Source organism: Jeotgalicoccus sp. S0W5 (assembly GCF_011634875.1).
Taxonomy (GTDB): Bacteria; Bacillota; Bacilli; order Staphylococcales; family Salinicoccaceae; genus Jeotgalicoccus; species Jeotgalicoccus marinus.
This window is the reverse complement of sequence record NZ_SIRQ01000002.1, coordinates 57,672-115,342: the sequence shown is the minus strand read 5'-3', so window position 1 is coordinate 115,342 and position 57,671 is coordinate 57,672. Positions and strand designations below refer to the sequence as shown.

General features: G+C 36.9%; 57 protein-coding genes and 2 riboswitches (2 of these 59 cut by a window edge). Of the genes, 33 read left to right on the top strand and 24 right to left on the bottom strand.

Features of this window, described 5'->3' with window-relative positions; all coding sequences use genetic code 11:
• On the top strand, positions 1–827 hold the end of the coding sequence (locus EYB29_RS01365) for an ABC transporter substrate-binding protein (protein ID WP_166626343.1). 838 nt of this gene lie to the left of the window's left edge; only the last 827 of its 1,665 coding nucleotides appear in the window; its start codon lies beyond the left edge, outside the window; its stop codon occupies positions 825–827.
• A gap of 34 nt (positions 828–861) precedes the next feature.
• On the opposite strand, the gene EYB29_RS01360 is transcribed toward EYB29_RS01365, so the two are convergent.
• Complete coding sequence (locus EYB29_RS01360) at positions 862–3,117, bottom strand: ATP-binding cassette domain-containing protein (RefSeq protein WP_166626342.1); 2,256 nt, start codon at positions 3,115–3,117, stop codon at positions 862–864.
• Positions 3,118–3,295: 178 nt separating this feature from the next.
• Between EYB29_RS01360 and EYB29_RS01355 the strand changes: the two genes are divergently transcribed.
• The 4 genes from EYB29_RS01355 to EYB29_RS01340 are packed head-to-tail and all read left to right on the top strand — an operon-like array spanning position 3,296 to position 7,820.
• On the top strand, positions 3,296–4,828 hold the full coding sequence (locus tag EYB29_RS01355; protein WP_166626341.1) for a DUF6583 family protein: 1,533 nt from the start codon (positions 3,296–3,298) through the stop codon (positions 4,826–4,828).
• A 28-nt stretch (positions 4,829–4,856) separates the two neighbouring features.
• Positions 4,857–6,077 (top strand): ABC transporter permease, encoded by a 1,221-nt coding sequence (locus EYB29_RS01350; protein ID WP_166626340.1) that lies wholly within the window; start codon positions 4,857–4,859, stop codon positions 6,075–6,077.
• Complete coding sequence (locus tag EYB29_RS01345; RefSeq protein ID WP_166626339.1) at positions 6,074–7,180, top strand: ABC transporter permease; 1,107 nt, start codon at positions 6,074–6,076, stop codon at positions 7,178–7,180. Before EYB29_RS01350 ends, EYB29_RS01345 begins: the two co-directional genes overlap by 4 nt.
• The gene (locus tag EYB29_RS01340; protein WP_026865943.1) at positions 7,167–7,820 is read left to right on the top strand and encodes an ABC transporter ATP-binding protein; all 654 of its coding nucleotides are present in this window, start codon (positions 7,167–7,169) and stop codon (positions 7,818–7,820) included. The genes EYB29_RS01345 and EYB29_RS01340 overlap by 14 nt, the downstream gene beginning before the upstream one ends.
• Positions 7,821–7,856: 36 nt before the next feature.
• Here EYB29_RS01340 and EYB29_RS01335 read toward each other — a convergent pair whose 3' ends face one another.
• Positions 7,857–8,432: a TetR/AcrR family transcriptional regulator gene (locus EYB29_RS01335; RefSeq protein WP_166626338.1), complete on the bottom strand. Its 576-nt coding sequence runs from the start codon at positions 8,430–8,432 to the stop codon at positions 7,857–7,859.
• A gap of 143 nt (positions 8,433–8,575) precedes the next feature.
• Between EYB29_RS01335 and EYB29_RS01330 the strand changes: the two genes are divergently transcribed.
• The 3 genes from EYB29_RS01330 (at position 8,576) to EYB29_RS01320 (ending at position 13,594) form a co-directional block, all read left to right on the top strand.
• Positions 8,576–11,803: an efflux RND transporter permease subunit gene (locus tag EYB29_RS01330; protein WP_166626337.1), complete on the top strand. Its 3,228-nt coding sequence runs from the start codon at positions 8,576–8,578 to the stop codon at positions 11,801–11,803.
• Positions 11,804–11,932: 129 nt separating this feature from the next.
• Positions 11,933–12,616, top strand: coding sequence for an AraC family transcriptional regulator (locus EYB29_RS01325; RefSeq protein ID WP_166626336.1), 684 nt, complete (start codon positions 11,933–11,935; stop codon positions 12,614–12,616).
• Positions 12,617–12,697: 81 nt separating this feature from the next.
• A complete protein-coding gene (locus EYB29_RS01320) occupies positions 12,698–13,594 on the top strand; it encodes a DMT family transporter (protein ID WP_166626335.1) in 897 nt (298 codons plus the stop codon).
• Positions 13,595–13,641: 47 nt separating this feature from the next.
• On the opposite strand, the gene isaB is transcribed toward EYB29_RS01320, so the two are convergent.
• Positions 13,642–14,211 (bottom strand): immunodominant staphylococcal antigen IsaB family protein, encoded by a 570-nt coding sequence (isaB, locus tag EYB29_RS01315; RefSeq protein ID WP_026865938.1) that lies wholly within the window; start codon positions 14,209–14,211, stop codon positions 13,642–13,644.
• A 237-nt stretch (positions 14,212–14,448) separates the two neighbouring features.
• Between isaB and EYB29_RS01310 the strand changes: the two genes are divergently transcribed.
• Together EYB29_RS01310 and EYB29_RS01305 are read left to right on the top strand one after the other, a co-directional pair.
• Positions 14,449–14,997 (top strand): helix-turn-helix domain-containing protein, encoded by a 549-nt coding sequence (locus EYB29_RS01310; protein ID WP_026865937.1) that lies wholly within the window; start codon positions 14,449–14,451, stop codon positions 14,995–14,997.
• Between the two features lie 20 nt (positions 14,998–15,017).
• A complete protein-coding gene (locus tag EYB29_RS01305; RefSeq protein WP_166626334.1) occupies positions 15,018–15,977 on the top strand; it encodes a hypothetical protein in 960 nt (319 codons plus the stop codon).
• Positions 15,978–16,030: 53 nt separating this feature from the next.
• On the opposite strand, the gene EYB29_RS01300 is transcribed toward EYB29_RS01305, so the two are convergent.
• From EYB29_RS01300 to EYB29_RS01270, 7 genes are all read right to left on the bottom strand, one after another.
• Entirely contained in the window at positions 16,031–17,113 is a 1,083-nt protein-coding gene (locus EYB29_RS01300; RefSeq protein ID WP_166626333.1) for an MGDG synthase family glycosyltransferase, read from the bottom strand.
• A gap of 146 nt (positions 17,114–17,259) precedes the next feature.
• Positions 17,260–18,051 carry an energy-coupling factor transporter transmembrane component T family protein gene (locus EYB29_RS01295; RefSeq protein ID WP_166626332.1) on the bottom strand — a complete coding sequence of 264 codons (792 nt, stop codon included), beginning with the start codon at positions 18,049–18,051 and terminating at the stop codon, positions 17,260–17,262.
• Complete coding sequence (locus tag EYB29_RS01290) at positions 18,041–19,492, bottom strand: ABC transporter ATP-binding protein (RefSeq protein ID WP_240921807.1); 1,452 nt, start codon at positions 19,490–19,492, stop codon at positions 18,041–18,043. The genes EYB29_RS01295 and EYB29_RS01290 overlap by 11 nt, the downstream gene beginning before the upstream one ends.
• On the bottom strand, positions 19,452–20,033 hold the full coding sequence (locus EYB29_RS01285) for an ECF transporter S component (protein ID WP_026865933.1): 582 nt from the start codon (positions 20,031–20,033) through the stop codon (positions 19,452–19,454). The genes EYB29_RS01290 and EYB29_RS01285 overlap by 41 nt, the downstream gene beginning before the upstream one ends.
• Positions 20,034–20,093: 60 nt before the next feature.
• Positions 20,094–20,184, bottom strand: a riboswitch (TPP riboswitch).
• A gap of 52 nt (positions 20,185–20,236) precedes the next feature.
• A complete protein-coding gene (locus tag EYB29_RS01280) occupies positions 20,237–20,650 on the bottom strand; it encodes a 6-pyruvoyl trahydropterin synthase family protein (protein ID WP_026865932.1) in 414 nt (137 codons plus the stop codon).
• Positions 20,651–20,662: 12 nt separating this feature from the next.
• A complete protein-coding gene (locus EYB29_RS01275) occupies positions 20,663–22,159 on the bottom strand; it encodes a pyruvate kinase (RefSeq protein WP_026865931.1) in 1,497 nt (498 codons plus the stop codon).
• 60 nt (positions 22,160–22,219) lie between these two features.
• Positions 22,220–22,483 carry a 4a-hydroxytetrahydrobiopterin dehydratase gene (locus tag EYB29_RS01270; RefSeq protein ID WP_035855308.1) on the bottom strand — a complete coding sequence of 88 codons (264 nt, stop codon included), beginning with the start codon at positions 22,481–22,483 and terminating at the stop codon, positions 22,220–22,222.
• Positions 22,484–22,610: 127 nt separating this feature from the next.
• Here EYB29_RS01270 and EYB29_RS01265 point away from each other — a divergent pair, with 127 nt between their 5' ends.
• Entirely contained in the window at positions 22,611–23,039 is a 429-nt protein-coding gene (locus EYB29_RS01265; protein WP_026865929.1) for a pyridoxamine 5'-phosphate oxidase family protein, read from the top strand.
• A gap of 73 nt (positions 23,040–23,112) precedes the next feature.
• A complete protein-coding gene (gene glnA / locus EYB29_RS01260) occupies positions 23,113–24,447 on the top strand; it encodes a type I glutamate--ammonia ligase (protein WP_156889120.1) in 1,335 nt (444 codons plus the stop codon).
• Positions 24,448–24,493: 46 nt separating this feature from the next.
• On the opposite strand, the gene EYB29_RS01255 is transcribed toward glnA, so the two are convergent.
• Both EYB29_RS01255 and EYB29_RS01250 read right to left on the bottom strand, forming a co-directional pair.
• On the bottom strand, positions 24,494–25,222 hold the full coding sequence (locus tag EYB29_RS01255) for an SDR family NAD(P)-dependent oxidoreductase (RefSeq protein ID WP_166626331.1): 729 nt from the start codon (positions 25,220–25,222) through the stop codon (positions 24,494–24,496).
• Between the two features lie 34 nt (positions 25,223–25,256).
• On the bottom strand, positions 25,257–26,687 hold the full coding sequence (locus EYB29_RS01250; protein WP_166626330.1) for a phosphate--AMP phosphotransferase: 1,431 nt from the start codon (positions 26,685–26,687) through the stop codon (positions 25,257–25,259).
• Between the two features lie 146 nt (positions 26,688–26,833).
• A riboswitch (FMN riboswitch) is annotated at positions 26,834–26,963 on the top strand.
• Between the two features lie 145 nt (positions 26,964–27,108).
• On the opposite strand from EYB29_RS01250, the gene ribD reads away from it, so the two are divergent.
• The 4 genes from ribD to ribH are packed head-to-tail and all read left to right on the top strand — an operon-like array spanning position 27,109 to position 30,380.
• Positions 27,109–28,140 carry a bifunctional diaminohydroxyphosphoribosylaminopyrimidine deaminase/5-amino-6-(5-phosphoribosylamino)uracil reductase RibD gene (gene ribD, locus EYB29_RS01245; protein WP_166626467.1) on the top strand — a complete coding sequence of 344 codons (1,032 nt, stop codon included), beginning with the start codon at positions 27,109–27,111 and terminating at the stop codon, positions 28,138–28,140.
• Positions 28,125–28,739: a riboflavin synthase gene (locus EYB29_RS01240; RefSeq protein WP_166626329.1), complete on the top strand. Its 615-nt coding sequence runs from the start codon at positions 28,125–28,127 to the stop codon at positions 28,737–28,739. Before ribD ends, EYB29_RS01240 begins: the two co-directional genes overlap by 16 nt.
• A complete protein-coding gene (gene ribB, locus EYB29_RS01235; protein ID WP_166626328.1) occupies positions 28,732–29,901 on the top strand; it encodes a 3,4-dihydroxy-2-butanone-4-phosphate synthase in 1,170 nt (389 codons plus the stop codon). Before EYB29_RS01240 ends, ribB begins: the two co-directional genes overlap by 8 nt.
• A gap of 11 nt (positions 29,902–29,912) precedes the next feature.
• Positions 29,913–30,380 carry a 6,7-dimethyl-8-ribityllumazine synthase gene (gene ribH / locus EYB29_RS01230; RefSeq protein WP_026865922.1) on the top strand — a complete coding sequence of 156 codons (468 nt, stop codon included), beginning with the start codon at positions 29,913–29,915 and terminating at the stop codon, positions 30,378–30,380.
• Between the two features lie 58 nt (positions 30,381–30,438).
• On the opposite strand, the gene EYB29_RS01225 is transcribed toward ribH, so the two are convergent.
• On the bottom strand, positions 30,439–30,777 hold the full coding sequence (locus EYB29_RS01225; RefSeq protein WP_026865921.1) for a DUF6176 family protein: 339 nt from the start codon (positions 30,775–30,777) through the stop codon (positions 30,439–30,441).
• A 144-nt stretch (positions 30,778–30,921) separates the two neighbouring features.
• On the opposite strand from EYB29_RS01225, the gene EYB29_RS01220 reads away from it, so the two are divergent.
• The 4 genes from EYB29_RS01220 to EYB29_RS01205 all read left to right on the top strand — a co-directional run bounded on the left by EYB29_RS01220 (position 30,922) and on the right by EYB29_RS01205 (position 34,770).
• Positions 30,922–32,373: a SulP family inorganic anion transporter gene (locus EYB29_RS01220; protein WP_166626327.1), complete on the top strand. Its 1,452-nt coding sequence runs from the start codon at positions 30,922–30,924 to the stop codon at positions 32,371–32,373.
• 15 nt (positions 32,374–32,388) lie between these two features.
• Positions 32,389–32,778 (top strand): universal stress protein, encoded by a 390-nt coding sequence (locus tag EYB29_RS01215; RefSeq protein WP_026865919.1) that lies wholly within the window; start codon positions 32,389–32,391, stop codon positions 32,776–32,778.
• Positions 32,779–32,916: 138 nt separating this feature from the next.
• Positions 32,917–34,437, top strand: a complete 1,521-nt coding sequence (gene exaC, locus EYB29_RS01210; RefSeq protein ID WP_026865918.1) for an acetaldehyde dehydrogenase ExaC — start codon at positions 32,917–32,919, stop codon at positions 34,435–34,437.
• A complete protein-coding gene (locus EYB29_RS01205) occupies positions 34,438–34,770 on the top strand; it encodes a DUF779 domain-containing protein (RefSeq protein WP_166626326.1) in 333 nt (110 codons plus the stop codon).
• A 79-nt stretch (positions 34,771–34,849) separates the two neighbouring features.
• On the opposite strand, the gene EYB29_RS01200 is transcribed toward EYB29_RS01205, so the two are convergent.
• Positions 34,850–37,414, bottom strand: coding sequence for a choice-of-anchor I family protein (locus EYB29_RS01200; RefSeq protein WP_240921805.1), 2,565 nt, complete (start codon positions 37,412–37,414; stop codon positions 34,850–34,852).
• Positions 37,415–37,555: 141 nt separating this feature from the next.
• On the opposite strand from EYB29_RS01200, the gene EYB29_RS01195 reads away from it, so the two are divergent.
• The 3 genes from EYB29_RS01195 to arsC are packed head-to-tail and all read left to right on the top strand — an operon-like array spanning position 37,556 to position 39,565.
• Positions 37,556–37,873, top strand: coding sequence for an ArsR/SmtB family transcription factor (locus tag EYB29_RS01195; protein WP_166626325.1), 318 nt, complete (start codon positions 37,556–37,558; stop codon positions 37,871–37,873).
• A complete protein-coding gene (locus EYB29_RS01190; protein WP_166626324.1) occupies positions 37,870–39,159 on the top strand; it encodes an arsenic transporter in 1,290 nt (429 codons plus the stop codon). Before EYB29_RS01195 ends, EYB29_RS01190 begins: the two co-directional genes overlap by 4 nt.
• A 10-nt stretch (positions 39,160–39,169) precedes the next feature.
• A complete protein-coding gene (gene arsC, locus EYB29_RS01185; protein WP_026865914.1) occupies positions 39,170–39,565 on the top strand; it encodes an arsenate reductase (thioredoxin) in 396 nt (131 codons plus the stop codon).
• A 52-nt stretch (positions 39,566–39,617) separates the two neighbouring features.
• On the opposite strand, the gene EYB29_RS01180 is transcribed toward arsC, so the two are convergent.
• The 4 genes from EYB29_RS01180 to EYB29_RS01165 are packed head-to-tail and all read right to left on the bottom strand — an operon-like array spanning position 39,618 to position 43,887.
• On the bottom strand, positions 39,618–40,889 hold the full coding sequence (locus EYB29_RS01180; protein ID WP_026865913.1) for a M20 family metallo-hydrolase: 1,272 nt from the start codon (positions 40,887–40,889) through the stop codon (positions 39,618–39,620).
• A gap of 12 nt (positions 40,890–40,901) precedes the next feature.
• Positions 40,902–41,957 carry a YkvI family membrane protein gene (locus EYB29_RS01175; RefSeq protein WP_166626323.1) on the bottom strand — a complete coding sequence of 352 codons (1,056 nt, stop codon included), beginning with the start codon at positions 41,955–41,957 and terminating at the stop codon, positions 40,902–40,904.
• Between the two features lie 14 nt (positions 41,958–41,971).
• Positions 41,972–43,078: an o-succinylbenzoate synthase gene (menC, locus tag EYB29_RS01170; protein ID WP_166626322.1), complete on the bottom strand. Its 1,107-nt coding sequence runs from the start codon at positions 43,076–43,078 to the stop codon at positions 41,972–41,974.
• The gene (locus EYB29_RS01165) at positions 43,078–43,887 is read right to left on the bottom strand and encodes a GNAT family N-acetyltransferase (protein ID WP_166626321.1); all 810 of its coding nucleotides are present in this window, start codon (positions 43,885–43,887) and stop codon (positions 43,078–43,080) included. Before EYB29_RS01165 ends, menC begins: the two co-directional genes overlap by 1 nt.
• Before the next feature lie 196 nt (positions 43,888–44,083).
• On the opposite strand from EYB29_RS01165, the gene EYB29_RS01160 reads away from it, so the two are divergent.
• The 7 genes from EYB29_RS01160 (at position 44,084) to EYB29_RS01130 (ending at position 50,206) form a co-directional block, all read left to right on the top strand.
• Positions 44,084–44,524 carry a MarR family winged helix-turn-helix transcriptional regulator gene (locus tag EYB29_RS01160; protein WP_166626320.1) on the top strand — a complete coding sequence of 147 codons (441 nt, stop codon included), beginning with the start codon at positions 44,084–44,086 and terminating at the stop codon, positions 44,522–44,524.
• A 17-nt stretch (positions 44,525–44,541) separates the two neighbouring features.
• Positions 44,542–45,504, top strand: coding sequence for a ring-cleaving dioxygenase (locus EYB29_RS01155; RefSeq protein ID WP_026865908.1), 963 nt, complete (start codon positions 44,542–44,544; stop codon positions 45,502–45,504).
• A 12-nt stretch (positions 45,505–45,516) separates the two neighbouring features.
• Entirely contained in the window at positions 45,517–46,410 is an 894-nt protein-coding gene (locus EYB29_RS01150; protein ID WP_166626319.1) for a VOC family protein, read from the top strand.
• Positions 46,411–46,421: 11 nt separating this feature from the next.
• Positions 46,422–47,036 (top strand): flavin reductase family protein, encoded by a 615-nt coding sequence (locus EYB29_RS01145; RefSeq protein ID WP_166626318.1) that lies wholly within the window; start codon positions 46,422–46,424, stop codon positions 47,034–47,036.
• Positions 47,037–47,055: 19 nt separating this feature from the next.
• A complete protein-coding gene (locus tag EYB29_RS01140; RefSeq protein WP_166626317.1) occupies positions 47,056–47,649 on the top strand; it encodes an alpha/beta hydrolase in 594 nt (197 codons plus the stop codon).
• Between the two features lie 96 nt (positions 47,650–47,745).
• Positions 47,746–48,453, top strand: a complete 708-nt coding sequence (locus EYB29_RS01135) for a gamma-glutamyl-gamma-aminobutyrate hydrolase family protein (RefSeq protein WP_166626316.1) — start codon at positions 47,746–47,748, stop codon at positions 48,451–48,453.
• Between the two features lie 85 nt (positions 48,454–48,538).
• Positions 48,539–50,206, top strand: a complete 1,668-nt coding sequence (locus EYB29_RS01130) for an ABC transporter substrate-binding protein (protein ID WP_166626315.1) — start codon at positions 48,539–48,541, stop codon at positions 50,204–50,206.
• Positions 50,207–50,223: 17 nt separating this feature from the next.
• On the opposite strand, the gene EYB29_RS01125 is transcribed toward EYB29_RS01130, so the two are convergent.
• Complete coding sequence (locus tag EYB29_RS01125) at positions 50,224–50,901, bottom strand: phosphatase PAP2 family protein (protein ID WP_166626314.1); 678 nt, start codon at positions 50,899–50,901, stop codon at positions 50,224–50,226.
• A gap of 128 nt (positions 50,902–51,029) precedes the next feature.
• Between EYB29_RS01125 and EYB29_RS01120 the strand changes: the two genes are divergently transcribed.
• Complete coding sequence (locus EYB29_RS01120) at positions 51,030–51,788, top strand: hypothetical protein (protein ID WP_166626313.1); 759 nt, start codon at positions 51,030–51,032, stop codon at positions 51,786–51,788.
• Positions 51,789–51,838: 50 nt separating this feature from the next.
• Here the strand turns inward: EYB29_RS01120 and EYB29_RS01115 are convergent, their stop codons facing one another.
• Positions 51,839–52,411 carry a thymidine kinase gene (locus tag EYB29_RS01115; RefSeq protein WP_026865900.1) on the bottom strand — a complete coding sequence of 191 codons (573 nt, stop codon included), beginning with the start codon at positions 52,409–52,411 and terminating at the stop codon, positions 51,839–51,841.
• Positions 52,412–52,530: 119 nt separating this feature from the next.
• On the opposite strand from EYB29_RS01115, the gene EYB29_RS01110 reads away from it, so the two are divergent.
• The gene (locus EYB29_RS01110; RefSeq protein WP_026865899.1) at positions 52,531–52,875 is read left to right on the top strand and encodes a zinc ribbon domain-containing protein YjdM; all 345 of its coding nucleotides are present in this window, start codon (positions 52,531–52,533) and stop codon (positions 52,873–52,875) included.
• A 41-nt stretch (positions 52,876–52,916) separates the two neighbouring features.
• Here the strand turns inward: EYB29_RS01110 and EYB29_RS01105 are convergent, their stop codons facing one another.
• From EYB29_RS01105 to EYB29_RS01090, 4 genes are all read right to left on the bottom strand, one after another.
• Positions 52,917–53,843 carry an iron-hydroxamate ABC transporter substrate-binding protein gene (locus tag EYB29_RS01105; protein ID WP_026865898.1) on the bottom strand — a complete coding sequence of 309 codons (927 nt, stop codon included), beginning with the start codon at positions 53,841–53,843 and terminating at the stop codon, positions 52,917–52,919.
• An 88-nt stretch (positions 53,844–53,931) separates the two neighbouring features.
• Positions 53,932–54,963, bottom strand: a complete 1,032-nt coding sequence (locus EYB29_RS01100; protein ID WP_026865897.1) for a FecCD family ABC transporter permease — start codon at positions 54,961–54,963, stop codon at positions 53,932–53,934.
• A complete protein-coding gene (locus EYB29_RS01095) occupies positions 54,960–56,012 on the bottom strand; it encodes a FecCD family ABC transporter permease (protein WP_026865896.1) in 1,053 nt (350 codons plus the stop codon). Before EYB29_RS01095 ends, EYB29_RS01100 begins: the two co-directional genes overlap by 4 nt.
• The gene (locus tag EYB29_RS01090) at positions 56,005–56,811 is read right to left on the bottom strand and encodes an ABC transporter ATP-binding protein (RefSeq protein ID WP_035855293.1); all 807 of its coding nucleotides are present in this window, start codon (positions 56,809–56,811) and stop codon (positions 56,005–56,007) included. The genes EYB29_RS01095 and EYB29_RS01090 overlap by 8 nt, the downstream gene beginning before the upstream one ends.
• Positions 56,812–57,070: 259 nt before the next feature.
• Here EYB29_RS01090 and EYB29_RS01085 point away from each other — a divergent pair, with 259 nt between their 5' ends.
• On the top strand, positions 57,071–57,671 hold the 5' portion of the coding sequence (locus EYB29_RS01085) for a DUF368 domain-containing protein (RefSeq protein WP_235678841.1). 251 nt of this gene lie beyond the right edge of the window; 601 of the gene's 852 nt are visible here — the first part of the coding sequence; it begins with the start codon at positions 57,071–57,073; its stop codon lies off the right edge, out of view.

The following is a 57,671-nucleotide window of genomic DNA, read 5'->3' as shown; positions in this document are numbered from 1 at the left end:
TAGAGTCAGGTGGCATTAATATCACAACACCTGTTGATATGGCCATGTTTGATCGTATTAACAATAGTGCGAACACTGAATTAGTTGAATCTGATTCACTTAGAACAAATTACCTAGGGTTTAACACAGAAAGTGAGCCATTTAATGATGTAAAAGTGAGGCAAGCAATATCCAGTGCCATCGACAGAGAAGCAATTAAAAGTGGTATATACGATGGTAAGGCAGAAATACCAAATAGTTTATTGTCGAAAAGTGCATTTGGGAATTCAGAAGCGTTACCTGAATTAAGCCAAGATATGGACTTAGCCAAACAGGCTCTAAGTGAATCAGCTTACCCTGAGGGTTTTAATGCTACAATTTGGGTTAATGATAGTCAGGACCTCGTGGATACAGCAGTGTATATTCAAGAGCAGCTTAGAGAATTAAACATCAATATTGAAGTTGAGCAATATGAGATGGCTACATTTTTAGAACGATTAGGTAATGGTCAGCACGATATGTTTTTACTAAGTTTTACAGCATCGACAGGTGACGCAGACTATCTTTTATCCTCATTGACCTTGGGTAGTAATGAAGGATTTGGAGGAAACCGTGCATTTTACAAGAATGATGAAGTGGATGCTGGTTTAGAAGCAGCAAGAAGTGCGACAGATGATGAAACGCGTGTGACAGAGTATGAAAATCTTCATAGTATTTTAATGGAAGAATTACCTTATGTACCGCTGGTACACCCTAATATGACGCTCGCTTATAACACAGATCAATTGGAAGGTGTAGAACTTGATGCAGCAGGATATATTCGTTTAGAAAATGCAACATTTAAATAAGGAAAAGGGTGAGATTTTAAAATCTCACCCTCTTTTATTGCTTTATATAACGCTTTAAATGTTTAGCCGTTACAGATTCTTCGACATTAAGAAGGTCTTTAGGTCGGCCGCTAAATAAGATTTTTCCGCCTTCTATACCGGCACCTGGCCCCATATCGACAATCCAGTCGGCATGGGTCATCATCGTGAGGTTGTGCTCTATGATCAGCACTGTATTTCCTCTATCGATGAGTTGATTAAAGCAATTTAAGAGTGTTGGAATATCTTCTTCATGTAAACCTGTTGTAGGCTCATCAAAGATATAAGTTTCCTCAGTATTATCTGCATCAAGATATTTAGAAAGTTTTACTCTTTGAATTTCTCCACCGGATAAAGTATCTAAGGATTGTCCGAGTGTCATATACTGTAGTCCGGTAGCTTGTAAACGAGTCAAACGATTTATAACGCTAGCGTTATTTTTAAAAATGTTGAGTGCTTCTTCTACAGTCAATGCCAGAATATCTGCTATAGAATAGCCTTTCACCTTAGCTTCAAGCACTTCTTTTTTATAACGGGTACCGTTACAAACCTCACATACTTGAGAGAAATCTGGCATAAAGGCAAGTTCAGTTTTGATTATGCCTTTCCCTTTACAATTTGGACATGCACCTTTGGAATTATAAGAAAACATGCTCTTAGAAAGTCCGGTTTCCTTGGCGAATATTGTACGTACTTCATCAAATATATCCATGTAGGTTAATAAGTTTGAACGATTTGATGCATGCACTGCTTGCTGGTCGATAATGATAGCATCTGAATGTTTGAACCCTTCTCTAAGTAAGGTACTTTTACCCGAACCAGCGACACCTGTAAAAATAGTCAGAGCATTTTTAGGTAGCGATACACTGACGTTATTTAGATTGTTCTTGCTAATGTTTTTCAATTTGATAAATTTCTTACCAATCTTGTGATTATCTTTTAAATTATGATCGTGTGTTAATGCTCTAGCAGTTGGGGTATTTGCACTTAAAATATCTTGATATTTCCCTGTAAATATTATTTCGCCACCGTGTTGACCAGCGCCTGGACCCATATCGATGATTTGATCTGCGATTTTGATTACGTCAGGATCATGTTCTACAACGAGAACAGTATTGCCCTTATCTCTAATATCTAACATGATGTCATTAATCTTTTGTATATCTTCAGGGTGAAGCCCTACACTCGGCTCATCGATTATATAAACGAGATCAGTTAATGGACTATTCAAATGGCGAATCAATTTAATGCGCTGTGATTCACCGCCGGATAAAGTCGGCGTTTCCCGGTCTAAAGTTAAATAGTTGAGTCCTACATGTTTCAATACTTCAAGTTGTTTGATTAGAGGTTCAATGATGACTTGTTCCTTCTCATTTTTTAGTTTTCTTAAAAAAGGAACAGTATCTTCAATCGGTAAGGCTGTAAAGTCTGCGATATCAAGTCCATTTATTTTTGAACTTAATACTTTCTCATTTAGTCTTTTACCGTGACAATCTGGGCATTCACGACTCGTCACAACTCTTTCAACATCTTCTAAAAAACGATTTTTCTCAAAATTATCATTGAGTAAGAAAGAACGTCTAAAGCGATGAATCAACCCTTCAAATTCTGCTGTTCTTGGCCAATTATCTGGGGGATTTTTAAGCTTTTTCGGCTTGGTATATAAAAATGTATTCATTTCATCTTCTGTATAGTCTCTCAGTTTTTTGTCGTTATCAAATAGACCACTATACAAGTAGCGCTTCCCTCTCCAGCTATCTGGACGGAAAGAAGGAAATTTAATTGCATCTTCATTTAGCGATTTATCGTAATCTAGAAGCTCGTTTAAATCAATATCCTCTACATAACCTAGACCTTGGCATCGTTGGCACATACCTGAGGGATTATTAAAGGAATACACATTGGAGTATCCAACAAAAGGTTGACCAACTCTTGACCAAAGTAATCTAACTGATGAGTATATATCTGAAATGGTGCCCACTGTTGACCTTGAATTCCCTCCTAACCTTTTTTGGTTGATTACCATAGCGACTGGAAGATTATCAATTCGATCTACATCTGGTTTTTCATATTTAGTCAATTGGTTTTGAATATATGCTGAGTAAGTTTCGTTCAACAGACGTTCTGATTCTGCCGCAAGTGTGCTAAAAACAAGTGATGATTTTCCAGAACCTGACCGACCTGTGAAAACAGTTAATTTATGTTTAGGAATATCGACGCTAACATTTTTTAGATTATTTTGTTGTGCGCCAATTATACGTATTGAAGACAAAGCAATCACCTCATCTACTGTTTACCCGAAATTGTATATTTGATACAAAAAGTGACATAAATTTGACGAAATGTTAAAGAAAATGTGTATTATGTCTTCATTTGGGGAAACTTGTAAATTGAAGGTAAGAATACTAAGGAGTTGAGCATATGGGTAAGAATACTAAGGAGTTGAGCATATGGGTAAGAAAGGTTTTACTATACTTGGTGTCTCTGTCGGCGCCCTCATTGTTCTGGCAATCGGTGGATACTTTATTTACCAAAATGTTGTGAATACACCTAAGAACACCTACCTTATGTCGGAGTTGGATAGCACTGAGAATATGACAGAAATGTTCGAGGAAAGATTTGAAGACGAACTAGAATGGTATGAGAATTCTATGGATAATCCAACAGAGTCTAGCATGACGCTTACAGCTGAGACCAATGATCCTAACTTAGAAGAAAGTGGTATCTCAGAAATGATTAATAATGCTGAGATTAACATAACTGGGAGTCAAGATATTAACGAAGAGCTCGCAACATTTGGTTTAGATGCAAATGTTGGTGCGTTTACTATTGAAGATGTTGCTGGTTATGTTAGTGGAGAAAAAATGGGTCTTACGCTACCATTTATTGAAGAATACTTAGTTTTACATGAAGAAGATACAGGGACTTTTCTAAATCAATTGGATCCTGAAACGTTCCCTAATGAAGAAAATATTGATTTCTCTACTTTCTTCCAAAGCAATGCATTAACAGAAGAGGAACGTGAGTATTTTGTTGACGAATATTCAAGTTTCCTCCAAGAAAATTTACCAGACGAAGCCTTTGAAGAAGAAAGTGAAGAGATAACAGTTGGTGAAACAACAGTTAATGCAGATAAGCTGACGATGACCTTATCAGAAGAAGAAATGCACACATTCTTAAGAGAACTTTTAACTAAGATGTCTGAAGATGAGAGATTAATAGAATTAATCGAAGCACAGATGACTCAAGCAAATATGAGTATGCCTGCAGGTGAAGAGATTGAAACAGATCCAAGTCAGCAACTAAAAGATGCTGCTGAAAATGTTGAAGATATCGGATTCCCAAATGGTATGACATCAGTAATTTGGACTGATGATGAAGATAATATTGTACAACGTGATTTAGATGTATCTGTAACGATAGATGAGCAAACGGAAGATCTTGAATTGGATTCAACACATGAAGTGCGTGAAGATGGAAATCTAATCAATGTTTCACTGGGCACTGCTGAAGAGAAAGTTAACTTTATTTTTGATTTAAACGAAGTAGATTCAGGTTATGAGGATGTAATGACGGTAAATGTTGAGGATGAAGACATTCTAGTCCTAAACTCAACGAAAAGTGAAGAAGAAGATAATGAGATTTGGAATCTTGAGGCAACAGTAAATAACTTCAGCCCGGAGCAAAGTGAGCCATTTAATATCTATATGGAGTCATCAACAAACTATGAAGATGATCAGGCATCGGGTGATATTCAACTATATGCAGACGATGGTACAAATATTACTAGAGACACTGCAGTTCTTAATATTGCACATGAAAGTCAGTCTGTTAATGAAGTCGAGATTCCTTCATCAGACAATGAAACAGATATTGGTAAGATGAACCAAGAAGAGCTTGAAACCTACTTTACTGAAGAAGTGGGACCTAAATTAGAATCATGGCTTAGTGAAAACTTCGGTACAGGTGCCGGTGTTCAATAATATAAATAATAGGAAGGGTGCGGTAGCAATGAAAAAAATGAGACATATCCTCGTATTCATTGCTAACGACCTTCATAGATTTAAGAGGAAGTGGCTATCACTTTCTCTTATTTTACTTGCTCCAATTCTATTTACGGCTCTACTAATCTGGATATTAGGTAATGTTTTATCAGTAGAAGACGAACAAGAAATTAATATTGGTTTAGTGAATATGGATGAAAATGAAACGACTGACATGCTCGTCAATACTTTAGCAGATACAGCTGATTTTACAGACGGTATAGAGATGGAGCGACTAGATATAGATGAGGCGAATGCTTTAATTGATAATAACGAGCTGTCTGCATTTATTGTGTTTCCAGAAAATTTTGCAGAAAATATGATGGAGGGGCAAACAAGTCAGCTAGAAGTGACTGGGAATCCAGATCGTAAACTTGAAAGTTATATGATTAGAAGTGTAGTGGACACCCTCATTCGACATCTTAGAAATTCCCAATCCAATGTACTTACAGTGAATCACTATGCAAAATCATTTGATATGTCAGATGAACAAAGAGAGGATTTGATCTTTCAAGAATTTGTGAGCCAGTTTGTGCAGGTTATTTCTTCAGACACCTTAGTTGATGAAGAAGAAGTATCACAGAACTTTAGTTTAGGTATATCTTACTTCTTATTAAATGGCATGTTTATTTTATTAACTATTTGGCTGTATTTACTGTACCTGATGTTAATGAAAGATAAAAACCCAGGACTCAGTGAAAGAATGAAACTACTAGGTGTAGGACATCTGGCACAAGGAATCTCAAGAATAACTGCTCTGATGCTAATTATGATTCTACCTTCTGTACTTATTTTGATGACGGCTCTTTATTTAATCGGAAATGCATTAGTCATAGAAAATTTAATGAGAATTGGCATTCTAATTGTCATACATCTATTAATAACGGTTATCTTGCTCCTTATTGTCGATTGGTTGTCTAAGAGCTATAAACTAACGATGATATTACAATTAATGATGCTTTCACTCATTATTGTTTTTTCAGGAGCGATTATACCCAGAATTTACTTCCCTTTATATTTCGACTGGATCTTTGACGTAACGTATTCATATCAGGCACTGAATTGGCTTCAGGAAATTGTATTAAACGAACGATTTACGATGGAAATTAATATCATGTTATTCAGCTTGTGTACACTATTGGTGATGATGCTTATCATTGGTTTATTAAAGGAGCGTAGAGTCTCATGATGGATATGATTAAATCGAGATGGATCCTCTTGAAACGGCACCGCTTGAAGCTCATTTTTTGGTTGTTTATACCGTTATTTGTAACGGTAGGTGCAGTCTACGTGACTTCTAATGTATCAGAAGGTTTTAGAGTGCCAGTAGCTGTAGTTGATGAAGCTGACGTTGAAGAAACTGATAGGATAATCAAAGGGTTAGAAGAGAGTAATTATATTAGAATAGACCAGTTTGAAAACAGTGAAAAAGATGATGCTTTAAGAGTTTTAGAACAGTATCAATATGACAGTGTCTTGGTGTTTGGTGAAGATTTTGAGGATAAAATTTTGTCAGGTGAGCGGCGTAATATGGTTGAAACATACTATACAGATCGTTCTTTTGCATACAGTACGGTTAAGGAGTTACTTGCCTCGTTAATACAAGAATCCTTAAATAGTCAAAGAATCACTGAGCAAATACAAGACCTAGAAATGGAATTGTTTAATGAAACCACAATAGAATCAGAAACTATACTTGAAACAAAAAATCAAATTGATATGGACTCTAACCTAGTCAGCCAAAACTTCACTTTTAAGGGTAAGGAGACCATGGAACAAAATGATAGCACAATCGATCCTTGGTTAATCTGGGCATATGTATCTCTTTTAACAACGGTATTCATTTTTGAATTTGTTACACGTGAAACAAGGAGCGAGACAAAACAACGTTTTTTATATCTAAACTATTCGTTTAAGGCATTTATGATTACCTCATTTTTAGCTATGCTGATAGTAATGTACATGATTGATCTAGTCACATTACTTATTATTAAGGCAATGTTTGATCAGAGTGTTAGTATAGTTAGCCTACTCATCTACAGAGCTATAGTGAATATTATTGTATTTATTGTTGCATTCTACTCTAGAAGTAAATTATCACTATATAGAAATGGGCTAGGTTTGATTGGTGTCTTATTAGGACTTCATATCATTATGCCATTCTTAAATGGAATATCGAACTTTCACCCTGTTATCGCACTAGTTGAGAATAATAACAACTTCGTGATGCTGTTTGTAACCATCTTAGTATTAACTGTTTGTTTAGGGAGGAATCGCAATGCTAGAAGTTAAGTCTTTGTCTAAAAGCTATGGTAAGAAAAAGGTGCTCGAGAACTTTAATCTTTCTGCATCTAAGGGAGAAGTCATTGGGCTCGTCGGCGAAAATGGAGCAGGCAAGTCCACCTTGTTAAAAATACTTGCGACACTGCTAAAAGAAGATAGCGGGCAAGTGCTTTTGAATGACCGAGATTATAAAAAGCACTACCGGTCACTCAGGCAGTACATTGCATATGTTCCACAAGAACTCGCACTATGGGAAGACCTAACGGTTATGGAGAATATGAAGTTCTTTGAAAACCTATCCAAGACAAGGCGGTCAAAAGAGGAATTAAAATCTATACTTGAAGCAGTTCAGCTTAAGCAAGATGATAAAAGAGTCAATCAGTTATCTGGTGGAATGAAAAGAAAATTAAACCTAGCTGTTAGCCTAATTAATGAACCGAAACTATTACTATTGGATGAGCCAACAGCAGGTATTGATTTGAAATCTCGTATAGAGATTGGAGGTTTCTTAAAGAAATTAGCACAAGAGCAAGAGGTGCTTATAATATATACCTCTCATGACATGAATGAAATTGAACAAATATGTGATAGGGTCGTTATAATTGGTCAGGATGATTTTTACAGAAACCTGTTACATCAATACATCTAGATGCGTTATTTTATAACGCATAGTGTTACAAATAGGTTATTTACTAATCAAGGTCTGTAGGATGCTTATTACACCATCCTGTGAAATATCTTCTATGAGTTTTTCTAATTCAATTTGGTCTAAGGTTGACCCTCTTTCTACCCAAAGTTGGAATACACCAATGATGGCTGACATGTGATACTCAATAATAAATTGAATTTTTTCTGGTTCGTTAATATCCGAACCGTTTAGGTATTCCATTAGTATTTCACGTGTGCGTATTTTTAATTCATGAACAAAGGAGGGATCACCTTCAGGTCCAAGTAAAACGATTATCTTCTCTTGGTTCTCCATGAAATAATCATTGGAATGGCTGAGCGTATCAAAGATTAAGTCTTCCTTCTTCTCTATTCTTTGAATCGGGTAAATAATCATGTCCTTACTCGGCATAATAGACTCTTTAATCTCTTTAAGTACTTCATAAGTATCTTTGAAGTATGCGTAAAATGTTCCACGATTATAGCCTGCACGATTTGTTATTTCTTTGACAGTGATTTTTTCGATGGGTTTATCTTTATAAAGTTCCCAGAATGCTTCAATTAAATTTTCTCTTGTAAGTGATTTTTGTAACAATATAGACACACCTTTTCTTTTCCGACACTGCGGATCATACTGTTGATTGATATAGACATGTTTTTTAGTTTAATATATAGAATTGTACAACACGTTGTTGGATACATACAAATACAATAAAAATAATGAGGGGCGAAAAATAATTGAAGCTATCTGATTTTTCTATAAGACGACCTAAATTTACAATCGTCGTTATGATAATACTTATGCTCTTAGGTGCAGTCTCATTAACAAGACTCCCTTTGCAGCTAATGCCACCGATTGAACCTCCTATTGCCGCGGTAGCAACAACTTACCAAGGTGCTGGGCCTGAGGAAGTGATGGAAGACGTTACAGTACCGTTAGAATCTGAATTGTCGTCTATAAATGGTTTAAGTAATATTTCTTCTCAGTCACAGGAAAACTCTTCAGTTGTTATTATGGAATTTGACTATGATATGCAGATTGAAGATGTAGAAAGTGATATTAGAAGGGCGATTGATGCAGTTGAATTACCTGAACAAGCAGAATCACCGTCCTTTTTAGAATTTGATATCTCTATGTTGCCTAGTATTCAACTGGCAGTCACTTCTGAAGGAGAAAGTGTTGTTGATTACCAAGATCAAGTGGAAGACTTAATTACAGAGCTTGAAAATATCGAAGGGGTCGCATCAATCACTGAGAATGGTGCAGTGACTCAAGAGATTCAAGTGAACTTAGATATCGACGCACTTGAAGAAGTCAACATGAGCCAGAGTGATGTGGCAGGATTAATCGAAGCAAATAACATATCGATACCAAATGCTACGATTGTCGATGAAGAAGAACGTACATCTATAACGACGCGTACGGTTAGTAATATTGACAGTGTTGAAGCCTTACGCGAATTAGTTATTACGGACATACCTGATGGCGGGACACTCACTCTAGATGATATCGCAGATGTATCTGTTGAAGCACAGGACTCAAACTCCATCACAAGATTGAATCAAGGTGACGCCTTATCTATAGACGTGATGCTCGCTTCAGATGCGAATGCGTCGCAAGTTAATAAAGAGTTTAATAAAGTTCTTGAAGAAAAACTTTCTGAAGATGAATTTAGTAACCTAACAGTTGAATCACTTTATGATGAAGGTGAGTATATTGATCTTGCAATAAATAGTGTCTATACGTCACTTATTTCCGGTGCAATACTTGCTATGGTTGTACTCTTCGCTTTTCTTAGAAATTTAAAAGCACCGCTGATTATTGGTTTAGCAATACCATTCTCAGTCATAACAACTTTTGCGCTATTATTCTTTACAGATATAAGTATAAACTTAATGACACTAGGTGGTTTGGCACTCGGTATTGGTATGCTAGTGGATAATGCTGTAGTTGTTATTGAAAATATATATAGGCATCTATCTATGGGCAAAAACTCCAAACAAGCTGCAAGTGATGGTACAAAAGAAGTTGCATCTGCTATTATTGCATCAACTTTAACAACAGCGGCTGTGTTCTTGCCGGTTGTGTTTGTTAGTGGTTTAGTTGGACAACTATTTACACCACTTGCGATTACAGTAGTGTTTAGTTTATTTGCATCGTTGTTTGTCGCCTTAACTGTTGTTCCCATGATTGCAAGCCGTATTTTAAGCGCACCTAAACAGAACATGGAAAAAGTCAGACAGGAAAGACCATATATGAAGTGGTTGACGCGTGCGACGCGTTGGACCTTAAAACATCGTCTCTTAGTTCTTTTCATCACGACTATACTAATGGCACTAGGTTTACTAGCTATCTTTAACCAAGGTATGACTTTGATGCCTGAAAGTGATGAAGGTGCCATTACGATTGAAATTGAAAAAGAACAAGGTACTATTTATGAAGACACTCTAGAAACAGTGCAAGAAATTGAGAATTACTTAGAAGATTATTCTGAAATTGATATGTACCTTAGTAACGTTGGCTCTTCTCAACCAATGATGTCGATGACTGAAGAGACAAACAAGGCTAGTGTTACGGCAACGCTTGTTAGTCAAAATGAGCGTAATGTGACGACAAATGAATTCATAGAAGATATTGAAAGCGATGTGGAATCCCTAGATGAATCAGCTGATATCAATGTGATTCCTATGTCTCAATCAGGTATGTCATCAGAACCGAATACCTTGATGTTGAATGTATCTGATGATGATTCAGAAAGATTGAAGAAATCAGAAACAGCAATAATTAGTGCTTTAGAAGAAGATGATCAGATTGACAGTGTGACATCTAGTCGTGAAGATCTAGTTTCCGAGATGCAGATCAATGTTAACCGTGAAGCGGCTAGAGAGAATGGTTTACAGCCAGCTCAAATTGGTCAAGCACTTTATGAAGCTTCCAATGGTATAGAATCTTCTACAGTAGAAGGTGAAAATGATTTCTTAACGATAAATGTGAAGTACCCAGATAGTTATTTAGAAAGTGTAAATAACTTTAGAAATCTAGAAATTGCTAATGCTGAAGGTGAATATGTTCAGGTTAGTGAGGTTGCAGAGTTAGTTGAAACTGAAACTCTACCGTTAATTAATAGAGATAGTCAGGAAGAAACTAGCGAACTCACAGTAAACTACGATTCTTCTATGTCATTAAATGAAGCGGGTACCTATGTCCAAAATATAGTAGATGATGCAGACTTTAGTGATGATACACACTATTCAGTGGGTGGAGATTTAGAAATGCTTGGAGATGCCATTCCACAAATCCTTCTTGCAATTGTCCTAGGGATTGTCTTTATCTACTTAGTTATGGCAGCTCAGTTTGAGTCATTCAGACATCCATTCATTGTTATTATTGCAATGCCATTGACTATCATTGGTATTGCGCTCGGACTGATTGTAACGAATAGTCCACTCAGTATTGTATCCTTTGTCGGTATTATCATGTTGCTGGGTATTGTGGTCAATAACTCCATATTGCTGGTGGATTATACTAATCAGCAGAAAGAAAAAGGAATTCCAACAATTGATGCACTTGAACTCAGTGTGCAACATCGTTTCCGTCCAATACTAATCACAGCCCTAACGACAGCACTAGGTATGTTACCACTTGCTATAGGTATTGGCGAAGGCGGAGAAATGATTGCACCGATGGGTATAGTTGTAATCGGAGGTCTTGTAAGTAGTACCTTCTTCACACTATTTGTCATTCCTATTTTCTATAGTTATATCGACAAAGAAACGCGTAATATGAATAAGAAATATATGACACCAGATGGTGAAGTGATTACTCAAAAAGAAGTCGATGAGATGAAACGTCAAGAAGAACAAGGCGATATGAACATCGAAGAGACTGAAGAAGAAAAAGAAGACTATATCGATGAAATGCAAAAATTAATCGATAAGATGCGTGAAGACAACAATAATAAATAAGTTTCATAAATAGGCTATCCAAGGGGATAGCCTAATTTTTATGAATAAGTCTAAAAAATGGTGTTTATTGTTCAATTATGATTTGATGAAACAAAGCGCAAGATTTGTTCGTAATAAAGGGGGAGGACCATGACTTTAGATATTACCTGTGAGAAAAGAATTTACACGAATGACGTCACATCACACTTTCACGAACATGGACAGCTATTATTTCCTTTGTATGGCTCAATGGATTTAAAGACGATTGAGCAACAGGTGAAACTAACACTAGACTATGTTTACTATTTAGCTCCAAAAAGTAAACATACCTTTCACTCAACTGATCAGAATGAGTTTTTAGTCTTGGATATTCCAAATAATATGTTACCAGGTGAAACGAGAGATATGTATGTTGAGATGAATACGCAGTGGGCATCAGTAAAACAATTATTAATGAACGAAACAGCAAATAATGCGATTGCAAATTTAACCAATTATGTAGTGGATAAGTTAGATACAACTACACCAAAATCTATTGATTACATTCATAAAAATTATAAAGATAGGGTCAGTATTGAAAGGTTGGCTGCTGAGGAAAATTATCATCCTGCATACTATTCGAAGTGGTTTAAAAAACAAACGGGGAAAAGTGTAAAAGCGTATTTAGATGAATTGCGCTTATTAGAGGCTAAAAGACTCTTACAATTCTCATCTTGGACTATCACACGAATTGCGGGAGAAATTGGCTATGATAATGTGTCGTCGTTCACACGCTGGTTCGTAAAGGCACAAGGCATGTCACCTCATGCTTTTAAAGAGCTTAAGAAAAGATAAATCATATGTTTAAAACTGTAAGGAAAGTTTCTATGTAACGAGATATGATACTCGTAATAGAAATTCTATGAGGTGATTAATATGATTAAAATTTTGAGCCCACTGCTCATATTATTCGCAGCGATTCTTTGGGGTACGGCTGGGACTGCACAGGCCTTAGCACCTAGTGAGGTACATCCCATTTCGATCGGTGCAGTCAGACTATTTATAGGTGGAGGATTCTTGCTAATGTTAGTCTTAGCCACTCGAAGACTAAGACTTAATGAAATTCCATATAAAATAGTCATTGGTGCAGCTTTATGTATGGCACTATTTCAGCCATTCTTTTTTTCAGCTGTATCTTTAACAGGTGTTGCGATTGGGACAGTCGTAGCCATAGGTAGTTCTCCGGTTCTCGCAGGTTTAATTGAGATGATAATTTTAAGAAAGAAGCCAAGCAAAACATGGTGGATTTCCACCCTACTATCAGTCGTTGGAGTGATTCTTCTATTCTCGAATCAAGGTACGACCCAAGTAGATCCTAGAGGGATTTTACTCGCACTTGGTGCAGGATTGAGCTTTGCAAGCTATACAATAATAAATAAGAAAGTCGTTTCTAGTATTCCAGCCCTACCTGCTGTGGCAGTAGTATTTACGATTAGTGGATTGATGTTATCGCCATTTTTATTTATCTTCCATGCGACTTGGGTTTTCACATCTGATGGATTAATCACTGGTTTGTACTTAGGCGTCATTGTAACAGGTATCGCTTATTTCATGTTTGCTAGAGGGTTAGCTAATGTTGATTCATCAACTGCTGTAACCTTATCCCTAGCAGAACCTCTGACTGCAACAATGTTAGGTGTGTTTATGTTGGGTGAAGCGATGTCACCTTTATCTTGGTTTGGTCTTATCCTTGTTCTTCTAGGTATTGGAGTATTAATATTATCCACTGTAAAGAAATCTAAGCGTTTTGAAGCGGAATATTCAAATGTATAAACGAATGACACAAAAAAGGATCTCACTCGTGAGATCCTTTTTGAATATTAATATGAGCTGCTGTAGCCAATTACAGTTTGGACGACATAATCATCTTCTACGTTAAAGGCAATCACACTCTTTTCATCTTCGTCTTCTTGATCACCAAGTTTAAATACATAGGTGTCGTATGGTTTATTTTTATGCTCAATAAGTTCGTAGTCATCACCGTATGAATCGATGATATCATCGATTTCTAATTGCTCATCTTGTATAGGGAAAACAACCTTAGTTACACTATCCCCACGTACAGTAAACTTCTGATCATTTTCTTCTACAAACTCAGATTGTTCATCTTTAACTTTCTCATAATCTGCTTTAGAAGCTTCAATTTCATGACCATTAAAAGCAAGTGTACCATCTTCCTCTAATGTCTTAGTAAAGGCATCATTTAAAAGGAATTGCCCATCACCAAAGCCAGTATCACCTTGGTATTTATAATTGGTATTACTGTTTTCTTTTTCAGCGGCTTGTATTGTGTTATTGGTGTTAATCTCATTATCGATTTGTAAGCCTGTGACAACTGTAGCTGCAATTCCAGCAGAAGCAAGAACTTTAACTAGTTTATGAATGTTCATGTCTTCATCTCCTAAAAATAGATTCCGAACTTTGAGTCTGACATATTTATTCTATAACTGCAAATGACAAGGGGTAAAATTAAAAATAATGCTATGCATTATATTATAACATATAGCGTTATAATTGCGATATATTTAGTATGTAAAAGTATTTAGACACTGTATTTTGAAAATGTAAAAGACGATTGGTGTTAATATTGTTATAAGATAATTACTTTGAAATTAGGAGAAAACTAAATGGAACTTAATAAGCAGATTAAGAAATTTAGAGATCGAGATGGTTACTCTCAAGAAGACTTAGCTGAAAAACTTTTTGTTTCACGTCAAACAATCTCGAACTGGGAGAATAATCGAAGTTACCCAGATGTGCATAATTTAATGATGCTTAGTATCTTGTTTGATGTTTCAGTTGATGAATTAATTAAAGGAGATATTCAGTATTTACGAGATAAAACTGAGCAAAAGAAATGGACAATTTGGTCTAATATCATGTTAATTTCGGCAATCGTTTCTGCCTTCTTATTTGTTCCTGCAATGCTTTTGGACAATCGTGTGTTATTAATCACGTCTATTGTATTGTATATACTTGCGATTGGTGCTTCTATACCCATTGAGATTCTAAAACGTAAAGAAGGTATATATACCTACCGTCAGTTAATTGATTTTTACGATGGTAAGGACATTAAAAAGAAGAAACGTTTCAGTGATATTGTCATCACCTACCTTACCTTTCCTATTCTACTTATTATTGTGATATTGATTAGCTTTCTCATGTTTTCCTCCTAATTCTAAAAAAGGAATGATTCATGATGAATTTCTTTTCAAGTAATCTAATTGTAATTTTAATCATTTATCTTGTGCTACCATTGGCTGACCTCTTTTTTGACTTAAATGGCATATTGATCGCTTTACTTATTACTGTTTGGATGGCTACTGTTATTTTTCATGAACTTGGCCATTGTTTTATTGCTAAATGTAGAGGTATGAGAATTGCATTTATTTCTGGTTTACTCGGAATGTATATGAATGGCAGATACTTTTTTAAGGTTCCGATGTACTTTAGTTTTGGTGCAATGCTTGCCTATAAACCGTTAAGAAAAGGTCATATTACAAAGCATGATATAATCTGGCTGAATTCAGGGGGGTTCATATTCAATTTAATTTCAGTGTTAGTCCCGTTATTAATCGATCAACTCTTTAGTTTAGATAGCTATATTTTAAATTTTGCTATATGGATGAACATAATTATTGGTGTCGTTACTGGTCTAAATCCATTTGCAGCAGATGGTAAAAGCATTTGGAACTTATTACGTGGAAAAAATGATGAACTGAAATTCTACGACTCTATGAACTATATTTATGATTCTGAAGTTAGTAGTACACGTATTTTAGAAGAGCTTGATAGAGATCGAGATATTATTTCTACTTATGCGAGTAACATTGCGTGGGTTGAACGTCATGTGGATAGTAATGAAATTACACAAGTGTATCAAACTGAACTTCACGATTCTGAGACGCTGAATTATAAGCTTATCAAAGCGTTTCAATTGTTATATAAAGCAGCCGATGGACATCAAATTGATGATAAAGAAGTTGAGATATTTAATGAAGTGAATACGAGTTTATATGTTGTATTTGGACAAGTCTATCAGTACTTTAAAACTGGTGATGAAACAATATTAGATAATCTCTTAAGGAAAAGGATATGGTTACCGAGTCAAAGAGAAAACAAGCTTCTAATCAATGCAATTCAAAGAATAATATAGACAAAAGAGAGCTGTATGTTCTGATATTGAACGTACGGCACTCTCATTTATATTTAAACAAGATTTTCTATGATGGATTCAGCTGAACTAGCAGTTCTTACTCTACGCATCTCCGTTTTAATCGAATGGATGAAATTTTTATCAGCTAGTAAATGCTCTGTATATTCTTTTAGTTCTTTTCGATTGTTTGCAACAAGGGCTAATTTCTTTTCTTGGAAATACAGAGCATTTTCCATCTCTTGGCCAGGAGTCGGTTTATATAGGATTACAGGTGTCTCAGTCGCTAGGGCTTCTGTTAGGGTAATGCCTCCAGGTTTTGTAATCATGATATCTGCACATGACATCCAATGATTCATATTTGTTGTATAGCCAATGATGAGTATATTCTTATAGTTGTGAAATTCTAATTTAAGTTGTTCTCTTAAAATATCGTTTTTACCACAGATAATGATGACTTGATTATCATTTTTAGTAGCTATTTTCTTCACGTACTTCTTAAACCCTTTTAGAAGGCCGAGCGAACCTGTACACACGAGAATAGTGTTTTTGTCTGTTGATAAGTTGAATTTGTTTAGCCAAGCATTCCTGTCAGTTTTAATCTTGAATTCTTTACTGATAGGAATACCTGTGACTTTGATCATCTCAGGTAAAACACCTTTTTTAATTAAGTCGCCCTTCATTTTTTCTGTAGCAACATAATAGACATCAGTATTATTAATTACCCAATTTTTGTGCACACAGTAATCTGTAATCACTGTATGAATTGGGATATCTAGGCCGAATTCTTCTTTAATGAGACTTAAAACAGGTGTTGGGAAAGTATTTAAAATGAGGTCTGGATTATGCTTATCAATTATATTTTTTAAATAAGCTAAACCATATTTTTTGTAGAAACAAGTGTTTAGTTTTTCCTGACGGGCATAATAGAAAAACTTGTAGGTCGGTTTGAAGTGAGTAAAGCACTTTAAGTACCAGTCTTTAATAAGTCGGGTTAATAAAGGGTGAGCCTCTAAATAAAGATCGTGTGTTACAACGTCGATATCATAGTCATTGAGCGCCTTGTTTAAAGTATTGCTTACCATTAGATGACCGTTACCAAAAGAGCCAGTGATCACAAGTACTTTAAGTTTAGACATTATTATATTCCCCCACATAATGTAATGAACTAGAGTGCAGTAAGAATCATATTTTTCACTTAAATAATATCATGAGATAAAAGAATTATTGAAAAATAAATAAACTCTTAACAATAGTAAAAATCCCTTTTAAAATTCAAAGGGATTTATCTTGCATCACTAGTATTAAAGATAGGGTAGTTTATGCCTAAATACGATGAGATTAATAGAGCGATTAAAATAGTAATGACAAAGAATATATCATTAAAGGAAAAAGTTGTTTGTCGGTAGTAGGTTCTCTGATTATCACTGAACCCTTTGGACTCCATAGCAATACCTAGGCGATATGCTCGACGTATACTTTGGCTCATCAAGGTAACGATTGTCATTCTTAGTCCTTTAAAACCAGGAATCCGTTTCTTATCTATTAAAGGTGCACGAACTTTTCTAGCACGTCTTAACTGTACATATTCTGAGAAAATTAATGGAATCATATTGATAGCTGCCATAAAAGAATAGGCATATTTTGACTTTATTTTGAAATGAATCATCAAAGCATAAAATACATCCGTAATCTTTAAAGTGAAGATTACTAATGCGCCAAATAACGATAAAATAACGCCTCTCATGGTGATATGAATACCACGGATAAAACTCTCTTCTGTAACATGGATGATACCTAATTTAAATAAGGTTGTATCGCCCTGTCCGTATAGAATCATATAGGTGCTGGATAATAAACCGGACACTAAAATAACGCCTAATAGAATACATAAATAACGCCATTGGATACCACTTAAGGTAAACAATAGTATCGCCATTATACATACAAAATAAAGCAAGGTATTCGGGTTATGAGTAAAGACGACAATCACAAAAAGTGCAGCAGCTGCGATAATTTTGGTAACTGGGTTAACGTTATGAACGAAAGTATCGTTATTCTTAATGCTATCGAACATTGTGTGTGTCCTTTTCTAGGATCATGCCATCCAGAATTTCTAAACGACGGGATGGATAACGCGTTTGAATATTCACGTCATGGGTAATCATAATTATTGTTGTACCAGCTTTAACCAATTCATCAAAAAGTTCCAGCATAAAGAACGTGTTTTTTTGATCCAGTCCAAAAGTCGGCTCATCTAATAACAACAAATCAGGTATGCCACCTAATGCTGTTGCCACACTTAAGCGTCTCTTTTGCCCTGTGGATAATTCTAGTGGATTTAGATGGGCAGAATGTTCTAGCGAAAACATTTTTAAAATATCTTCTGTCTTCTGTTTTGCTAGATTCTCATCATATCGGTGTTCCATATTGATATATATTTCGTCATAAACTCTATGAGTTATAAATTGCAGTTCTGGATTTTGAAAAACTGGGTAGACATCTCCGATGATATCCTTTGTTTTCTTTACAAGCTTATTCTTATAGATAATTTGTCCTTGATGGGGAATCAACTTCATCAATGCACTAAGAAAACTTGATTTACCCGCACCATTTGGACCTTCTAATGTAAGCCATTGCCGAGACCTTATGTGTAAATGATCAATGTAAAGTATATCAATGCCGCGTCTGTCTATTTTCATATCTCTAATTTCTAATAAAGGCGCTCCGTCTTTATTACTTTGTACAAATTGTGGTGCTTGGTTCCACGACATTGGATGCCAGACGCCGTATTCATTAAGTAAGTCAACGTGGTGACTTAGTACAAATTTTGGATCTTTATCGAGAATAATTTCTCCATCATCATTCATTAGGATGACACGGTCGACCTTATCCCAAATATATTCAACTCGGTGTTCTACAATCACAACAGTTAGGTCGGACCAAATAGATAAAATCGTTTCCCAAAGATTTTTTGCAGAATCATCATCTAACATGCTTGTTGGTTCATCTAAAAATAAAGTGTCCGGTTCTTGTAGGAGTGCTGCAGCAACAGATAGCTTTTGTTTCATCCCACCAGATAGTTGATTAATTGATAAGTCTAAAGGTACGTCTAGTCCAATTCTTTTTAAAGCGTTAGTCATCATGTTGTTCATCAGACTAGGAGCAATCCTCTGGTTTTCTAGGATAAATGCAAGTTCTTCTTCAACGGTTGGCATGGTGAACTGGGCATCAGGGTCTTGGAATACGTAGCTTGAAGCATTTGGTATATCTAAATAATCTGCTTTTACAGGTGTATGAATGACTTTAGGAATCAATCCGCCCATCACATTTAGTAAGGTGCTTTTACCGGAGCCAGAAGGACCGACAAGTAACACCTTTTCCCCTTTCTTAACACTTATATTGATGTTTGAAAATAATAGCTGCTCTGTCTCAGGGAATTTGAGTTTAAGGTTTTCGATATTTATATCAGTCATATTAAAAACCATCAGACGAATCGCTTTGTTTTTTACCAACATATTTTAAGACACCGGTCCCTTTTACACCTTCATAGAGTTTATGACCTAACCATCCGGCGACGATTGCGCCACTGATAATTCTGAAGATAAGCATCAGCATTAGGTTCCAAGTTTCTAAATGACCAAGGTAGCCATAATACCAATCAAGCGGAATTGTTGATAAGGCTGCTGCTACACCTGCGAGTACAGCTACATATAACTTAGTACTGTTATATCTATAGAGTAAGAAAATGATCTCACATGCCAGTCCTTGGAGTAGTCCATACATGATTAAGACGATATCGAACTGTAACAGAACGATCGTTTCTCCAGAAGCTGCTGCAAATTCTGCAAGTAAAGCGACACCCGGTTTTCTAATAATTAAATAAGCTACAATTGCAGCAATGAACCACATACCATAGACCAATTCATTGATGTGTAAACCAAGGGGCTGCAAGACGGTATATACACCATCCCAGAGAGAATAAAGTACTGCAAAAACTAAGGCGATGACAACTGTGATCAATACGTCTGTCAAAGTTAAAACATTGCTGTTTTTCATAGAATAAACCTCCGTGATTTTTACAAATAAAAAAACACACCACTAACGGAATGGTGTGCATATAAAAATATGCCACTTCCCTACGCTAGTATGATCTAGATCAGGTGATAAGGGTGATTCTCAGCCTTTACAGGCACCCCTAGTGGTGGTGATTTCAATATTTGATTATCTCAATCATAGTACACTTACACATTTTTGTGAAGTTAATTTGTAACAGTCACGCCGTGATTCGTACTTTCGTATAGGGTGACTTTAATTAAATCATCTTGCGGCTTTAAAATTTTGTTAAATTCATCTCTGATCCATAGTGCGATATTTTCCGCAGTAGTATTCATATTTACTAGCGTCTCATTTAATATCTGCCCATCTAAAAGCGGCCGGATTTTATTGTGGTATAAGGCGTCAATAGCCATAAAGTCAGTCGCTAAACCGGACTCATCAATTGGTGAGTTCACATCAACCGTCAATCTATAGGTGTGGTTGAGTAAATCTTTATACTGTGTTTTGGAAAAAAAGATTCGATTATCACAAGTGAATGTGTAATGGAGATGAATGGTGACCTGTTCTTTCTTATAGGCAAAATTGCTTGGTGCTTGTATATGACTCAGTGTTGACATAGTTTTCATCCTTTACTCATTAAAGAGTGCCTTAGATATGTTTAGGGCTCTTAACATTGCTGTTTTTTTATAGTTATGGTCTTCGCTCTTAATCAGTATATCATTCACTGTTTTAACACCTTCTACAATGTAATCTCCCTTGTTTAGCATAATACACTCTGCTCTTGCACCTGCGACAACATCAGATATTTCTGAACGTGTTGGGATACCGTTCTTAATCAGAGATTCTAATACTTGAGTTGCCCAAATCATTGGAATGTGTGCAGCCTCACATATCCATAATAGTTCTTCTTGAATTTCACTCAAGCGTTCATAGCCGATTTCTACAGCGAGGTCTCCACGAGCGAGCATGACACCAAAAGGTCTGTGTGAAGCGGCTTCGGCTATGATATTAGGGAATTCTTTTATGGCTTCTACAGTTTCGATTTTAGCAATAATAGGCATGTCTTTATTGTCATCAGGGAGCTTATCCTGTAATACCGATTCGATAAAAGCCATATCCTCTTTTGATTTAACGAAGGAAAAAGCGATCAAATCGGCATGTTGGCTAGCAAAATCTAAGTCTACTAAATCTTTTTCTGTTAAGACGTTTAAATCGATATCTACATCTGGGAAATTAATGCCTTTCTCTGTCTTAATTTTAACGCCATTTTCTTTAGTTACTTTAGTCACTTTTAAAATTAGGCCTGAGTCAAGAACCTCTGTTACCTTAGCCTCAACTTGACCGTCGTCAATCTTAATCAGTTGCCCAACATCAATATTTTTAAGGACTTCGGGTACTGAAGTGTTAACTGCAATTTCAATGTTAGCTGGTAAAGTCATCGCATCTTCATTAGATAAGAGGAATGATTCACCGGTTTTCAATTTAGGGTTTCTCTTGGAAGTAAGTAGATTTTTAATGCGAACTTTAGGACCGCTAATATCCATCAGAATACGACATTCTGTGTTCCCTTCTTTAGCCGCCTGTTTTATGTTGTGAATCATTTTCTTCCAAACACTACTGTCATCGTGGGCACAATTAATACGGGCTGTATTCATGCCTGAATCTATAAGGTCTTTTACAAGTTGATAGTCTGTTGCTGCGTCACTTGGCATAGTCACCATGATTTGTGATTGCCTGATTTCAGGGCCTTTGCCAAGCAAAAGGTCAGTATTATGTTTAAGCATGCTATATCGATTTTCGCCATCTTGATATTCTGGATAAGAAACATCATCTTGTTCATGGCCTGTTATATAACCTAAGGTTTTAATTACTGAATCTAAGTTTGACAAAACATGGGGCTCGATGCGTCCAAGAGAAGAAACGCCCCAAGGGATTAAATTATTTTGGATTTCTCGATGATCGTACTGCCTGAACGCCATATAATATGCTAAATTTCGAAGACTGTCACTATAGCTACTTCTTGTGTTAGATTCGGACCACTGGTCTAGCAATTTTTGGCCATCATCTAGCACTTGTACTTTCAACGATTTTACATCTTCAAGTATCCTTTTTGCTTCCTCGTTCATGATCAACCTCCTTAAAGGTGAAAAAGCTGCCCGGCCATTCATTAACCGGACAGCCGATCTTTATATATATATTTCATCTGTTGCTTTGGCACCTTCTATATCACGTTCCTTGAGTTCGTGTGTTGAGAATGTAGTCCAAACAACTGTAATCGTCGAATAATTAATTCTGATACCTGGGTGGTGTTGTACATCTTCTGCATACTCTGCAAGCTTATTGACGAAGTCTATGCCTTCAGGGAATGTTTCGAACTTAAATTTTTTAATTAACTTCTCATCTTCAAGAGTCCAACCTTCCAACTGCTCTGCTTCTTCTTTTATATTCATGTTAATACCTCCCGTTTATAATTTATCTATTTATTATTTACCCATATTTAAATATAAAAATCCAAAATGATTTAATATGTTTACCATGTGGTAAAGGATATCTAACTACATAAAGTGGGTGATATAAATGGATATAGAAAAGATAACGACACGTATTAAAGAAATTTTAGAAGAATCAAAAGTAGGCGTATTATCAACTGCTAAGGACAATATTCCAGACTCTCGTTACATGTGGTTTTATAACGATGGTTTAACCCTTTATGCTAAAACAAATGATCAGTCAAGAAAATACGAGGAGCTGATTGATAATCCTAACGTCCATGTATTGTTAGGGTTTAATGATGAGAAAAAACACGCGTTTGTAGAAATAACAGGATCAGTGGAAATAGTAAAGGACCAAGAAGTAATAGAAAATATTTGGGAAGAAGCGGATGAAGAATTTTTTGGATCTGTAAATAATCCTAATCTGGTTGCCCTTAAAGTGAAACCTAATTATATAAAGATTATGAGAGATAAGAATTTTGATGAAGTAGAAATTGATATCGAAGATATATAGTTTAGATTTATTCTTACAGGGCATACAAACTATGAGAAGGATTTTTAAAATCTAATTAGGAGTGATTATGTTAATGAGTAAAATATCTGCTTCAGATATTTTAGAAAGTGCAAAAAAAGAACAGGTAGACTATGTCAAACTTCAGTTCACTGACATACTAGGCGCCCTGAAAAATGTGGAAATTCCTGTTGAACAATTAGAAGAAGCTCTTGAAGGTCAAACAATGTTTGATGGTTCTTCAGTAGAAGGTTTTGTTCGAGTTGAAGAGTCAGACATGTTTTTAAAACCCGATTTTGACACGTGGGCAGTATTCCCTTGGCTGGAAGAAGAGTTCAAGGTGGCAAGGCTCATTTGTGATGTACATGATTTTAATAATCAACCTTTTGAAGGTGATCCGAGAAGTAACTTAAAACGTATTGTAAGTGAGATGAAGGATATGGGTTATGACCAGTTTAACCTAGGTGCTGAGCCAGAATTTTACCTGTTTAAGCTTGATGAGAATGGTGAGCCGACGAATGCAGTAAACGACACCAGTGGTTATTTTGATGTGTCTATTTCAGATACAAGTGAAGCGTGCCGTAGAAAGATTGCTAGAACATTAAAAGAAATTGGTTTTGAGGTCGAAATGTTCCACCATGAAGTAGGTCCTAGTCAGCACGAAATCAGTTTCAAATATAGCGATGCTGTAACGGCAAGTGATAACATTCAAACGTTTAAATATATTGCAAAAACCGTTGCTCATCAGTATGGTCTACATGTAACCTTTATGCCAAAACCCCTTTATAATGAACCGGGTAGTGGCATGCATTATAATGTATCGCTGTTTAAAGATGATAATAATATATTCTTTGATAAAAATGATGAATTTGGCTTAAGTGAAGAGATGCGTTACTTCATGGCCGGTCTATTAGATCATGCTAGGGGTTATACTGCAATTTGTAATCCTTTAGTAAATTCCTATAAACGATTAACTTCAGGTTTTGAAGCACCAAGATACATTGCTTGGAGTGGCAGAAACCGTACACCGCTCTTAAGAATACCGGGTACTAGAGGTGCGGGAACGAGAGCAGAAGTAAGATCGCTTGATCCGTCTGCGAACCCTTATCTAGCGACGGCAGTCATCCTAAAAGCCGGTTTAAGTGGTATCCAAAAAGAGAAAGATTTAACAACGCCTGTTGATGAAAATATATATAATATGTCACACAAAGAAAGAAAATCAGAAGACATAGAAGATTTACCAACAACTTTATATACAGCAATTAAGGCGTTAAGGGCAGATGAAGTCATTCAAGAAGCTCTTGGTCAACATATATTTGATCATTTTGTAGAGAATAAATTATACGAATGGCAAAGATATAGTGCGCAAGTAACGTCATGGGAAATGACAGAATACTTGACTCAGTACTAAAATAACACCGTTATAATGACTATCGTTATAACGGTGTTTTATCGTTTTATAAATAATCTTTTACATTGTAACTCTCTTGATTTCCGAAATCGTCAGAAGTTACAACCTTGATGAGTGCAGCTGCAACATCTTCAGCTTTTGCTAGCGCATTATTTGACTTATATTCTTTAAAACGATCTAGGTTTGGAAATTCATTGATGTCTGAAGAACGAATAGTTTCTTGCATTCCAGTATCAATCACACCTGGGTAGAATATGGCACTCTTGATGTTATTTTCTTGATGTATGTTCTCCTTATTTAAAACTTCATGAACCATATTAATAGCTGCTTTTGAACTACAGTAAGCACCCCAACCCTCAATGCCGTTTACCGCAGCCCCACTTGTTACAGTTAGAATACGTTTGGTACCTTTGAAATCTTTAAGACGATTGATGAATCCCTTGATAAGTAGTGTTGGTGCAACAACATTTGTTTTATAGTTATCTAGCATTTCAGAACCATTTAAATTGCCTAGTGATTGTACAGGGTCTACAGTACCTGCTACATTGAGTAAATACACTTCATCGCCATTACTAGGTTCAATAGCTGAGAAAATATCTGATATTGAATTTTCTAAGGTGTCGATGTCATTAAAGTCAGTGAGAAAACTCTGGTGTATAACTGTATTATTTTCTATAGGACTACGTGTAATGCTAATGATTTTGTCGTCCTTTAGTAAGTTTGCAACTGCCTGACCAAGTCCCCTATTTGTTCCTGTTAAAAACACATATCTCATGATTTAAACTCCCTTATGTTTGATAATTCTTATACTACACTTCTTTTAGGCGTGATTCACACATTTTTATAATTGTTTCAAGGGCAGTAATGCGTGCATAGCGCTTGTTATTTGCAGAAATAATGCACCATGGTGCAATTATAGTCGATGTGTAATTAATCATATCTTCTGATGCTTCTAAATATAAGTCCCATTTATCCCTATTTCGCCAGTCCTCTTCAGTAATTTTCCAAGCCTTTTCAGGTGTGTTCTCACGGTCTCTAAATCGTTCTAGCTGTTCTTCTTTATCTAGAGATAGAAAGAACTTTATTATGATTGCACCGGCGTTGGATAAGGATTTCTCAAAATCATTTATTTCTTGATAAGCCTGTTGCCACTCTCTCATAGTTGCAAAACCTTCTACACGTTCAACTAAAACACGTCCATACCAACTTCGATCAAAGAAGCCGATATGACCAGTTCTCGGAATTCGGTTAGCGAAACGCCATAGATAATGATGAGAAAGCTCAATATCTGACGGTGCACCTATGGCGTTATTTGTATATCCTGTCGGGTCAAGTAATGCTCTTGTATGTTTGATATTACCGCCCTTCCCAGCTGCATCCATACCTTCGTAGACTAAAATTAAAGGTATTTTATGTTCATATAACTGAAACTGAATTTCTCGCATTTTTTCTTGGAGTAAGGGTAATCGTTTCTGATAATCTTTTTTCTTCATTTTTTCTTTGTCAAAATCAAATGTGAACAGCTTCGTTTCAAAATCCCTTGTGAATTTACCGTCGACAACTGGTTCTTCTGCTGTAGAAGCGCGTTCAATTCTTGACTCAAGACGGTCGATGAGAATTTTATACATATCATTGACAGCTTGGTCACTGTTGTGGAAATTCACAACTTCCCAAGGACAAAGTGTTTGTCTGTTGATGAAATACGACATTTCCTCATCATAATCATGGTGCTTAAGTAAACCTTGGAATTCTTCAGCTTTCCATTTTAAAACAGGGTTTCCCTTTAATTTTTTAATATGACGTTCACGCGCTTCTTTGTCTGTATTAATAAAAAGTTTAATGATTTCGTAGTCATTATTAATCAGCGTTTCTTCGAAATTTTCCATATCCTCTTCTAGTTCTGCCATATTAAAAGGTGTATGTGTGGCTTTGTAGTAATCTTTTAGCTCTATATATTGAGAATACCAACTTCTGAAGTGGATATTGATATCGCCTTCCGGCGGTAAATGATACCAATAACGTTGTAAAAATGGATAGCGTACATAAGCCTCTCTTGGTGGCCTAGCTGCAATGAAGTTCGTATACTTTGCATCAAGGGCCATATATAATGCATTAGCGAGTCTTGATTTACCTGAAGCGGGGGCCCCTTCAATTAAAATCATGACAGGTATTTCTAATTCGTGTGCAGCTCTCGTAACTTCACCTAGTTTATTTTCTAACTTTTCGTTAATGTCGTCCATCAACCCATCCCCTTAAGGTAAATATTTTGTCTATTATTTCCCTTGTTATACATAAAGAAAACAAAGTATAAAGTATTGAGAAATCAAAAGATTGCCTTTTCCCGACTTGTATACTATAGTTTAGTCAGAGTTTTTCAACTGAATAAATATTCTTTCGGGGCAGGGTGAAATTCCCAACCGGCGGTGAGAGCCCGCGACCTGTACGTTATTTTACGTATGGCTGATTCAGTGCAAGTCTGAAGCCGACAGTTAGAGTCTGGATGGGAGAGAGAATAATGCAGCAGCGTAAAATCTTTATAATTTTTGCGTTTATTTAACATTGCAATTTGTGCAATGTTATTCAGCATACATTATTTTAGCGCCGGTGGATGATTTCATTCCCGGTGCTATTTATATTCAGGAGGTAAACTTGAATCACTATATGGATATAGCTATATCAATGGCTAAACTAGCAATTGGACAGACAGGTATGAATCCGCCTGTTGGTGCGGTCATCGTAAAAAATGGTCGCATTATTGGTACTGGTTCCCATTTAAAAAGTGGTGAAATGCATGCAGAACTTGCAGCGTTACAGGCTTGTATTGAGGATCCAGAAGGTGCGGATATCTATGTTACTTTAGAACCATGTTCGCATCACGGTAAGACGCCGCCTTGCACTGATGCCATAATAGAATCAGGTATCAAACGTGTTTATTATGCCTATAAGGATAATAATGATAAGGTGTCAGGCATTCAAAAATTATCAGCACACGGAATTGAAGTGATTTATTCAAGGCATGAAGCGGCAAGTGAACTTTATCGTCCTTTTAATATAAGGCTTATGAACAAAAGACCCTATATTACTCTCAAGTGTGCACAGACACTGGATGGTAAGATAGCACGTCAAAACGGTGACAGTCATTGGGTGAGTAACTCGGAATCAAGAAGGGATGTCCATCAAATTAGACAGCTTCATGATGGCATTTTAATCGGTGCAGGTACTTTGATAGCTGATGATCCCTTATTGACAGTTCGTCTTTTTGATAATGATAAACAACCGATACCAATCGTTCTACTGGGTTCAAAAGTTTTAAATCAATCGTTGAATTTATTGAAGCACCCAGTTCAACCTATTGTATTTACGACTAATGAAGAAAATTTGAAGTTTAAGGATACTTTTAAAGTATATGTAGGCAACTACACTTTGACAGAAATATTAACAATATTAATTGAAGAGAATGTCTCTTCCGTGCTTGTTGAGGGTGGTACAACTGTTCACACTCAATTTATAAATGAAAACTTATTCGATGACCTCATCATTTACATTGCCCCGAAAATATTTGGTTATTCTAAATATCAATTACATAGTGGTGTCTTGGATACCCACGATGGACTGATATTGCAAAACGTTGAAAAACTCGAGTCAGACATAAAGCTTACCTACAGGAGGACTCGACAATGTTTACAGGATTAATCGAACACACTGCTCCGGTTTTAGAGATCAATCGACAATCGGAACTTACTTCTTTAAAGATACAAAATACTCATTTCAAAAATTTAATACAAGGTGAATCTATTGCTGTTAACGGTGTATGTTTAACAGTTACTAATTTTACAAATGATACTTTTGAAGTAGACATCGTCAATGAAACCATGAACGTTACAAACTTCAATCAGCTGCAACCAAACCAAAGTGTAAATCTAGAGCGAGCATTAAGACTTGACCAACGTTTAGGTGGTCATCTCGTTGGTGGTCATGTGGAGGGCACTGGTCAAATCATCACGTCTTCAATAGACGGAGATGCCCTTGTTCTTGAAATAACAGTGCCGGATATGCTTATGAAGTACATGGTACATAAAGGCTCTGTAACGATAGACGGCATTAGCCTGACAATATTTGAAGTCGATTATGAACGTTGTAGAATTACTTTGAATATCATTCCAGAGACTCAGAGACAGACGAATTTAAGTAACAGAATTGTCGATGACAACGTCAATATTGAATCGGATATGATTGTCAGACATGTCGCTCACTTAATGTCGTTTAAACAGGCAGGTGGGACCCATGTTTGATGCTATTGAAGCTGCACTTGCAGCACTAAAAAATGGCGAGCTTATTATCGTGACTGACGATGAAAATAGAGAAAATGAAGGAGACCTTATTGGTATTACGGAATTTATCGATGAAGAAGCAATCAATTTCATGGCAACACACGGTCGCGGTCTTATATGTGCACCAGTTTCAAAAGAAATTGCAAGACGAGCTGGTCTTAATCATATGGTCGAATATAATAGCGATGAGTTTCAAACAGCTTTTACGGTTTCAGTTGACCATGTGAACTCGACAACAGGAATCAGTGCTTTTGAAAGGTATGAAACAATTCAAGCTTTGATAAGTAATCATCTTTCAACAAGCGATTTTAATCGACCAGGACATGTATTCCCACTGATTGCTAAAGACGGAGGTGTCAGAGAAAGACAAGGGCATACTGAAGCGGCAGTTGACTTAGCAAAACTCACTGGTGCAAAACCAGCGGGGGTAATCTGTGAAATTATGAATGATGACGGCACTATGGCAAGATTAGATGACCTTATCCCCTATAAGAAAAGGCACAATTTAAAGATGATAAATATTAAAGATTTAAAAGCATATATAGAAAAAAATATGACAGTATCACATGAAAGTACAGTATCTCTACCAACAAGCTATGGTGATTTTAAGTTACATGCTTATACAGACCAAGACGGTTTAGAACATCTCGCTTTGGTTCATGGTGATATAAAAAAACGTATGAATGTGAGAATTCATTCTGAATGTCTAACGGGTGATGTGTTTAAGAGTGAGCGTTGTGATTGCGGAGAGCAACTAGACCTTGCCATGAAAGTCATGGCTAAGGAAGACGGCGTTATATTGTATATGCGTCAAGAAGGCCGTGGCATTGGGTTAATTAATAAGCTGAAAGCATATGAATATATTGAAGCGGGTTATGATACCGTCACTGCGAATGAACATTTGGGATTCGACGCTGATTTGAGACGTTATGATGCAGCTGGGAGTATTCTGAAGTATCTAGGTATAAATGAAGTAGATTTATATAGCAATAATCCGATGAAGGTCACTGGTCTAAGTAATGAGGGCATTATTGTGCATCAAACTTCACTTATTATTCCGCCCAACAGCCACAATGAATCATACTTGAGAACTAAAAAAGAAAAACTAGGACATTTATTATAGGAGGAAGTATTATGAATGAATTACAGGGAAATATGGATGGAAAAGGCTTAAAAATTGCGATAGTAACTGCAGAATTTAATGGTTTCATCACAGAGCAATTATTAAAGGGTGCCCATTCAACATTGTTAAAATACGGGGTGATTGATGATGACATTGACTCTGTACATGTACCAGGTGCATTTGAATTGCCATTGATCGCCAAAACATTAGCAGAATCAGGTCGTTACGATGGTGTTATAACGTTAGGATGTGTCATAAGAGGTGCCACAACACATTATGATTATGTATGTAACGAAACAGCAAAAGGGATTAGTAATGCTAGTCTATCTACAGGTATTCCCGTTATTTTTGGCGTTATAACGACGGAGAATGTTGAACAAGCTATAGATCGTGCGGGTGTTAAAGTAGGGAATAAAGGTTCAGAAGCAGCGGCCGCAGTCATAGATATGGCAAGAAAATTAAACTTGATTAATGCATAAATTAGGTAAAGAAAACCGGCTGACAAATATAAATTGTCAGCCGGTTTAATGATATCGGTCAGCGAATTAGTTGTCTGATATGATCAGGTAACATAATTACTTCTGCTTGCATATCAGCTGGTCGGAATGTCTTATCGATACAAGCATCCATATATTCTAGGTGTTTCTCATCGATATCTGCATCACTGATTTTCTCACCATCATCAGCTTGAATGCTGTACCAGTATAAGTATTCAACATCCATGAAGACCTCTCGGAAGATTGTTTCTACGTACATCTTTTCTCCTTCTAAGTTCATCAAAACATCATCCATGTTCTCTTGCATGTATTTAATCCACTCATCAACTATTTCGCTTTTTCCTTCTTTAACTTTAAACTTAGTGAGTTCAGCTCTCATGATAGCTCCTCCTCGTATATTTACACTATATATAATTATTTTATATTAAATTTTATCATGTTGCGAATAAATAAGTGTGATCTTAACATTTTATAAACAAACATCTGCTATAATAATATGCATTAATCTTTGAGGAGTTAGAAAATGTTGGAAAAATTTAAAAGAGAATGGTTGACTGCTCCAGGCACAAACATCCTAGCTGGTATAGTGGTTGCCCTAGCATTAATACCAGAAGCGATCGCATTCTCAATCATCGCAGGCGTAGATCCAATGGTTGGTTTATATGCATCATTTCTTATTGCCGTCATTATATCCCTTGTGGGTGGTCGCCCGGCAATGATTTCAGCTGCAACTGGTGCAGTTGCCTTAATTGTCGTACCGCTAGTACGGGATTATGGTGTAGAGTATTTATTTGCAGCAACGATTCTAATGGGTATCATTCAAATCTTACTAGGTATATTTAAGGTAGGAAAACTACTTAAGTTCATACCAAATTCGGTTATGATTGGTTTTGTAAATGCCTTAGCGATCATGATTTTTATGGCACAACTACAGCATATATTTGGTATATCACTTGATACATATATTTATTTCATTATTACTTTAATTATTTTATATGTTGTACCAAAATTCTTAAGGACTATACCCGCTCCATTGATTGCGATAGTGACCTTAACAGCGGCCTACATGATATTTGGAGCTGAGGTTAGAACTGTAGGTGACCTTGGTGCAATTGAAAAGTCATTGCCGAGCTTTTTAATTCCTGATGTACCATTTACATTGGAAACTTTAAAAATAATTTTCCCATATTCACTATCTATGGCAATAGTTGGTTTGGTGGAAAGTTTATTAACCGCACGTATCGTTGATAATGCAACTGATACTTACTCTAGTAAAAATAGAGAGTCTAGGGGTCAGGGTATAGCGAACCTCGTAACAGGTTTTTTTGGAGGAATGGGAGGCTGTGCAATGATAGGACAATCTGTTATTAATGTGAGATCAGGAGCGACGACGAGACTCTCTACTTTTACAGCTGGTTTTGTGCTCATGCTGATGATTATTGTACTGGGCGATTTGGTTGTCCGAATCCCTATGCCGATCCTGGCAGGGATTATGGTCGTTGTTACTATTAGTACCTTTGATTGGAAAACCTTCAAGTATATAAGAACTGCACCAAGGACGGATGTCTTTGTAATGTTATTATCTGTTGCTATAATCTTGTTAACAGATAATCTGGCGATTGGTGTTGTGGCAGGCGTATTCTTTAGTGCCATATTCTTTGCGACTAAGATTTCTAAAGTATCAGTCGAAATGGATGAATCAGAACATCATTTTACATTTCGTGTTGTGGGGCAAGTATTCTTTGCTTCAATTGACACAATGATTGAACAGATAGAATTTAGACCCTATGATAAGCATATCTACTTAGATTTTTCACAGGCACATTTGTGGGATGATTCTGCGGTGGATGCCATTGATACTATAGTTAGAAAGTTTGAAGATAAAGGGAACATGGTATTTGTCTCAAAACTTAACGCTGATAGTAGAAAAATTATGAAGGAATTAAGCGAATTAAACGAACAACATCTTACTTAAACTAGGAGGGGTACGGTGTATCAATCAGTTTTATTGGCAGCGGATGGTTCAGAAAATAGTTTTCGTGCAGCAGTAGAGTTGATGCATTTTATCGGTGAAAAAACAAAGGTAACAGTGCTGAATGTTACCGAAATTGAACATTCGAAGGATGAAGTATTACATGGGCTGAAGCCAGCGAATCTGGATTCCATCACAACGCTATTCGACGAAAGTAACGTTGATTATAACGTTGTTATAGAACGTGGTATACCTGAAGAAACTGTCATTAAATACGCTAATAGCAGAGATTACGATATTATAACGCTAGGCAGTAGAGGATTAAATAGTCTACAAGAGATAATGATGGGAAGCTTAAGTCGAAAAGTCGTTAAAAAATCAGAAATTCCAGTTTTAATTGTTAAATGAGGATGGGTGAGCGAGACTTATGAGAAAGAATATAAGTTAAGCTCACCCATTTTAAATTTGACGAGGTGAAAGCCTTTACATTCAATTGTCTGATTAGTTAGAATACAGATAGAAAGTATAAATGAAGGGGGTAATAAAGTGGTATTTGAATTTCCAAACAAAGCTGACGCTAAGTACAAAATCAAAAGCCAATACGAAAACTTTATCGGTGGAGAATGGACGCCACCATCAGACAATGAGTACTTTGATAATGAATCACCTGTTTTAGGTGAGGTCGTATCTAAAGTACCTCGGTCTAAGCAGGAAGATGTTGATAAGGCTGTTGCAGCAGCAACAGAAGCTCAAAAATCATGGGCATTAACATCACCAACTGAACGTAGTAATATACTCTTGAAGATTGCAGATCGTGTTGAAGAAAACTTAGAAGAACTTGCTGTTTTAGAGACTTTTGAAAATGGTAAGGCAGTACGTGAAACTTTAAATGCAGACTTACCTTTAGTCGTAGATCACTTTAGATATTTTGCAGGTGTAATTCGTGCGCAGGAAGGTGGTATTTCACAAATAGATAATGATACTGTTGCTTACCACTACCACGAGCCTTTAGGTGTTGTTGGACAGATTATTCCTTGGAACTTCCCACTGTTGATGGCAACGTGGAAAATTGCTCCAGCCTTAGCTGCAGGGAACTCAATTGTTCTAAAACCAGCTGAACAAACACCAACGACAATTCTACATTTTGTTGAATTAGTCCAAGACATTCTACCAAAAGGTGTCTTAAACATTGTGAACGGCTTTGGTTCTGAAGCAGGTCAAGCGCTAGCAACACATAATGGTATTAATAAGATTGCTTTCACTGGTGAAACGACAACGGGTCGTATCATCATGCAAAATGCCAGTCAGAACTTAATTCCGGTTACTTTAGAGCTTGGTGGTAAGTCACCGAATATCTTTGCAAAAGATGTGATGGATGCAGATGATGAATATCTTGATAAAGCTATTGAAGGTTTAGTGATGTTCGCCTTAAACCAAGGTGAAGTTTGTACGTGTCCATCAAGAGCACTCGTGCATGAAGATATCTTTGATGCGTTTATGGAACGTGTCGTTAAAAGAGTAGAAGAGATTAAAGTTGGTAATCCCTTAGATCCAAATACAATGATGGGTGCTCAAACTTCTAATGAACAAAAAGAAAAAATTGCTTCATATCTGGATATCGGCCGTAAAGAAGGTGCAGAGATATTAACAGGTGGTAATCTTCAAGAATTTGATGGAGATATTGCAAATGGTTATTACTTTGAACCGACAATCTTTAAAGGCAACAATAAGATGAGAATCTTCCAAGAAGAAATTTTTGGACCGGTATTAGCAGTAGCAACTTATAAAGATGACGATGAAGCAATTGAAATTGCCAATGATACACTGTACGGCCTAGGTGCAGGTGTCTGGACACGTAGTCAAAATAGAGCGTATAGACTTGGAAGAGCGATACAAGCTGGTCGAGTATGGGTGAATACGTATCATGACTATCCAGCCCATGCAGCCTTCGGTGGATATAAGATGAGTGGTATTGGCCGAGAAAACCATAAGATGATGCTAGAACATTATCAACAAACTAAGAACTTGCTAGTGAGTTATAGTGAGTCTCCGAAAGGATTCTTCTAAGTGGCAGTATTAGAACAAGTACTGGCGACAGATGAAGCCAAAACACTCATCAATGAGTTGAAAGAAGAACACGGCGAGTTAATCTTCCACCAATCTGGTGGTTGCTGTGATGGCTCTAGTCCAATGTGTTTAAAAAAAGGCATGATGATTATTGGTGATGTAGACGTACACCTAGGAGATATTGAAGGTGTGCCGTTCTATATGAACGAGAAACAATATGAATATTGGAAATATACTCAGATTACAGTAGATGTTGTAAAAGGTATAGGTGGTATGTTTAGTGTCGAAGGGCCAAGAGGCGTCAGATTTCACATTAGAAGTGAACCATTATAGTAGCGTAGCATTCTTATACAAAGAAACACAATAAAGGCATGCTCTCTAGAGAGCATGCCTTTATTATTGTAATCATGTCTTACTGTTCTTTTCTATTTCTTCTAAAGAAGGTAAAGAAACCACCTAAGCCTAATAGAATTGCAGCAAGTACACCTGTTTCTGGTGCAGTGATTCCAGTGTTTGGTAGGGTTTCTTGGCTGTCTTTCTTACTGCTTTGTTCTGTGCCTTGGCTAACTGCCGCAGTAGTAAGGTTTGGATCTGCAGTCATTCTAGCATTCGTTGATGTTTTTGTAACAGCCGTATTTTCACGTGAAACATCATTGCTAGCTGTCACTTCATCTGAATCTGATGCACTAACATCCTTTATAATATCTTCCTTGTCTAAATCTGGTTTTTTATCATTTGAATCTTCTCCATCAACCATGACATCTTCTGTACCGTTATCTTCTACATCTGTAGAACCATTTTCTACGTCGTTATTTAATAATGACGTGAGTTCAAAGAGTGAAATGGTACCTGATAATTCATGACCTACAGCTAGCATTGGTACACCTTCAGGGCTATCTTCTGCGGCTATAAAGTCCATTCCTTCAGGAGAGATGTCTGTAAGTGATGCATCATATACGTAGTCGACGAAATAGGTTGCATCCGGATTGCTCACGTTATATATGAAGAATCCACCAGTACGCTCCGATCCAATAAAGGCATATTGCTCTTCGCCGACTGTACCCACTACTACAGACTCTGTTTCAGGGCCCTTGTTATCACTACGGCCATCCATCGCTAGTTCATCTGGTGCTTCAATATCAACATTGAACCAGTCGGGAATGTAGTTAAGAGTTGTTTTCTCAAATTCATCACCGCTGTCATAGATCATCGCCATATCTGAAGCTCTCATAATAGAGAATGAACGTGCACCAAATGAGACAATTGCATTATGGATATCCCCTGTTTTGAATGGATGATCTAACGTTACTGTTAAACGACCGAGCTGATCGTCATCAAAGAGACCATTTGCTACCATGTCATCTAGTTCTTCTTGTGTAAAGCCGTTATAATACTGTGCATCCAATTGAATCAAGTCTTTAATATCAGAGACTCTAACTTCTTCACTATAACCATCATAGTCTTGAGAGTCACCTTCGTTAGCTGTAACTATATACGTTTCACCGTTAACCTCATATAAAGCAATACCATCAGGTTGATACATACCTAAAACTGGTACAGGTGTAATGTCAGCTCCGCCGTCCTCATCTGAAACATCCATACCCATGCCAGGTATAGAGTGATCTTTATAGCCCATAGATTGGATTCTTTCAAAAGATTTATTTGCGATATTGAACTTACCAATGGCACTTACTTCTTGGAAAGCGACATAAGCATATTCACTGTTATTATCAACAACGATATATTCAGGTTCGGCATTTAAATGATATTCATCAGGGTTTGGACCTAGTGGACGGAAATCTTCTGGAATATCTTCTTTTGTTACATTTACAGTCGTTACATCATCTTGTGTTAAGTGTTGTGGTGATTTTCTTGTATCAATGACTGAGATACCACCTGGTGGATTGATTGTATACTCATCATTTAATTCACCTTCATTCGCAACTAATAATGAGTCACCATCCGGAGTATATGTCAGCATATCTGGAAGTGCGCCAACAGTTAAACGATTTAAATATTTTCCTAGATAATCAAAGAACACAACTTGTCCATTATCTGTTTTTACTTCAGCCGGGGCAGCGACAGCAATATATTCACCGCTAGGGTTAACGGCAACACTTGTTAGGTCGCCCGCTTCAACTCCATAGTCTTCTAAGAATATTTGATTTATAAGCTTTAATTCTTCGGTAGAGCCATCAATGATATCTAATGACGTCTCATAACCGTTTACAGAGTAGATATAGTTATTTTTAGGATTATGCTGTACAATTTCCGTTCCCGCTCCATCAAAAGGTGCCCCAGTTTCGTATCGGCTCTTATGTGTAACTTCAAGTTCTTCATTTGCTGTTTCAGGGTATTCCTCTACCTCTTCAGCTGTATCTTCTTCAACAGGTGTTTCTTCCTCAACTACCTCCTCTTCGACAAGTGTTTTTTCGGTCTCTTCCTCAATAACGTTAGTGTCTTCCACTACAGGTGTGACTTCAGTTTGTGTTTCCTCTTCTAAGACATCTTCTGTAGCATCGTCTTCAACAGGCGCTTCTTCAATGCTTTCTTCAACTGGGGTCTCTTCTAAAAAATCCTCAGAAGGCACTTCTTCCGCTTGTTCTTCAACAGCTGCTTCATTCACTTCATCTGCTGGCGTTGGATCATTGATTTCTTCTTCAATGGGCATAGGCGCTTCAGTAGCTTGTTCAACAGGTTCTGTAGGCGTTACTTCCTCTTCAACAACAGGCAGCTCATTAGTTATTTTTTCGCCTTCTACTCCTTCACTCGTTTCTGCAACTACTTCAGCTGGATTTTCAGAATTGATTTCTTCCTCGATCGTTGCTGTTTCCTCAGCTGTTTCCACTTCATCTGCTGAAGCGGTTTGCCCGAGTCCGGTGAAAAGGAATGTGCCTAAAACTGCAACACCTACACCTGTAGTGAATTTTCTAATACCATATGTATGTTTCTGATTTGTGAAATCTGAATGTTTCATAAAGCCCTCCAAGTATGTTATAAGTTTCACTAATAAAATTAGCACAGTACTGTTAAGGGAATGTTTTCTTTTGTATAAAATATGTAAAAATAATATAGACAAATATCTATATAGATAGTAATCTATATTCGAGGTGAGTATATGAACTATAGCAACCTAGCAACACAATTAAGGATATTGGCAGATGAAAGTCGTTTAGAGATTATAGATTTACTTTCTTGTAATGAATTGTGTGGACACGATATCTTATCTTATTTTAATTTTAGTCAACCCACTTTAAGTCATCATATGAAAGTTCTGGTCGAAAATAGAGTGGTCACTAAAAGGAGAGAGGGTAATAAATTTATGTATCGATTAAATAACGATATTTTAAATGATCTTAAACAATCTCTAGATATGATTAGTCGACCTTCTAGTGAGTGTATTTGTCATTCCATAACGGAGGATTGTAACGCATGACGATACTAGCAATACTCATATTTTTAATTACTTTATTTTTTGTTATTACACAACCACGCGGCTTGGATATTGGTATTTCGGCAGCCGTTGGAGCGATTGTTGCGATCATTTTTGGCGTGGTTTCCTTTTCAGATATCGTTGAAGTAACGGGTATTGTTTGGAATGCCACCCTGACCTTTGTTGCTGTCATCATAATTTCTTTGATACTAGATGAAATAGGATTCTTTGAATGGGCGGCAAGTTTTATGGTGAAAGCCTCAAATGGTAGCAGTAAAAAAATGTTTGTTAATATGATGCTTTTAGGTGCAGTTGTAGCAGCATTCTTTGCGAATGATGGTGCTGCACTAATTTTAACCCCAATTGTACTTGCGATGGTCAGACAGCTGAGCTTTAAGGAACAAGCGATATTCCCATTTGTAATTGCTTCTGGATTTATTGCAGATACGACTTCCTTACCACTTGTGGTGAGTAACCTGGTTAATATTGTGTCAGCAGACTATTTTAATATCGGATTCTTAGAGTATTTCTTACATATGATTATTCCGAATATATTCTCGTTGATTGCAAGTATTATTGTACTGTGGTTATTTTTCAGAAAAGCAATTCCGAAACACTTTAGTTCAGAAGCTATTATTAAACCGAATAGTCTAATCAAAGATCGCTTTATGTTTAAGGTTTCTTGGTTGGTCTTGTCTGTCCTCTTAGTAGGATATATTGCAAGTGAGTTTCTACAGATTCCAGTCTCACTGATTGCCGGTTTAACAGCTATTGTATTTATTCTATTAGCGATAAAATCACCTGTGGTCAATGTTGGTCAAGTAGTTAAAGGGGCACCATGGAATATCGTCGTATTTTCTATAGGGATGTATGTTGTCGTATTTGGTTTAAGAAATGTTGGATTGACTGATGTTTTATCAGACTTACTTTTACAGATAACAGAATATGGATTACTGGCTACAGTAATGGGCATGGGAAGCATTGCAGCCGTTCTATCTTCGATGATGAACAACATGCCTACAGTGATGATTAATGCAATTGCTATCAAAGAATCTGGTGTGCAAGGTGTCATACAAGAGGCAATGATCTATGCGAATATTATAGGTTCAGACCTAGGTCCAAAGATTACACCAATTGGTTCATTAGCAACCTTGTTATGGCTTCATGTTTTAGCTTCAAAAAATATGAAAATTTCATGGGGTACATATTTTAAGATAGGCATCATGATTACCCCACCAGTCCTTATACTGACTCTGTTGGGGTTATACTTTACTTTACTATTCCTTTAGGAGGAAGAAGATGGCTAAAACAATTTATTTTATATGTACAGGAAACTCATGTAGAAGTCAGATGGCTGAGGCATGGGCGAAGGAAATCATGGGGGCTGAATGGAAGGTATATTCAGCGGGTATTGAGGCACATGGCATTAACGAAAATGCAGTTACTGTTATGGATGAAGTGGGAATAGATATTTCACAACAAACGTCCAACATCATTGATAAGCAAATTTTAGGAACAGCTGATTTAGTCGTTACTTTGTGTAGTGATGCTGATAATAACTGTCCAGTCCTACCTAAGAATACTAAGAAAGCTCACTGGGGTCTTGATGATCCAGCAGGTTTACCACTTTCAGAATTTCGGCGTGTTAGAGATGAAATTAAATTAAAAATAGAATCATTTAATTCTAGGATGTAATAGACAATGGCCGATTATTTTGACGATAGTCGGCCATTGTTATTCTAATATTTTATTTTCTCATTTGTTTTTCCATAAATTGCTTCAAGACATGTATAGTGGTCACACAGTCATTTAAAGATGTCCATTCTTTAGGATTATGACTAATACCATCTACACTTCGTGCGAAGATCATTGCTACAGGTATCTCTAAGCCGATATTCATAGAATCATGACCTGCGCCACTAGGCAGTTCAAGTGGTTCTATGTTCATTGCTTTTAAAATTGACTTCAATTCTTCTTTATAGACCGTATCGATTGGGATAGGTTTAACACTGGAAGTACGTTCAATAAAGACTTCAATTCCCCGCTCATCAGAAATTTGCTTCGCTTGTTTGCGGATTTTATCGATGAGTAATTCTCTGGTATCTTCATGAATATCTCTAATATCAACGATGAGTTTCACTGATTCCGGAATAACGTTGGCGCCGTTTGGAGATACTGACAGTTTACCCACTGTAGCAACAGCAGTATCACTAACTGTAGATGGGAGTGTTTCAATTTCAGAAACGAAACGCCCTGCAGCGACGAGTGCGTCCTGACGGTCGTTCATCGGTGTATTACCAGCATGCCCAGCTAGGCCTTTAAACTCGATTTCTAACCATGATTGTCCAGCGATACCACTGACAATTCCTACAGGTAGATTATGTTTTTCTAGAAGCTTACCCTGTTCGATATGTGTCTCAGCAAAAAATGTCCAATCTCTTTGTTTTATATTTTTAAAGTCGTTTAAATTTGAACCATATTGCTCTAAAACTTCTTCCAGATTTAAACCGTCACTATCTCTAACATTTGCCATAATTTCTTCAGTTAATAACCCCGTATATGCGCGACTACCAAAGACTCCACTGGAGAATCTGGCACCTTCTTCATCACTAAAAATGACGACTTCAAAAGATTTCTCAGGCGTAAAATCCTGTGTTCGCCAAGCTTCTACAAGTTCTAGGGCAGCTAAGACACCGAGTACACCGTCAAAATTTCCGCCTGCTGGGACAGTATCTAAATGCGAGCCAGATGCAACAGATTGACTGTTGTCTTTACCTACTAACCGACCAAAGATATTACCCGCACCATCAGTTTCAACTTTAAGGCCAGCCTTTGTCATCCAAGATGTAACAAGCGCTTTTGCTTCTTTTTCTTCTTTAGAAAAACCACGTCGATTCACACCGCCAGACGATAACGATCCGATTTGGGATAATTCGTATAATCTATGTGCTAAACGTTTGCCATCTATACCGTCATAATTTAGTTCTTGATTATAGTCGTTCAGTAATCTATCTAGCATAAGATACCTCCATTAAGATTCATTTGTTTTAGGTTTTCGAAACCAAGCGACGAGCGCTAGGATAATCAGTGCAAAACCAAGATAACCCATGAGTGAATACACACTACTTACTAGGTTTGTAAAGCCAACAAGGCTTGCAATGAAACCGATAATTCCTATGATTATAACAGCTGGATTAAATGCCTTACTCTCTGGAGCGAAGAAACGGACAGTGAATGAGTAGAACATACCGACTGCAGTATTATACATCATACCAAGTAAGGCAATCGCAGTTAATATACCAACGACTGGATTAATCTCTGTAGCGAGTTTTAGGGTTGGCATATCCGAACCAGCTACCACATCAATTCTTGCTAACATACCTGTGTGGATTAGGATGATTAAAAATCCTAAAATTGCCCCACCAATAATTCCGCCTAAACCAGCAACTTTTTTGTCTTTAATGTTCCCCGTCATAATTATAAGTAGGGCAGCACCAGCGGCCAAGTTATAAGAGACGTATAAAAAGGCGCTTAGTAGCCAATTTGATGCTGCAGGTGCTTGGGTTCTTGCGATTTCATCCGCTTCAGAAAAAGTGATGTTCATTGTTAAAATTGAATAGACAACAATAATTAAGATAACTGCAATTAAATAAGGTGTAATTGATGCAATGATACCTATTATTTTATTAGTATCTAACAGTAGGGTAAGAATTGTTAACACAACCATTATGATGCTCCCTACCATCGTATTAATTCCAAGGACTTGTTCAAAAGTCGAGCCAGAACCTGCGAACATTACGACTGCCACACCAAATAGGAAAAAAGTGATGATAATATCTAGAACTGGACCGATATACTTACCACCAATGTAATAAAGTACAGCTCTGTGGGATTTTGCTTCCAATTTAGTCCCTAACTGAGCGAATGTGTAACCTAAAAATATAAAGAGTAGGCCGGTGACTATAGCACCGACTGTTCCCCATAAACCAAAGCTTGTAAAATATTGCATCACCTCTTGTCCGGAAGCGAAACCAGCACCGACAATCAACCCGACGAAGGCACTACCTATTTGGAAGCTCTTTTTCATATTTGTCTCCCCTTTTATTTAAATTCTTTTTTATTTACTGTAAATTGATCCACCGCTTCTAGATTTACTTCATAACCTATACCAGGATTTGTAGGCACAACAATAACACCATCTTCAGACACGACTTCAGGTTCGATGATATCCTTATCCCAGTAACGGCTAGAGCTTGCAGTATCTCCTGGTAAAGTGAAGTTAGATAAGGTCGTTAACGCCACGTTATGTGCGCGGCCAACACCTGACTCTAGCATGCCACCACACCAGACTGGGATGTTATGTGACTGACAGTAGTCGTGAATTTTAACCGCTTCAGTTAAACCACCCACTCGACCAATTTTAATGTTAATAATTTTTGTGCTACCGAGCTCAACAGCCTTACGCGCATCTTCTAAGGAATGGATACTTTCATCTAAACAAATCGGTGTTTTTAATTGTTTTTGTAAAGTTGCATGGTCAATGATGTCATCCGATGCTAGAGGCTGTTCAATCATCATTAAATCAAAGGCATCCAGTTCTTGTAGTAAATGTGCATCTTCAAGACTGTATGCAGAGTTAGCATCTGCCATAATTGCCGTATTTGGAAATTCTTGACGTAGTGTACGCATGACGTCAACATCCCAGTCTGGCTTAATTTTTACCTTAATTCGTTTATAACCTTCATCAACGAAACCTCTCACAATTTCAACCAGTGATTCTATAGAATCTTGAATTCCGATACTTATTCCGACGTCAATTGTTTCTCTTGTTCCTCCAAGCGCTTCTGCTAATGATTGATTGTTTTGACGCGCATAGACATCCCAGATTGCGCCCTCTAGCGCTGCTTTTGCCATATTGTTCTTTCTAATTGGAGAGAATATTTCACTAACTTCATCTGGATGGTTAATTTCTTTATTTAAAATTAGTGGAATTAAATAATCTTCTAACATATGCCAGTTTGTTTTGACTGTTTCCTCACTATAAAGTGGTGCATAAAATGCAACAGTTTCTCCCCAACCTGTTGTACCATCATCAGCAGTTGCTTCGACCAAAATAAACGCTCTATTTTTAAATGTGCCAAAACTTGTTGTAAAAGGCGCTTTCATTTCCATTTCCATCAATCTTAATGTAACTTTTTCTATTTTCATTATTTATATGCCTCCAAATTTAATGATGTTATAGGTACAAAAATATAAGTCGCAGTATCATCTTCTGGGTAAAGATGTACTGCGGCATAACCAGCTTTAAAAAGCGCTTGGAATATTTCCCTTGTCTTTAAACGCCAGTTTAAGGCGATTGTTGAATCGATCTTCTTTACATGTTGAAAATCCTTAGGTACTTTCACGCCATATACGGGTTCAGTTAATGTCTGCTGTGACACACGACTAAAGCTTGGTACACCATCTTTTATAGATACCTCATTTAAGACGAGCGCATCATCTAAGCTAGGAGCCTGGAAATACCGTCTATGCTCACTCGATAAAAACCAGTGAACTTCAAAACGGTCTGAAGGGAGCCCCTTATTTATTCCATCTGTCATTTTGCCGTATGCGTTCTCCATGTACACATTAACGATGCCACCAAGTTTAGATAGGTTTAAATAAGCATTCCTTGTTTCTAAGGGATCAAAAGTCCAGTGCATTTCAGCATAGCCCTTTTTAAGAGCACTCTTTGCTTGAGCTTCCTTAAGTTGTTGACCAATACGTTTAGAACGATAGCTTTCATCAATCCCAAGCATATGTGAACATAAATAGGTAAATCCATCTTTAAAGCCTGCGAATCCATAACTAAAGCCAATTATCTTTTCATTATCAAAAGCCCCTATTACGATCCCGCCGTTTTTAACGGCCGTTAAAGTCTGGTGTATTGGTAAGGGAGTCATACCCCAGATGCTTTTTTCAAGCTCGCCTATTTTTTCTATTTCTTCTAATGTGGTTAACTCTTTGATCTCTATCATCATAGACCCTCTTTGAAACAATTTTTTACTAACAATAGCACAACACTTATCTTAATTCAATAAATATTCAGACTAATCAATACATTTTATTGTTAGAAATCGAAATAAAGTCCTTGATTTTTCTATTTCTAACTAATACAATATAAAAAGATTAAATTTAATATATTCAAATTAGAAATATAAGGAGGTGCCGCTAGTGAATCAAAATGAAGCTCGGATTAAAGCATTTACTGTTCTCATCAAATCATCTCAATCTGTTCAAAAGCTAATCAAGCAAGATTTTTTAAAGAAAGAGATTAACTTAAATGAATACGCTGTTCTGGAATTGCTCTACCATAAAGGAGATCAAGCGATTCAATCGATTGGGAAAAGGATTCTCATGGGTAGCGGGAGCATCACTTACGTTATCAACAAATTAGAAGAAAGAGGCTTTTTGTATCGGCAACCTTGTCCAGAAGACAGAAGAAAAATGTTTGCTTGCATCACGGATGAAGGTAAAGCATATATGAGAGCAAGAGTTGTAGAACAAGAAGCGGTTATCAATAAAGTGTTTGAAGAATTAGACGATGAAGAAATCGATACTGCAATCGATTTGTTTAAGCGCATCGGCATACACGCAGAAAGCTTACTTAACTAATAATTGGAGGAATTATAATGACTAAAACAGATTTAAAAGGTATTCACCATGTCACTGCAATGACAAATAACGCGATGAGAAACTATGACTTTATGACAGAAGTTCTCGGTATGAGATTGGTTAAGAAGACCGTTAACCAAGATGACATTCAAACTTATCATACATTCTTTGCGGATGATGTAGGTTCACCAGGAACAGACATGACATTCTTCGACTTCCCGAACAACCCAAGAGGTTCAAGAGGCACGAACGCAATTTCAAGAACAGGATTCAGAGTACCAAATGATGCTGCGCTTGAATACTATTTAGAACGTTTTGAAGAAAAAGGTGTAAAACACGACGGAATTCAAGAGTTATTCGGTAAAAAAGTCTTACCGTTTGAAGAAGAAGACGGTCAACGTTATCAACTCTTCTCTGATGAAAAAAATCAAGGTGTAGAACCAGGACAACCTTGGAAAAATGGACCTGTTCCAGAAGACAAAGCAATTTACGGCTTAGGTCCAATAGAAATTACAGTATCTTATTACGATGACTTCAAAAAAGTATTACAAGATATTTATGGTATGAAACCAGTACTTGAAGAAGAAAATGTGACTTTACTGGATGTTGGCGAGGGTGGAAACGGCGGCCAAGTTATTTTACGTAAAGACCAAGGTGTTGAAGGCAGACAAGGCTACGGTGAGGTCCACCACGTGTCATTTAGAGTAGAAGATCAAGCAGCTCTAGAAGAATGGGAGAAAAAATATCGTACGATGGGTATTGGAAACTCTGGTTTAGTGGATCGCTTCTACTTCGGTGCTCTTTATGCGCGTATCGGGCATATCTTAATTGAATTATCTACTGATGGCCCTGGATTCATGGATGATGAACCGTACGAAACACTTGGTGAAAGCTTAGCATTACCACCATTCTTAGAGCCAAAACGTGAGCAAATCGAAGCTCAAATAAGACCATTTGATACCACGAGATCAAAAAAATAAAGGAGGCAGACCATGGAAGCTATTAAGAGAATACACCATATCACTGCTATTGTTGGAGACCCAAATGAAAACATCAAATTTTACAGAGACGTACTCGGTTTAAGATTAGTAAAACAAACCGTTAACTTTGATGATCCAGGTGTTTATCATTTATATTTTGGAGATGAAGATGGGAATCCAGGAACAATCATTACTTTCTTTAACTGGATCGTTGACCGTCCAGGCTTAAAAGGTAGCGGACAGGTTGGACGTATTGCCTTTAGAATTCCTAAAGGTACTATGGGTGATTGGCAGAAGCATCTAAATGACTTAGATATCAAGACTCAAATTACACAGTTATTCGATAAGGATACCTTAGAATTCGATGATGTGCATGGTCTTGAATTAGCTTTAGTAGAAGGTAATGATGAATCTGACAACAAAGCTATTATCGGTTTCCATGGAGCAGTACTCTTATCCAGTCACCCTGAAGCAACGAATGAATTATTAACTAGTGGACTAGGTTTAACACCAATTCAAACACAGGGGCAAAGTTATCACTTTGAAACCGTCGGTAGTGAAAAACACCACGTTATAACGGCGTTACCACCAAGCCCGAGAGGGCGTTTCGGAATTGGTACAGTACATCATATCGCATGGTCTGTACCGAATTTAGAGACATTAAAAGAATGGCAAAGCTTTATTCAAAGTCAGGAGCTAGGTGTCACCGAAGTGAGAGATAGAAACTACTTTAAGTCTGTTTATACAAGTGAATTTGGTTATATTGTATTCGAATTTGCTACGGATGAGCCTGGTTTTGCTGTTGATGAAGATAAGAAAGACCTAGGAACATCATTACAATTACCGCCTCAATATGAACATCGTAGAGAAGAATATGAACGTACCTTGCCAAAACTAGATTTATAAGGAGTATCGTAATGTATAACTTCAAAGCTTCAGACCTCTCGATAAAAGAACAAAACAAAATACTGATTGGCGCTATTGGGCCGAGACCGATTGCACTCGTTGTAAGTCAATCTGCAGATGAGATAATCAACCTTGCCCCCTTTAGTTATTTTAATATCGTTTCTTATAAGCCTGCGATTTTATCAGTTTCTGTGCAACGGGTTAACGGAGAAATGAAAGATACAGCAAGAAACACCTTAAATAACGGTGAAGCTGTCGTGCATATTGTTGATGAAGACAATGTAGAACAGGTGAATTTAACATCAGGATCGTATGCTCCTGATGACAGTGAATTGAATCATGCAGATTTTACAACTGAAGATTCACAGACAATCAATGTACCAGGTATTAAAGAAGCTAAGGTGAAATTTGAGACAAAATTATATAACCATACTGTCATCTTTGATGGCGATGTACCAACAGCAGACTTATTGTTATTGAGTGTTCAACATTACTCACTGTCTGAACAAATTTTCGATAGAACCACGGGTTATATTGATTCATCAGCACTTCGTGCAGTCGGTCGACTTGCCGGGAGTGATTATGCAAAAATCGGTGAATTTTTCAGTATAAAAAGACCAGAATAGATAAGGAAGTGACTATATAATGGAATATATTTATAAAGAGAACCAAAAAGGTGCCCCAGTATTTGTATTGCTACACGGTACAGGTGGAACTGAGAATGACTTACTACCTTTAGCACAAGTAATGGAACCGAACTACAACGTCCTTAGTGTACGTGGTGAAGTAAAAGAAAATGGTATGAACCGTTACTTTAGACGTCTGGGCGAGGGTAATTATGACTGGGATGATTTAGAGAAACGTTCTGAAGACCTAGCGAACTTTATCGAAGGAAAAGCAGCAGAATATGAATTTTCTACAAATGATGTCATTTTTGTTGGCTTCTCTAACGGCTCAAATATTGCGATTCACATGATGTTAAATCATCCAGATAAGTTTAAAAAAGCAATGTTATTTGCACCGTTATATCCTAAAAATATTGAAACCAAAATTGACTTTAGTCAGGCAGAAGTATTCCTTTCATTAGGTAAGGGAGATTCTATTGTACCAGAGACTGAGAGTGAACATGTTATCGATATATTCAAGAATAATAACGCCGATGTAACGTCGATTTGGGTCAATGGACACAGTTTACCGGGTGAAGCGGTAGAAGCTGGTCAACAATGGATAAATAGATAAGCTTAAAGACAGCTCAAGATGAGCTGTCTTTATTTTCCTTATAAAAATTTAAAAACTCTGATAATATTTAACATAAGAAATCTAAGGGGGATATTTATGAGTTTACCTGTAATTGGTGTGACAACTTTTGTTAGCGAAGACCAGCTAAGATTACCTGAATCGTATAGTATTGCTATAGCAAATGAAGGCGGAGTGCCAATCATTTTACCTAAGGTGGAAAACGATGCGTTAATCAAAGCGCAAATTCAATCATTAGATGCATTAGTTTTATCCGGAGGGGATGATGTTGATCCTGAATTTTTTGGAGAAGCACCTCATCAAAAAATGGGAGCGATTGAACCTGGTAGAGACGCCTATGAAATGAAGCTAATAGATTTTGCACTAGATGCCAATATCCCGATTCTTGGCATTTGTAGAGGCGCTCAAGTACTAACAATTCATCAAGGTGGAACTATCTATCAAGATTTATATTCACAAGTCGGTGAAGGGACATATAAACATAACCAAGAGGTTCCCAAAAATTATTTGACCCATAAAGTTTCTATAAAGGAGAATACGAAGCTACATAGTATTTTAGGTCAGACAAAAGTGAAAACAAATAGTTTTCATCATCAGGCGGTGAAAACTATTCCAGACCATTTTGAAATTACTGCAAAGACAAGTGATGGAATTATAGAAGCAGTTGAAAGTAAGTCATATGATTTTCTAATAGGGGTGCAATGGCATCCTGAAGGGACCTATTTAGTAGATGAATATTCACAGAAAATATTTGCTGCCTTGGTAAAAGCTGCAGCTAAGAATTAACAGAATAATCATTCAATTTATTGAAATTTCGAATTCCGACAGGTATAATTTTATGAAAGCGCGTACATTAATAAGGGGGATGTTTATGCAAAAGAAGTTATGGTTTTTTATGTTGTTTACCATGATTTTACTATTGGTAGCTTGTACGGATGATAGTGATGTTGATGAGGCAGCGAGTGGTGAATCAAGTGGTGAGGGTGGAAACGACCTAGTGATTGGGATGATCAATGAAGCAGTTTCTCTAGACCCACATGTGTCGAACGACATACCATCCGCACAGCTTAGAACACAAATTTTTGATACCTTGGTTCAACAAAATGTTGATATGGAATTTGAAGAAGGTTTGGCGAGTTCATTTGAACAAGATGGAAACGAATGGACATTGGAGCTAAAAGATGGGGTCACATTCCACAATGGATCAGATTTTACAGCTGAAGACGTTGAAGCGACTCTAGACAGAGTGATGGATCCATCGGTTGGGTCCTCTGTAGCGTTCATGTTTGAAATGATTAACGACATTGAAATTGTTGATGATCATACTGTCATCTTTACGACAGATTATCCGTTCACTCCGCTACCGAGTCACTTAGCCCACAATACAGCAGGTATATTGAGTAAGGAAGTTATAGATGAAGATTACCAAAATGCCTTAGACCAAGCTGAATCGGATGTGACTTTAGAAGAATATTATGAGTTACGTGAAGCAGGTGGAGAAGAGTTTGAAGCTGTTTCTGAAGAAATCGGTGAACACGTAGGGGCCATAATTTCTGAAAACCCAGATGGTACTGGGCACTTAAAACTACAAAATCGAGATCCCGGTAATGAAATTGTTTTAGAGAAATTTGAGGATTTTCATGGTGGTGAAAGAGAATTTGATACGGTAACTTACCGTGTAATTCCTGAAAACTCAGCACGTCTTGCAGAATTAGAAACAGGTGGTATTGGTATTACGGATAACGTTGATACAGAATCTATGGACCGTGTAAGAGAGCATGAAGAAACAAATATTATCGATCAAGATAGTCTATCGATGACTTATGTTGCATTTAACTACGATAAAGAACCGTTTGATGATGAGAATGTAAGAAAGGCAATTTCCCATGCGATTGACCGTGAACAGATTATAAACGGTGTTTTGAATGAGCGAGGGATCCATGCAAAAAATCATATTTCACCTTCAGTGTTTGCACACAATGAGGAAATGGAAGAAGTATCCTATGATTTAGACTTAGCGAAAGAGTATATGGCTGAGTCGAGTGTACCTGACGGTTTTGAAACGGTTATATGGACATCTGATTCTGAACAGAACAGAGACATTGCCTTAGTCATTCAAGAGTCTCTCGGAGAACTAGGGATTGAGGTTGCAATTGAACAGTACGAACACGGCGCATTCTTAGAGATGGCAAACCAAGGTACACATGATATGTTCATGTTACAGTGGATTACTGTAACTGGTGACCCTAACTACGGTCTATATCCGATGTTCCACACTGATTCTGTCGGCTCTGGTAACAGATGGAATTACTCGAATCCAGAACTGGATAGCTATCTAGAAGCAGGACAAGAATCAACAGAAGATGAAGACCGTATTGAAGCCTATCATACAGCGCAAGAAATTCTCATGGAGGATCTCCCAATTACACCGCTTTATTATGGAGAACTTGGGGTTGGTGTAAATGAAACTCTTGTTGAAGGTGTAGAATTAGACCCAGTTGGTATTGTTAGAATTGAAAATGTTACTTTCCCAGAATAAAATGAGGTCCATCTAGATTAATTTCTAGATGGACTTTTATCTTCTATAGAATGTTGTGCTAAATAGTTAATTAACTTTGGACTATATTTGAAGTACAAACTAAGAGATAAGGTAATGATGAAGATACCGAATGTTAGACCTGCAAGGACGTCTGTTGGAAAATGGACACCAAGAAATATTCTTGAAGTCATAACAAATAAAATAACGCCTATCGTTATAACGCCGATCAAATACTTTTGCCAAGTATGTGTGACGAAATAAATGAGCAAGATACCTAAAAGACCAAAAAATACTGTAGAGGCAGTAGAATGACCGCTTGGAAAGCTCTCTGAAGACTCAAATGCAAGTCTGAGAAAATCAGGACGTTCTCTATCAACAAGACGCTTCATCAAACTGACAAGAAAACCAGGTCCGATAACTAGAGTGCTTGAAAACCAAAGTGCATCAGTATACATCTTAAATAGGAATAAAAGACTAACGGTTAAAATTGAAAAAAGGATAATCGCAAAAGAACCACCAATATCAGTGAGTAAGACGATGATTTCAGCGCGTTCTGCTGTTACAAATCCTTGGATGAAATGGATTAAACTTAGGTCGAATGCTTCAGTCCAATTCAATTTTACTAGAACGCTGAAGCAAATGACTAAATATATAGTTAGAGAAATAATAGCAATAATATTTAAATGTTTATTCATGAGAGACCTCTTTAACGTAATTAACATATTATAGCAGAGTTTATTAAAAATGCTTATATTAAATCAAGTTGTTATTCAATCATGGTAAGTTTACACTTAGATTAAAATTACAGAATTGAGGAAGTGACATGATGAAGTATCGCTTTATAAGTCTATTGTTTTTATCTACCTTGATACTATCCGCATGTAGTAATCCATTTGATCAGTTAGCAGATGAGATTAACAGTTGGATTTCTGGAGGTGAAGCAACTGAAGAAACGACTAATGATGAACCTGATGACAATTCAACTCAGGACACTAGTTCATCAGAAACTGCAACATCTACAAATGAAGATATAGATTATATTGACTACAGCCATCTTATGAATGAAGGTGCTGCTGTCAGTTTAGACAAAGGAACGCATTCGGTTGGTTCTGATATTGAACCTGGCCGCTATAAAGTGATACCGCATGAAGAAACTAGTAGTATTTCTGTCGAAAATGCAGAAGGTAGAATAGTTGCTGGTGAGACCTTATCTGGTATTAATAACCATGAGGGACAGTATCCTGATAGTCTAGTTGTCTTTTTAGATGAAGGTTATACACTTGAGACACAGCATGACTCAGGAGTAGAACTCGAGCCTTATGAAACATCAGATATTGATGTACTCACTACTGGTTTATGGGTTGTTGGTGAAGATATTCCAGAGGGTGTTTATGATATCAATGTACCGAATACAGACAAGTATGGAAGCCTTAGTGTGTCGAATGTCGTTGACTATGAGAAGATGCAAATTATCATAGGTTCAGAGCAATATGGTGGGACTTCAGAATTTACAATATCATTTGATGATGGCGATGTGCTTAATCTGAGATACCTCCCTAATATTGAACTGGTAAAAAGATAAATGTTTCATGTGAAAAAAGCAACTGTGAATTCACAGTTGCTTTGTATTTCTTATATTAAATCTAAACGTTCTTTGTAGCATTTTCTACAAACTGGAACATATTCCTCATCACCAATTTGAATCGTTTCACCGATGTTTGTCGGAATCCCATTTTGCATTCGAAGGTTCAATGTGGCCTTCTTGTTGCAATACTGGCATACTGTCTTCAACTCATCAATTGCATCTGCTAATTCGAGCAAAGTTTTACTTCCTTCGAACAACTCATTCCTAAAGTCAGTTTTTAAACCGAAGGCAATAACAGGAATATCTAACAAGTCTGGGATATCACTGAGATTGTGTATATCTTTTTTCGATAAAAATTGTGCTTCATCAACTAAGACAGCAAAGACCTTTTCTTTTTCATGTTCTTTTTTAACTTTCTCAAAGATATCATCAGTGACGTATTCGGCATCAAGTTCGAGCCCAACACGCGATTTAATCTTATGATACCCACTTCTTGAATCAATTGGAGAAGTGAAAGCAAGACAACGTTTGCCTTGTGTAGTGTATTGATAATGTGTTGTGATAATTTGATTACTTTTATTACTCTGCATCGTACCGTAGCGATAGTAAAGTTTAGCCATAGAAATCCCCAATCTTTTCAGTATCATTATTTATAGTAACATGAATTGTATATCTTTTTGATAAGGACTTATGTATTTATGGTATCTTAAAATTAGTGATTAAATAATGGAGGAAGACCATGGAGAATACCTTACCAAATTGCCCAAATTGTAACTCGGAATACACTTATGAAGACGGTAGCCTATTTGTATGCCCAATGTGTAACCATGAATGGACAAAAGAGTCTGAAGCGGAAGCTACAGCAGCTTCAATGGTCAAAGATGCCAATGGTAACATATTAAATAATGGTGATAATGTTAGTGTGATTAAAGATTTAAAAGTTAAAGGTGCATCAAATGTAATCAAACAAGGAACAAAAGTAAAAGGTATAAAATTGGTTGATCCAGAAGATGGACATGACATTGATTGTAAAATTCCAGGATTCGGTCAACTTGGCTTGAAGTCAGAGTTTGTTAAAAAATAGATTAGAAGCTACAGAAGCCCCCTATATTAGGGGGCTTCTGTTTATTTATTTAATTCTTCTGCGTAGATTTCTAGAAGATATTCAAGAGTGGTTGGATCACTATAACTCGTTTTTGCAGTATCAATTTCAATGACTCTACCTTCCTTAACAGCTGGTATTGACTGCCATACTTCATCTTCAGTAAATGACATATCAGTGTCTTCACCACGACTTAAAACAATGTAATCACCGGCATATTCAGATAAAACTTCTTGAGAGATCTCATGGTAGCCTTCTTCAGATACAGCTTCTTCAACATTTTCAGGCATATTTAAATCCATCGCTTGGAAGAGAATTTCTGTTCCTCTACCCCATGCTTCACCAAAGATATAGAAGTTGGTACCATTTGTCTCGAACATTGTGACAGTCACATCTTCACCGTGTTTTTCTTTGATTTCTTTACCTATCTGAGATGCACGACTCTCAAAGTCCTCTGCCCATTCACGTGCTTCATCTTCTTTACCTAGAATTTTTCCAATTTCAATTTGTTGTTCTAAGTAGTCAAGTTCTCCCCAAGTAAAGACAACAGTTGGTGCAATTTTCTCTAACTCTTCAAGGTTTTGCATGTTTGTTCCAGCTATGATTAGATCTGGTTCAACTGCTAAGACACTTTCAGGATCTTCTTCAGTAATTTGTGTAACATCTGCAAGGTCTTCAGTGAATAAAGGATTTGCTTTTGACCATTGGTCAACGCCTACTAAGTCACCATCTAATGAAAGGACATTCGGTCCATAAGTTAAGGCAGCAATACGTTTAGGATTCTTAGGGATTTCTACTGGGCCGGATTCAGATTCATATGTAACTGTTTCTGAAGATGAGTCTTCACTATCAGCTGAGGAATTGTCTTCGGATTCTTCACCTTGACTGGAACAAGCGGCTAAAACAAGGACAAAAGTTAATGCAAAAAACATACTAAATAATCTCTTCATAACATACTCTCCTTCTAATTGATAATTATTATCAATTGATGTTTTTTATTTAATCCGGTAGCAGTGAAGCTACCGGATGGAATTACCGTTAATCATTGAGTTTTGCTAATAAGTACAAGAAGTAAGGGGCACCAATTATGGCAACCACTACACCTGTAGGTATTTCAGCTGGTTGTAAGATCACCCGGCCGATTGTATCAGCGGCAAGTACTAGAACTCCGCCAATCAGGGCGCTGATAGGTAAAACATAACGATATGCCTCACCAACTATACGGCGGGTCATATGTGGTGCAATGAGTCCTACGAAACCAATACCCCCACTAACAGAAACACTAGCGGCTGCTAAGCCAACTGCAGCAGCGAGCAAGGTACGACGTTCCTTTTCAAGGTTCATACCGAGACTGACAGCTGTAGAGTCACCTAAGTTCATTACATCTAATACTTTCGCTTTAAAGTAAACGTATGGCATTAAAACAATGAGCCAAGGTAAGAGTGCAAAAACAAAGTTCCAACTTGAACCCCAAATGCTACCTGCAAGCCAGGTGGCAACAAAGTCGTACGTTTTAGGATCGATTTTTAACGTGAGAACGATCATTAAAGCACTAATACCTGCTGCAACTGCTACCCCGACTAGAATCAATCGTATCGGTGATATCCCCTCATCTTTTTTGTAAGAGAAGGCGTAGATCGTCACTGCAGTTAACCCTGCTCCTATGAAGGCGACGATTGGCATTAAGAAGACAGATCCACCGACTTCAGTTGAGAAATACGTTACAAAAAGCGTTATAGCTAAACCAGCACCCGCATTAATCCCGATAATACCAGGGTCAGCTAGTGGGTTCTTAACAACACCTTGGAGCACTGCACCTGACATCGCTAGTCCCATGCCAATTAGAACAGCAATGACAATACGTGGTAATCTGAATTCAAAAAGCAATAGTTCATCTGTGGCTTCGCCTTGACCAAATACTGTCTTGATAACAGTGAGTGGGTCTATTTTCATTACACCAGTGTTTAGGCTGACTACAAACAAGACAATGAGTATCACAACTAAAGATATTCCGACAAATACAGCCTTTTTCTGTCTCTTGATTAATCCAGCTGTCTTTTGTGACATCATAATTCCTTACCTCCTTTACGTGCTAAGTAGAGGAAGAAAGGTACACCGATTAGTGAGATTAAGGCACCAATTGGAATTTCGAAAGGTGCATTTAATGTACGAGCTAATAGGTCTGCAACAACAACCAAGACCGCTCCAACCACTGCACTCACTGGGATAATCCAGCGGTAATCATAACCAACAATTTTACGTGTTAGATGTGGCACAATCAGTCCAACAAAGCTCACTGCACCAACTACCGATACCGCAAGTCCTGCAAGGACAACAATAACTAAGATACTGATCAGCTTAGTTCTAACTGTACGCTCCCCAAGACTCACTGCAACTTCTTCACCTAAACTTAGAATCGTTATTGACCGTGATATACGCATAGCAATGAATATCATAATGATAACGATAGGCGTTATAACTATAAGATGTTCCCATTTCGTGCTAGAAACACCGCCGGCATACCAAAAGGCCATGTCTTGACCAACATTAAAGTAGAGCGCGATTCCTTCACTTAGAGCAGTTAATAATGCCGTTACAGCTGCCCCAGCTAAGACGAGTCTGATTGGTGTTAAACCATTTTTACTTAGTGACCCGACACCATATACAATAGAGGCACCGAGAGCTGCACCGAAAAATGATAATAATACTGTATATACATATGGCATACCAGGGAAGAAACTGAAGCTGATTGCAAGCATCATTACAGCACCAGCATTCAAGCCGAGTAAACCAGAGTCTGCTAATGGGTTTCTTGTCATTCCTTGCATTAGAGCACCTGCAACACTAAATGCTGCACCGACTAAGGCAGCTCCAATAATTCTAGGGAAACGTAGCTCACGAATGATTTGATGCTGTGTAACACCAGTATCAAAATTAAAAAAAGCATTATATATCGTCGAAAGATTTATATCAGCAGCGCCTAAAGATATAGACAAGATAAAACTAAAGCATAAAAAAACGAGTCCCGAGATAATAATGATTGTGCCACGAATTGGTTTTGCAGTCTTCTTAACAGCCTTGACCTGAGCCTTACTTTCTATAGTTGCATTTTTAGCCATGGCTGTCTTCCTGTTTACTTATATGGTAAGAAGTGAAGACTGGGTGCCCACTGTAAGGGCATGATTGAAACTCTGCTTCTATATTAAAGAGTGTTCTTAAATGCCCCTTCGTCATTACTTCTTCCGGTGTGCCTTTAGTGATTAGGTCACCATCTTTCATTGCAATCATATAGTCGGAAAAACGTGATGCAAGGTTTAAATCGTGTAAGACCATAACAATTGTACGGTTTTCTTCTTCGTTCAATCGCTTTAATAGGAGTAGTATTTCTAGTTGATGTGCAAGATCTAAATATGTAGTTGGTTCATCAAGTACTAAAGTATCAGTACCTTGTGCAAGTGACATTGCAATCCATGCACGTTGCCTTTGACCACCCGACATATCACTAATTTGGCGGTCCTTAAATTCATTTAAGCCTGTAACATCTATTGCCCAATGAATATGTTCATAATCTTCTTTACTCAGCGAACCCATCGCTTTTCTATAAGGGAAACGACCATAAGAAACTAATTCAAATACCGACAAACCACCTGGTGATTCAGCTGTTTGCGGCAATATTGCCATTTTCTTGGCGATTTCTCTCGTATCCAAGGTGTTAATCGCTTTCCCATCTAAAAAAATCGCCCCACTTTCGGCCTTTAGAATTCTGGAGACAGTTTTAATTAAAGTAGATTTTCCACAACCATTTGGACCAATTATTGTCGTTATCTTATTTTTAGGTATAGTCACACTAAAATCTTCGATGACTGAACGGTTCTGGTACCCGACTTGTATATTTTGCACTTCTAATGCATCTGACATGGTTATGCCTCATTTCCATTTCTCATTGAGAATCATTATCACTTTGAAATCTTATGACATAATGAGCAATATGTCAATTAAAATTGTGTTTTCAAGGTCTATTGAGAATATACAATTTTGTGACAAAGATACACTAGACTATAAAAAAATATTATTATATCACCTATCATTACAAAATAATGCTCACCGTTACTCCATTTACTAAGTAAATAGTCCTTAATTTATGGCTGATGTGCTAAAATATTGAGAGTGAAAAATTATGAATGGAATTGATAATATGTTTAAGTGGTCGAACCTTCCAAAAGGATTCTTGATGGGTATAGTTGAACTTGTACCAGGTGTGAGTAGCGGTACAATGGCACTATTACTTGGTATTTATGATCAATTTTTAGGTGCACTCAGTCGGTTAGTTTCTAAATTTTATAAAAATTCGATTGGTTTTCTTTTACCGATAGTAATCGGTATGGCTCTTGCAATTTTATCAGTGTCATCTCTTTTGAATTATTTATTACAGAGCCATACCATACCGACACATTGGTTTTTCATGGGAATGGTGTTAGGAGTCATTCCGATGTTACTTAGAATATCTAATGCAAAAGTAGAATTTAAAATACCGCACTATATATTAATAATTATTGGAATAGCAGTACTTTTCTTTATGTCTTTAGCTAATACTTCTGCATCAGATCTGTCTTCAATACCAACGGATGCAGTGAATCTAATTAAATACTTCTTTTCAGGTGTTTTAGCTGCTGCAATTATGCTATTACCAGGTATCTCAGGATCCTTAGTATTATTAATCATCGGTGTATATCCGATTATTATATTTGCTATAGATGAATTTACTTCATTTAATTTCT

Bases quoted from the DNA above. Each gene is read 5' to 3' on its own strand.
- EYB29_RS01325 (WP_166626336.1), top strand. From the start codon at position 11,933: ATGACTTTAGATATTACCTGTGAGAAAAGAATTTACACGAATGACGTC.
- EYB29_RS01130 (WP_166626315.1), top strand. From the start codon at position 48,539: ATGCAAAAGAAGTTATGGTTTTTTATGTTGTTTACCATGATTTTACTA.
- EYB29_RS01265 (WP_026865929.1), top strand. From the start codon at position 22,611: ATGGATATAGAAAAGATAACGACACGTATTAAAGAAATTTTAGAAGAA.
- EYB29_RS01340 (WP_026865943.1), top strand. From the start codon at position 7,167: ATGCTAGAAGTTAAGTCTTTGTCTAAAAGCTATGGTAAGAAAAAGGTG.
- EYB29_RS01110 (WP_026865899.1), top strand. From the start codon at position 52,531: ATGGAGAATACCTTACCAAATTGCCCAAATTGTAACTCGGAATACACT.
- EYB29_RS01090 (WP_035855293.1), bottom strand. From the start codon at position 56,811: ATGTCAGATGCATTAGAAGTGCAAAATATACAAGTCGGGTACCAGAAC.
- EYB29_RS01180 (WP_026865913.1), bottom strand. From the start codon at position 40,889: ATGCTAGATAGATTACTGAACGACTATAATCAAGAACTAAATTATGAC.
- EYB29_RS01290 (WP_240921807.1), bottom strand. From the start codon at position 19,492: ATGTTGGTAAAAAACAAAGCGATTCGTCTGATGGTTTTTAATATGACT.
- EYB29_RS01285 (WP_026865933.1), bottom strand. From the start codon at position 20,033: ATGAAAAACAGCAATGTTTTAACTTTGACAGACGTATTGATCACAGTT.
- EYB29_RS01320 (WP_166626335.1), top strand. From the start codon at position 12,698: ATGATTAAAATTTTGAGCCCACTGCTCATATTATTCGCAGCGATTCTT.
- isaB (WP_026865938.1), bottom strand. From the start codon at position 14,211: ATGAACATTCATAAACTAGTTAAAGTTCTTGCTTCTGCTGGAATTGCA.
- EYB29_RS01355 (WP_166626341.1), top strand. From the start codon at position 3,296: ATGGGTAAGAAAGGTTTTACTATACTTGGTGTCTCTGTCGGCGCCCTC.
- arsC (WP_026865914.1), top strand. From the start codon at position 39,170: ATGGCTAAAACAATTTATTTTATATGTACAGGAAACTCATGTAGAAGT.
- glnA (WP_156889120.1), top strand. From the start codon at position 23,113: ATGAGTAAAATATCTGCTTCAGATATTTTAGAAAGTGCAAAAAAAGAA.
- EYB29_RS01175 (WP_166626323.1), bottom strand. From the start codon at position 41,957: ATGAAAAAGAGCTTCCAAATAGGTAGTGCCTTCGTCGGGTTGATTGTC.
- EYB29_RS01115 (WP_026865900.1), bottom strand. From the start codon at position 52,411: ATGGCTAAACTTTACTATCGCTACGGTACGATGCAGAGTAATAAAAGT.
- EYB29_RS01095 (WP_026865896.1), bottom strand. From the start codon at position 56,012: ATGGCTAAAAATGCAACTATAGAAAGTAAGGCTCAGGTCAAGGCTGTT.
- ribB (WP_166626328.1), top strand. From the start codon at position 28,732: ATGTTTGATGCTATTGAAGCTGCACTTGCAGCACTAAAAAATGGCGAG.
- EYB29_RS01155 (WP_026865908.1), top strand. From the start codon at position 44,542: ATGACTAAAACAGATTTAAAAGGTATTCACCATGTCACTGCAATGACA.
- ribH (WP_026865922.1), top strand. From the start codon at position 29,913: ATGAATGAATTACAGGGAAATATGGATGGAAAAGGCTTAAAAATTGCG.
- EYB29_RS01300 (WP_166626333.1), bottom strand. From the start codon at position 17,113: ATGTCTAAACTTAAAGTACTTGTGATCACTGGCTCTTTTGGTAACGGT.
- EYB29_RS01295 (WP_166626332.1), bottom strand. From the start codon at position 18,051: ATGTTCGATAGCATTAAGAATAACGATACTTTCGTTCATAACGTTAAC.
- EYB29_RS01125 (WP_166626314.1), bottom strand. From the start codon at position 50,901: ATGAATAAACATTTAAATATTATTGCTATTATTTCTCTAACTATATAT.
- EYB29_RS01250 (WP_166626330.1), bottom strand. From the start codon at position 26,687: ATGGACGACATTAACGAAAAGTTAGAAAATAAACTAGGTGAAGTTACG.
- EYB29_RS01165 (WP_166626321.1), bottom strand. From the start codon at position 43,887: ATGATAGAGATCAAAGAGTTAACCACATTAGAAGAAATAGAAAAAATA.
- EYB29_RS01280 (WP_026865932.1), bottom strand. From the start codon at position 20,650: ATGTCAACACTGAGTCATATACAAGCACCAAGCAATTTTGCCTATAAG.
- EYB29_RS01145 (WP_166626318.1), top strand. From the start codon at position 46,422: ATGTATAACTTCAAAGCTTCAGACCTCTCGATAAAAGAACAAAACAAA.
- EYB29_RS01255 (WP_166626331.1), bottom strand. From the start codon at position 25,222: ATGAGATATGTGTTTTTAACAGGAACAAATAGGGGACTTGGTCAGGCA.
- EYB29_RS01190 (WP_166626324.1), top strand. From the start codon at position 37,870: ATGACGATACTAGCAATACTCATATTTTTAATTACTTTATTTTTTGTT.
- menC (WP_166626322.1), bottom strand. From the start codon at position 43,078: ATGAAAATAGAAAAAGTTACATTAAGATTGATGGAAATGGAAATGAAA.
- EYB29_RS01310 (WP_026865937.1), top strand. From the start codon at position 14,449: ATGGAACTTAATAAGCAGATTAAGAAATTTAGAGATCGAGATGGTTAC.
- EYB29_RS01220 (WP_166626327.1), top strand. From the start codon at position 30,922: ATGTTGGAAAAATTTAAAAGAGAATGGTTGACTGCTCCAGGCACAAAC.
- EYB29_RS01140 (WP_166626317.1), top strand. From the start codon at position 47,056: ATGGAATATATTTATAAAGAGAACCAAAAAGGTGCCCCAGTATTTGTA.
- EYB29_RS01200 (WP_240921805.1), bottom strand. From the start codon at position 37,414: ATGAAACATTCAGATTTCACAAATCAGAAACATACATATGGTATTAGA.
- EYB29_RS01240 (WP_166626329.1), top strand. From the start codon at position 28,125: ATGTTTACAGGATTAATCGAACACACTGCTCCGGTTTTAGAGATCAAT.
- EYB29_RS01120 (WP_166626313.1), top strand. From the start codon at position 51,030: ATGATGAAGTATCGCTTTATAAGTCTATTGTTTTTATCTACCTTGATA.
- EYB29_RS01105 (WP_026865898.1), bottom strand. From the start codon at position 53,843: ATGAAGAGATTATTTAGTATGTTTTTTGCATTAACTTTTGTCCTTGTT.
- EYB29_RS01350 (WP_166626340.1), top strand. From the start codon at position 4,857: ATGAAAAAAATGAGACATATCCTCGTATTCATTGCTAACGACCTTCAT.
- EYB29_RS01345 (WP_166626339.1), top strand. From the start codon at position 6,074: ATGATGGATATGATTAAATCGAGATGGATCCTCTTGAAACGGCACCGC.
- EYB29_RS01225 (WP_026865921.1), bottom strand. From the start codon at position 30,777: ATGAGAGCTGAACTCACTAAGTTTAAAGTTAAAGAAGGAAAAAGCGAA.
- EYB29_RS01270 (WP_035855308.1), bottom strand. From the start codon at position 22,483: ATGAATATAAAAGAAGAAGCAGAGCAGTTGGAAGGTTGGACTCTTGAA.
- EYB29_RS01150 (WP_166626319.1), top strand. From the start codon at position 45,517: ATGGAAGCTATTAAGAGAATACACCATATCACTGCTATTGTTGGAGAC.
- EYB29_RS01275 (WP_026865931.1), bottom strand. From the start codon at position 22,159: ATGAACGAGGAAGCAAAAAGGATACTTGAAGATGTAAAATCGTTGAAA.
- ribD (WP_166626467.1), top strand. From the start codon at position 27,109: ATGGATATAGCTATATCAATGGCTAAACTAGCAATTGGACAGACAGGT.
- EYB29_RS01195 (WP_166626325.1), top strand. From the start codon at position 37,556: ATGAACTATAGCAACCTAGCAACACAATTAAGGATATTGGCAGATGAA.
- EYB29_RS01135 (WP_166626316.1), top strand. From the start codon at position 47,746: ATGAGTTTACCTGTAATTGGTGTGACAACTTTTGTTAGCGAAGACCAG.
- EYB29_RS01100 (WP_026865897.1), bottom strand. From the start codon at position 54,963: ATGATGTCACAAAAGACAGCTGGATTAATCAAGAGACAGAAAAAGGCT.
- EYB29_RS01305 (WP_166626334.1), top strand. From the start codon at position 15,018: ATGATGAATTTCTTTTCAAGTAATCTAATTGTAATTTTAATCATTTAT.